The sequence below is a fragment of the Desulfosporosinus lacus DSM 15449 genome, from assembly GCF_900129935.1.
GTDB classification, from domain to species: Bacteria; Bacillota; Desulfitobacteriia; order Desulfitobacteriales; family Desulfitobacteriaceae; genus Desulfosporosinus; species Desulfosporosinus lacus.
The window spans coordinates 1-40,943 of record NZ_FQXJ01000031.1; the positions used below are offsets into that span (position 1 = coordinate 1).

Annotated in this window: 39 protein-coding genes, 1 pseudogene and 1 riboswitch; of the genes and pseudogenes, 34 read left to right on the forward strand and 6 right to left on the reverse strand. The window is 41.9% G+C overall.

Features of this window, described 5'->3' with window-relative positions:
• Positions 1-396: 396 nt before the first annotated feature.
• On the forward strand, positions 397-1,380 hold the full coding sequence (locus tag BUB11_RS24315) for a sugar ABC transporter substrate-binding protein (protein ID WP_073032994.1): 984 nt from the start codon (positions 397-399) through the stop codon (positions 1,378-1,380).
• Positions 1,381-1,510: 130 nt separating this feature from the next.
• On the forward strand, positions 1,511-4,138 hold the full coding sequence (locus BUB11_RS24320; protein ID WP_242947742.1) for a response regulator: 2,628 nt from the start codon (positions 1,511-1,513) through the stop codon (positions 4,136-4,138).
• Between the two features lie 36 nt (positions 4,139-4,174).
• Here the strand turns inward: BUB11_RS24320 and BUB11_RS24325 are convergent, their stop codons facing one another.
• Entirely contained in the window at positions 4,175-4,834 is a 660-nt protein-coding gene (locus BUB11_RS24325) for a response regulator transcription factor (protein ID WP_073032998.1), read from the reverse strand.
• A gap of 243 nt (positions 4,835-5,077) precedes the next feature.
• Positions 5,078-5,223, forward strand: a riboswitch (FMN riboswitch).
• A gap of 118 nt (positions 5,224-5,341) precedes the next feature.
• Between BUB11_RS24325 and ribB the strand changes: the two genes are divergently transcribed.
• The 17 genes from ribB (at position 5,342) to BUB11_RS24415 (ending at position 20,103) form a co-directional block, all read left to right on the forward strand.
• Positions 5,342-6,001 (forward strand): 3,4-dihydroxy-2-butanone-4-phosphate synthase, encoded by a 660-nt coding sequence (ribB, locus tag BUB11_RS24330; RefSeq protein ID WP_073033000.1) that lies wholly within the window; start codon positions 5,342-5,344, stop codon positions 5,999-6,001.
• A gap of 250 nt (positions 6,002-6,251) precedes the next feature.
• A complete protein-coding gene (locus BUB11_RS24335) occupies positions 6,252-6,956 on the forward strand; it encodes a GntR family transcriptional regulator (RefSeq protein ID WP_073033002.1) in 705 nt (234 codons plus the stop codon).
• A 461-nt stretch (positions 6,957-7,417) separates the two neighbouring features.
• Positions 7,418-7,840, forward strand: coding sequence for a phosphonate C-P lyase system protein PhnG (gene phnG, locus BUB11_RS24345; protein WP_073033006.1), 423 nt, complete (start codon positions 7,418-7,420; stop codon positions 7,838-7,840).
• A 72-nt stretch (positions 7,841-7,912) separates the two neighbouring features.
• Positions 7,913-8,515: a phosphonate C-P lyase system protein PhnH gene (phnH, locus tag BUB11_RS24350; protein WP_073033008.1), complete on the forward strand. Its 603-nt coding sequence runs from the start codon at positions 7,913-7,915 to the stop codon at positions 8,513-8,515.
• Positions 8,516-9,610 carry a carbon-phosphorus lyase complex subunit PhnI gene (locus BUB11_RS24355; protein ID WP_073033009.1) on the forward strand — a complete coding sequence of 365 codons (1,095 nt, stop codon included), beginning with the start codon at positions 8,516-8,518 and terminating at the stop codon, positions 9,608-9,610.
• Between the two features lie 37 nt (positions 9,611-9,647).
• Complete coding sequence (locus BUB11_RS24360; RefSeq protein WP_073033011.1) at positions 9,648-10,493, forward strand: alpha-D-ribose 1-methylphosphonate 5-phosphate C-P-lyase PhnJ; 846 nt, start codon at positions 9,648-9,650, stop codon at positions 10,491-10,493.
• Between the two features lie 10 nt (positions 10,494-10,503).
• A complete protein-coding gene (locus tag BUB11_RS24365) occupies positions 10,504-11,349 on the forward strand; it encodes an ATP-binding cassette domain-containing protein (protein ID WP_073033013.1) in 846 nt (281 codons plus the stop codon).
• Positions 11,350-11,477: 128 nt separating this feature from the next.
• Positions 11,478-12,104: a DapH/DapD/GlmU-related protein gene (locus tag BUB11_RS24370; RefSeq protein ID WP_073033015.1), complete on the forward strand. Its 627-nt coding sequence runs from the start codon at positions 11,478-11,480 to the stop codon at positions 12,102-12,104.
• Positions 12,105-12,812, forward strand: a complete 708-nt coding sequence (locus BUB11_RS24375) for a phosphonate C-P lyase system protein PhnL (protein WP_073033017.1) — start codon at positions 12,105-12,107, stop codon at positions 12,810-12,812. It abuts the gene before it with no gap.
• Between the two features lie 143 nt (positions 12,813-12,955).
• A complete protein-coding gene (locus tag BUB11_RS24380; protein WP_073033019.1) occupies positions 12,956-14,005 on the forward strand; it encodes a PhnD/SsuA/transferrin family substrate-binding protein in 1,050 nt (349 codons plus the stop codon).
• Positions 14,006-14,138: 133 nt separating this feature from the next.
• Entirely contained in the window at positions 14,139-14,924 is a 786-nt protein-coding gene (phnC, locus tag BUB11_RS24385; RefSeq protein ID WP_073033021.1) for a phosphonate ABC transporter ATP-binding protein, read from the forward strand.
• Complete coding sequence (locus tag BUB11_RS24390) at positions 14,914-15,699, forward strand: PhnE/PtxC family ABC transporter permease (protein ID WP_073033023.1); 786 nt, start codon at positions 14,914-14,916, stop codon at positions 15,697-15,699. The genes phnC and BUB11_RS24390 overlap by 11 nt, the downstream gene beginning before the upstream one ends.
• Positions 15,699-16,616, forward strand: a complete 918-nt coding sequence (locus BUB11_RS24395; RefSeq protein ID WP_073033025.1) for a PhnE/PtxC family ABC transporter permease — start codon at positions 15,699-15,701, stop codon at positions 16,614-16,616. Before BUB11_RS24390 ends, BUB11_RS24395 begins: the two co-directional genes overlap by 1 nt.
• A gap of 87 nt (positions 16,617-16,703) precedes the next feature.
• Positions 16,704-17,912 (forward strand): alpha-D-ribose 1-methylphosphonate 5-triphosphate diphosphatase, encoded by a 1,209-nt coding sequence (locus BUB11_RS24400; RefSeq protein WP_073033026.1) that lies wholly within the window; start codon positions 16,704-16,706, stop codon positions 17,910-17,912.
• Positions 17,906-18,349 carry a GNAT family N-acetyltransferase gene (locus tag BUB11_RS24405; RefSeq protein WP_073033027.1) on the forward strand — a complete coding sequence of 148 codons (444 nt, stop codon included), beginning with the start codon at positions 17,906-17,908 and terminating at the stop codon, positions 18,347-18,349. Before BUB11_RS24400 ends, BUB11_RS24405 begins: the two co-directional genes overlap by 7 nt.
• Positions 18,342-19,184 (forward strand): PHP domain-containing protein, encoded by an 843-nt coding sequence (locus BUB11_RS24410; RefSeq protein ID WP_073033028.1) that lies wholly within the window; start codon positions 18,342-18,344, stop codon positions 19,182-19,184. Before BUB11_RS24405 ends, BUB11_RS24410 begins: the two co-directional genes overlap by 8 nt.
• 91 nt (positions 19,185-19,275) lie before the next feature.
• Positions 19,276-20,103, forward strand: coding sequence for an inositol monophosphatase family protein (locus BUB11_RS24415; protein ID WP_073033029.1), 828 nt, complete (start codon positions 19,276-19,278; stop codon positions 20,101-20,103).
• Positions 20,104-20,112: 9 nt separating this feature from the next.
• Here BUB11_RS24415 and BUB11_RS24420 read toward each other — a convergent pair whose 3' ends face one another.
• The 5 genes from BUB11_RS24420 to BUB11_RS24440 all read right to left on the reverse strand — a co-directional run bounded on the left by BUB11_RS24420 (position 20,113) and on the right by BUB11_RS24440 (position 27,147).
• The gene (locus tag BUB11_RS24420) at positions 20,113-20,586 is read right to left on the reverse strand and encodes a ribonuclease H-like YkuK family protein (RefSeq protein WP_073033030.1); all 474 of its coding nucleotides are present in this window, start codon (positions 20,584-20,586) and stop codon (positions 20,113-20,115) included.
• Between the two features lie 486 nt (positions 20,587-21,072).
• The gene (locus BUB11_RS24425; RefSeq protein ID WP_073033031.1) at positions 21,073-22,401 is read right to left on the reverse strand and encodes a hexokinase family protein; all 1,329 of its coding nucleotides are present in this window, start codon (positions 22,399-22,401) and stop codon (positions 21,073-21,075) included.
• 69 nt (positions 22,402-22,470) lie between these two features.
• Entirely contained in the window at positions 22,471-24,165 is a 1,695-nt protein-coding gene (locus BUB11_RS24430) for a glycoside hydrolase family 13 protein (RefSeq protein ID WP_073033032.1), read from the reverse strand.
• 24 nt (positions 24,166-24,189) lie between these two features.
• Entirely contained in the window at positions 24,190-26,412 is a 2,223-nt protein-coding gene (locus tag BUB11_RS24435; protein ID WP_084110539.1) for a bifunctional alpha,alpha-trehalose-phosphate synthase (UDP-forming)/trehalose-phosphatase, read from the reverse strand.
• 423 nt (positions 26,413-26,835) lie between these two features.
• Positions 26,836-27,147, reverse strand: a complete 312-nt coding sequence (locus BUB11_RS24440) for a hypothetical protein (RefSeq protein WP_073033036.1) — start codon at positions 27,145-27,147, stop codon at positions 26,836-26,838.
• A gap of 273 nt (positions 27,148-27,420) precedes the next feature.
• Here BUB11_RS24440 and BUB11_RS24445 point away from each other — a divergent pair, with 273 nt between their 5' ends.
• The 15 genes and pseudogenes from BUB11_RS24445 to BUB11_RS28595 all read left to right on the forward strand — a co-directional run.
• The gene (locus BUB11_RS24445) at positions 27,421-29,034 is read left to right on the forward strand and encodes a spore germination protein (protein WP_073033038.1); all 1,614 of its coding nucleotides are present in this window, start codon (positions 27,421-27,423) and stop codon (positions 29,032-29,034) included.
• A gap of 11 nt (positions 29,035-29,045) precedes the next feature.
• Positions 29,046-30,134: a GerAB/ArcD/ProY family transporter gene (locus BUB11_RS24450; RefSeq protein ID WP_282434049.1), complete on the forward strand. Its 1,089-nt coding sequence runs from the start codon at positions 29,046-29,048 to the stop codon at positions 30,132-30,134.
• Positions 30,097-31,299, forward strand: a complete 1,203-nt coding sequence (locus tag BUB11_RS24455) for a Ger(x)C family spore germination protein (RefSeq protein ID WP_084110541.1) — start codon at positions 30,097-30,099, stop codon at positions 31,297-31,299. Before BUB11_RS24450 ends, BUB11_RS24455 begins: the two co-directional genes overlap by 38 nt.
• 170 nt (positions 31,300-31,469) lie before the next feature.
• Positions 31,470-32,045 (forward strand): hypothetical protein, encoded by a 576-nt coding sequence (locus tag BUB11_RS24460; RefSeq protein WP_073033044.1) that lies wholly within the window; start codon positions 31,470-31,472, stop codon positions 32,043-32,045.
• Between the two features lie 297 nt (positions 32,046-32,342).
• A complete protein-coding gene (locus BUB11_RS24465; RefSeq protein WP_073033046.1) occupies positions 32,343-33,410 on the forward strand; it encodes a M42 family metallopeptidase in 1,068 nt (355 codons plus the stop codon).
• A complete protein-coding gene (locus BUB11_RS24470; RefSeq protein WP_073033048.1) occupies positions 33,401-34,429 on the forward strand; it encodes a M42 family metallopeptidase in 1,029 nt (342 codons plus the stop codon). Before BUB11_RS24465 ends, BUB11_RS24470 begins: the two co-directional genes overlap by 10 nt.
• 14 nt (positions 34,430-34,443) lie before the next feature.
• Positions 34,444-35,442: a M42 family metallopeptidase gene (locus BUB11_RS24475; protein ID WP_427846333.1), complete on the forward strand. Its 999-nt coding sequence runs from the start codon at positions 34,444-34,446 to the stop codon at positions 35,440-35,442.
• A 374-nt stretch (positions 35,443-35,816) separates the two neighbouring features.
• Entirely contained in the window at positions 35,817-36,359 is a 543-nt protein-coding gene (locus BUB11_RS24480) for a PadR family transcriptional regulator (protein WP_073033050.1), read from the forward strand.
• 501 nt (positions 36,360-36,860) lie between these two features.
• The gene (locus BUB11_RS24485) at positions 36,861-37,217 is read left to right on the forward strand and encodes an NADH-quinone oxidoreductase subunit A (protein WP_073033052.1); all 357 of its coding nucleotides are present in this window, start codon (positions 36,861-36,863) and stop codon (positions 37,215-37,217) included.
• Positions 37,208-37,729, forward strand: a complete 522-nt coding sequence (locus BUB11_RS24490) for an NADH-quinone oxidoreductase subunit B (RefSeq protein ID WP_073033054.1) — start codon at positions 37,208-37,210, stop codon at positions 37,727-37,729. The genes BUB11_RS24485 and BUB11_RS24490 overlap by 10 nt, the downstream gene beginning before the upstream one ends.
• Positions 37,719-38,207 carry an NADH-quinone oxidoreductase subunit C gene (locus BUB11_RS24495; RefSeq protein WP_073033056.1) on the forward strand — a complete coding sequence of 163 codons (489 nt, stop codon included), beginning with the start codon at positions 37,719-37,721 and terminating at the stop codon, positions 38,205-38,207. The genes BUB11_RS24490 and BUB11_RS24495 overlap by 11 nt, the downstream gene beginning before the upstream one ends.
• A gap of 11 nt (positions 38,208-38,218) precedes the next feature.
• On the forward strand, positions 38,219-39,322 hold the full coding sequence (locus tag BUB11_RS24500) for an NADH-quinone oxidoreductase subunit D (protein ID WP_073033058.1): 1,104 nt from the start codon (positions 38,219-38,221) through the stop codon (positions 39,320-39,322).
• 26 nt (positions 39,323-39,348) lie between these two features.
• A complete protein-coding gene (gene nuoH / locus BUB11_RS24505) occupies positions 39,349-40,404 on the forward strand; it encodes an NADH-quinone oxidoreductase subunit NuoH (protein WP_073033060.1) in 1,056 nt (351 codons plus the stop codon).
• Positions 40,405-40,408: 4 nt separating this feature from the next.
• Positions 40,409-40,822 (forward strand): NuoI/complex I 23 kDa subunit family protein, encoded by a 414-nt coding sequence (locus tag BUB11_RS24510; protein WP_073033063.1) that lies wholly within the window; start codon positions 40,409-40,411, stop codon positions 40,820-40,822.
• A 2-nt stretch (positions 40,823-40,824) separates the two neighbouring features.
• Positions 40,825-40,943: pseudogene (locus BUB11_RS28595) on the forward strand (NADH-quinone oxidoreductase subunit J family protein); the annotation flags it as partial.

Here is a 40,943-nt window from a genome sequence, read left to right on the forward strand (position 1 = left end):
TACTAGTCCCGAGTATGTTATACCATTTTTTAAAAGATGTTTGATTGACTACCCTTTATACTTTAAGCAATCTTTCAAAGATGAGTTTTCGATTAGAGTGAAGGAAATATGTTGTAAATTATTGGCACTATAGCTTACTGACATTGGGTAGACTCCCCCATCGAAGTCTATGTTCAGCTTTAGCTGAACGAGTTCACTTTTTGAGAACGTAATTAAAATAACTATAAAAATGGATAATTAATGAAAAATGTGCCATAGGCATTTGAATTAATGCCATTTGATACTGATATATACCAAGTAAATTAGATATTATGTGAGTATAGCTAATTATTCAGGCAATATTGAGCAATTTATGAGTTCGAGAAATGATTACTCATAATCTAAAGGAGCGTTTGGATGAAAAGAGTTCTAATATGCGTATCTGTTCTAATAACCCTATCTCTTGCAGGATGCAGTAAAGAGATTTTTAACAGTTCAGACCCAACTCGTTCGCATTCGCAGCAAACTGCTGGTTCCAGCAACGAGAATAAAAAGAATATCGCTTTAGTTATGAAAACCCTGACGAATCCGTTTTTTATTGAGATGGAGAAAGGAGCTCGCCAAGCAGAAAACGAGTTAGGTATTAATTTGATCGTGAAAACTGGGGCTAAAGAAACTTCAATCGAGCAACAGATTGCCGTCGTGGGAGAACTTATCAACTCAAAAGTGGATGCAATAGTCATTTCACCGGGAAGTTCGACGGATTTAATCCCGGTTCTGAAAAAAGCATATGACGCAAATATTTCGATTGTCAATATTGATAACAAATTGGACCCAACATTTTTGAAAAGCACAGGAATAGATATTCCCTTTATCAGCGTAGATAACGAAGAAGGGGCTTATAAGTCAGCAAAATACATAAGTGACCAAATCACAAAACCGACGAAAGTCGCAATAGTAGAAGGTATTCGCAACGCTAATAATGCTGAACAACGCAAAAAAGGGGCCATAAAGGCCTTTGGAGAAAATCCGAACATTCAAATCGTTGCGATGGAAACGGCAAATTGGAAGATTGATGAAGCTTATGATATTACTTCATCAATGTTTACCCAATACCCTGACATTGGAGCAGTTTTTTGCGCCAATGATATGATGGCCTTAGGAACTATACAATACTTAGATGAATTTAACTTGAATGATGTACTGGTGGCTGGGTTTGACGACTTAGCAGAGGCGCGAGCTGCTATTACTAAAGGAACAATGCAAGTGACAATAAATCAGCAGGCAGACATTCAAGGTTATAGCGGCGTTAAATTTGCTTTTGAAATGTTAAACGGAAAAAAACAACCGCAGGAAAGTATTATTGATGTTAAATTAGTTACGAAGTCGACTATTAATTAGGTCATTTAGTAATCTTACTTGAAAGGATTATTTTATGTTTAATAATCTTCCAATTAAATTTAATATAGCTCAAAAGCTTTTAATTTATCTAGTGCTAGCCTGTGTTGTTCCATTGGTTTTTTTTGGGTTAATGTCTTATAGTAAGTCCAAATCCATTTTAAAGGATGAAATCGATAAATCCTCAATAAATTTGATGGAAGAGAAGAGACGCAATCTAGAGGTTATCATGGGAGAGGTCGAAGGGTTAATTGCTAATCTGTCAAGTATTGAAGAGATCAAAGATGTATTGGCTAAGGACGAAAAAGAAGTCACTGATTTTGAAAGACTGTCAACTCAAGCCCAAATAGGGTATTTATTGAGTGGTTTTACTAATCTTAAAGGGCTAATATCGATTGATATATACTCACTGAGAGGGGAACACTATCACGTCGGAGATACCTTAAACGTTCAGGAAATAAATATTGAAGCAAAAGAGAATTTGTTAACTGAAGCGATAAACTCAGGAGATTCAATTCTCTGGCAGGGCATTGAAGATAACCTTAACTTAAAATCTAAAAATAATAAAGTTATTATTATCGGGAAAGTTCTTAAGAAGATCGATCCCAACACTTTCACAGAAAAGCCAATAGGCTTACTTTTGATAAACTATGATATTGATGTTTTCTATAATCATTTTACTAGTACATATGAGGATACGGAATATATGATTTTGGATAGGAAAAACAGGATCGTGTATCATCCAGTTAAGTCATGGATCGGAAGCGTACAAGATGGCGAGCTGCTTAAATACATAAATAATGATTCAGGCAGGTTTAATACCAGCGTTGGAGGGGATAAAAAACAAGTTATTTATGACAAGTCGATTAAAAACGAATGGATGATTATGGCCCTTATATCTGAAAAAAGTATTTTAAATAAAGTCGAAGATATCCGTAGATATAATATGTTGTTCGTATTGATTTCGTTTTTCTTTATCTTATTATTCGCTTTGGTAATTTCCAAAATATTTGTGGTGCCTATTAAAAAAATTACAAATTCCTTTAAAGAATTACAAAAAGGGACTATGGATTTTGAAACACGCATAGAGACAACATCTAATGATGAAATTGGGGAGTTATGTAAATGGTTTAATAAATTTATCATAAGTCTGGAACAAGAGAGAAAAACAGAACTAGAGTTAATGCAGGCAAAGGAAGCCGCTGAGGCAGCAAATGTAGCGAAGAGTCAGTTCCTTGCTAATATGTCACATGAGATAAGGACGCCCATGAATGGGATTATCGGTTATATTGAGTTACTCTCAGCAATGCCGCTAGAAAGAGAACAAGCTAGTTACCTGGCGGAGGTTAAAGCATCTACAGATGCGCTGCTTTTATTAATTAATGATATATTGGATTATTCCAAAATCGAAGCCGGCAAGTTGTTGATTGAGACTATTCCGTTTAATCTTCACAGACTTGTAGAAGAATCAGTATCCTTATTTTCCCCTAAAGCGAATGAAAAAGATATTGAATTAGTTTTATTCATTGCGAGTGGAGTACCCAGTGGAGTTCAAGGGGACCCTGGCAGATTGAGACAATTATTAAATAACATTATAGGTAACGCTGTCAAGTTCACCCATAAGGGTGAGGTGGCAGTTAAAGTAAAACTACTGAAAGAAAGTCAGGTAAAGGTGCTTTTAAAGATCGAAATTCAGGATACGGGCATTGGTATGTCCGAGACAACTAAGCAAAAATTATTCCAAGTCTTCACACAAGCAGATGCTTCTACAACACGAAAGTATGAAGGAACTGGCCTTGGCTTAGCAATATCAAAAAAAATAATTGAGCTTATTGGCGGTAATATCAATGTTGTCAGCGTTTTAGGAAAAGGCAGTACCTTCATCATTACAATAGAACTGGAAAAAAGGCAACTCGAAGATGAGCAGAAACCTAGGTCTATTAGCTTAAACAATTTAAAAGTAATGATCGTCGATGATAATAAAAGTAATAGGATGATTTTCCGTGAATATCTCGTTGAGACAGGATGCAGGGTTATTAGTGCAAAAGATGGCATAGAAGGCCTAAAAATCCTTAGTGGGTTATCCGCAGAAGATTTACCCCACGTTGTCCTTGTAGATTATATGATGTATGGGATGAGTGGTTATGAATTTGGAGAACAGTTGTTAAAGGTTCAAAGGTTAAGAGATATCAGACTTATCCTTATTACCTCAGCAACTCAGAAAGGAGATGCAAAGCTAGCCAAAACGATTGGATTTGCAGGCTACCTTACAAAACCTGTCCGAAAGATGGAATTGATTAACGTTATATCTCAGGTCATCGTTTTAGAAACTCCAGATTCGACGGCAAATTTGATTACAAGGCACTCCATAAGTCAAGAGATTCCTCCGATAAGTAACATTTCTATTTTACTCGTTGAAGACATGTTGGCAAATCAGAGATTAGAAATGACCATGTTGAGAAAACTCGGTTATTCAGTAGATCTGGCAACTAATGGGAAACAGGCGGTTGAGATTTGTAATACCCAAAAATATGATCTTATACTAATGGACTGTCAAATGCCTGTAATGGACGGTTATGAAGCGACAGATCAAATCAGAAAGATGAGTATTTTGAATAAAGATACGACAGTCATCGCCATGACCGCCTATACAATGGAGGGGGATCGAGAAAAATGTATTATAGCCGGTATGAATGACTATATTAGCAAACCAGTCACAATGGAAGTGCTCAAGGAAAAAATCGGAAAGTATTTTGATTAACAGCCGCTGAAGGGGAGCAGAAGGCAGCGCAGCGAGTTATACCAAATGATTTTTTATGGCAAATACAGCGAGTTGAGTTCTGTCCTTAAGTTGAAGTTTTGAGATGATTGTAGTTATGGTATTTTTGACGGTGCCTTCAGCGATAAACAGGGAGGCAGCAATTTCTTTGTTGTCTTTTCCTTCTACAATCATCCGAATAATTTCCATTTCTCTATCTGTAATAATGACATTGATATCATTAACGGCAACTTTGTTAGTTTGTACTTTTACTGTCTCTTTGGGGCACGTATTGAATGATTCATGCCTGAAAACGTCTTTATCCATAATCTGCAAACCATGGAAAGTGCTTTTTATTGCAAGCATTAATTCCTCTGTACCAACATTCTTTAAAATATAGCCGTTGGCTCCATTACTTATAGCCTCAAAAACATCTGATTCATCATCAGAAGCTGTAACTATAAGAACTTTGATCTGTGGATAATTAGACTTAATTAGTTTGGTAGCCTCAGTCCCGCTACACAAAGGCATCGAAATATCCATTAGCACCACATCAGGGCTAAATTCTCCGCATAATTCATAAGCCTCTCTGCCATTCGCAGCACAAGCAACAACCTTCATATCCCCATTGTTTTCTATGATAGTTTTAAAGCTTTCCCGTAAAAGCTTTTGATCATCTGCTATTAGAACCTTTAACATAAAAAAACCTCTTTTATGAATAAAATAATTAACATATCCTATCATTATATCATAAAAATCAATAACCTAACTGTGAGAGAGCTATATACTTTTGATATGTATAGATCGAAGTTCTTTGAGAAATGAAGTTTGTAGTATTGGAAAAGGAATTCTAGACAAAAAATATGAAGTAACCTTCTGGAAAAAAGTTGGATAGAAATGGCTGGACAAACGATTGAGTAAGAGTATACTAAATGTTAAATGACTTATTCTCAGGGCGGGGTTAGAGTCCCCACCGGCGGTATCCTAGTTATCTAGGGAGCCCGCGAGCGCTCTTCTTTTTTGAAGAGGTCAGCAGAACTGGTGCAAGGCCAGTGCCGACGGTATAGTCCGGATGAAAGAGGATAAGGTAGTCTGCATAATCTAATACACTTCAGAATTCTAAGGTGGAGTTTTTGGCTTTTGCTTGCTGTCTGTCTGTATGCCCTGATTCGAGTAAGTCGACTATAACATAGGAGGCGCATTACATTGAATCAGACTTTATTAACCCGTTTTGGAAACTCAGTTGAAAGAGTAGAGAAAGCGCTCGACGCATTGCGGAGAGGCCGGGGCGTTTTGGTTACTGACGACGAACAAAGGGAAAACGAAGGAGATATTTTCTTTGCTGCGGAGTTCTTGACTAATGATCAAATGGCCATGCTAATTCGAGAAGGCAGTGGCATCGTCTGCTTGTGCCTGCCGGAGGAAAAGATCCTCGACTTAGGTTTACCTATGATGGTAGAAAATAACACGAGCAGTTTTCAAACTCCATTTACGGTATCTATTGAAGCTGCAAACGGTGTCACGACAGGTGTGTCAGCCGCTGACCGTGTAACAACTGTGAAAGCAGCGATTGATGATCAAGCGTGTCCAGATGATCTTCGCCGCCCGGGACATATGTTTCCGTTAAGGGCCAAGCCCCTAGGGGTACTGGAGCGTCCCGGGCATACAGAAGCGAATGTAGATCTAATGCGGCTTGCCGGGTTAAAACCTTATGGTGTATTGTGTGAACTGACAAATCCGGATGGTACTATGGCGCGCCTGCCTGAAATCGTAGCCTTTGCCGAAAAACACGAGATGCCCGTGGTTACGGTCGATGATATAATAAACTATCGCAAAGCGCGAGAACAGTGTGTAAGTATAAATTAGATAATCTGCGGTAAAAAAAGATAGACCACAAGAAACTAAAATTACTCAGCTTTTTTAAGCTGAGTAATTTTAGTTTCTTGTGCAACAGCTCTGCACTGCCAGTCTCCAGAGACAATCAAAGTTAGGTTCAGTTTCTGGCAATTTGAAAGTATAAGCCTTACCAGCCTTTTCTGTGTAACATTTGTTAAAAGATCCTAACTTACATATTGAAAGTATTTTAGTATAATAGGTTTGAAAGTGGGTGTATGACATGTCAAATGAAATGGAAATAGTGGATAAGATAGTTTACATGATTGTCTCAGGCAAATACATCGCCCATGATAAATTGCCATCGGAAAATACGATAGCAGATCAATTCAAAGTGCCAAGAATTACGGCCCGGAAGGCGTATGAAAGACTCGAAGAATTGGGGTATATCTATAAAAAGCAGGGGAAAGGAAGCTATGTCAAAGACAGATCTAAACAGATTGAGCTTGTTCTTTCGGGTGATGTGAGTTTCAGCCAGAAAATGATCGAGAAAGGGTACGATTTCCATTCGGAAACAATCTTTTGCAGGGAGATCAAATACAATAAGAGGATTTATGACTATCTAGAAACGGATGAAGGTGACAGGATTTTCAAAGTGGGAAGATTGAGGTATATTGATCAACAGCCTATCGCCCTTCATATCTCCTATGTTGCCAAATCTGTATTTACGGATATCGATACTGTGGGTATGGATATTACATCTATGTTTAAATATTACAATAGCAAAGGATATACTGAATTTTGCTCAAAGCCCAGCATCTTAAGTATTTCCTTTCCCAGGGAATCCCAACGCAAACTTTTAAATTGCACTTATTTAATACCACTTTTGGTCTTGGAATCCGGCTGCACAGATAAAGAGACCGGCACTGTATTGGAGTACATAAAGATTCTGTATAGAAGTGATTGTTTTTCCTATGTTATACCGTAGATTGATAGCTTCCCCAAGAGGTTTTAACCACATCGAAGTTCATCTTTAAATCCCTCTCAAGACTAGCCGTATGCTTAAAAGCATACGGCAATTTTTTTCCAATGACTTGCATCCAGGGCGTTTTTTTAATCTTAATCATCTCTATTATGTTTGGGTTTGGGGTCGGTTGCATAAGGGTAACAATGCCTGCCTCGTCCGAACCTATGGCTCCTTGGAAACCCCAGTTTATAATAACCTGCTAATCCTAACACTGTTCACGAAATCAACAAACAAAAATGAAAGATGCTTTACAAAGATTTAACGAGGTGCTTACAAAGTTTTAACATCGGCCAACTTGGCAACAAGTTATGATAATTACGTAGACCTGAACTTATCCAGGGACTTGCCGCTGCTGAACTGTAACGAAAAACAGAATCCTAGCGGCGTCAGCTTCGAAAACACTTGCAAAGGAAGGCTGATTGATGATTAGAAAAAGAAGAACCATGATATTAATCAAAGGTTCATCAGATGTTCCTGCAAAATTGGCACAAGAGATACAAGATAGTTATGAGGTTAAGACAATTGAGGAAAGCAATAATGGTCTAGTTATGATCAAGGCTAGGGAAAAAGCCAAACAGAGCCTGTTTTATCTGGGGGAAGTATTGATTACAGAGTGCAAGGTCATGATTAACGGATTTTTAGGAATCGGCATGGTCCAAGGGCATCAACCAGAGCTGGCCCACAACCTGGCAGTTATTGATGCAGCGTATAATGCAAGTTTAGCGGAGACAGACGCTTGGACAAAAGTATTGTTGATTGAGGAGAATCGCATCAATGAGGAAAATCAAACTTTTATGAATAAGGTCTTAAAGACGAAAGTTAACTTTGACACTATGAATGTTTAGCTTTAGGCAAGGAATTTAATTAGGTAAGGAATTTAATTAGGCAAAGAATTTATTATAGAAAGGAAAACGACGATGAAATTGGATTTGGTGCATGATCTTCAAGAAGCTTACCGCAAGACGCTTGATTCGATGTCCAGGCCGGGTTTGATCAGCAATATTCGAGATCAGGCCAGCAAGGTTGCCATGGAGATCAACGATTTCATCCCTCCTGCAGCCTTAGTAATGGTATTAATGTTGTTTGATACAGAAGTGAAGTTCAAAGTATGCTCCAAACGTGAGGCTGAAATTGCTGAACTAATAAATCAGTTGACCTATGCCAAAGCAACAGAAATAGAGAGTGCGGATTTTATTCTAGTCTTAAAGGATGCGGATCCGGAGGAATTTGAGCAGGTTATCAACTCTGCTTGTCCAGGAGATTTGCATGACCCTCACAAAGCGGCAACAATTATCGTTGAGGCTGATTCAGTGAGTAATGACAGAGATTTAACCTTAATTGGTCCAGGGATAGAAATAGAAAGCTATATCTCAGTGAAAACAAACTACAGCTGGGTTGATTTACGAGCAGAAAAAAACTCGGAGTATCCCTTAGGAATCGATCTAATCTTTACAGATAGGGATACTAACATTTTATGTCTTCCGCGAACAACTCAAATAGTGCAAGAGGTGGCTGGATAAATGGGATACGTTGCAGTCAAAGGCGGAATTCAAGCTATCGAAGAATCAATTAAACGCCTGAAGTATGAGCGGCTTAAAAAGGGTACCGTCCTGAAGTTTCAGCAAATTGAAGGTGGTATGCGTTGTCTGATCGACCAGGTTATGTCAGAAAGCAGCCTCTACAGTGAAACTCTGGCAGCCATGGCCATTAAACAAGCGGAAGGAAGCCCTGAAGAAGCTGTGTTTTTGTTGAGAGCCTATCGTTCAACGTTACCCCGCAAACATTACTCCCGGACAGTTCAATCAGAGGACATGTCTGTGGAGAGAAGAATCTCATCGAGCTTTAAGGAAATTCCCGGGGGACAGATTCTAGGGACTGCGAATGATTACACTCATCGGTTAATTGATTTTGACTTGAATGAGGAAACCGAGCACGATGCCCTTGAATGGTTACGCGAGTATGCCTTAGAAAGAGGAGTTGACAATGATCAGGCGGATTTGTCCAATCTGCCCAAAACCTTGGATTATTTACGGGAGGAAGGACTGATCCCCACTTTCGAAATTAATTCTGACGAGCCAGATGATGTTACTAAAGAAAGTTTGCATTTTCCGACCAGCCGCAGTCAACGGTTACAGATCTTGACCAGGGGGCAGACAGGGGCAGTTACTTCCTTAGGATATGCAGCCTTGCGCAGTTATGGGGCGTTGCATCCGACAGTAGGGGAATTGAGAATAGGCAAGCTGCCCATCTATGTAGATAGTCCGTTCCAGGATCAGAAGGAAGACGAGGATGCTTATTATATCGGAGAAATCAAAGTCACCGAAGTAGAGACTTTGTTTCCCGCAGAAGTCCAAAAGGGAAACGGAGAAAAAGAGATTGAATTTGAGATTGGCTACGGCATTTGTTATGGGCAAAATGAAACTAAAGCAATCGCAATGAGCATTTTGGACCGTTGTCTAGAAACTGCTAATCCAGAGTATCCGACCCATAATGAAGAGTTTGTCCTGTTGCATATTGATTCCGTTGAATCCACAGGGTTCATTTCACATCTCAAATTACCTCACTATGTGACATTCCAGTCTAAGCTGGACAGTGTACGTAAGACAAAAAAGTAAGGAATGCCAACAGTGAAAACCTTGAGGAGATGAAGATATGAGAATCGAGTACAATTTTGCCTTTTTCGATGAGGGGTCTAAACGAGAGATTAGAAGAGCAACCTTGAAAGCAGTTGCTATTCCGGGGTACCAGGTACCCTTCGCTTCCAGAGAAATGCCGATTGCCAGGGGGTGGGGAACAGGGGGGCTCCAGCTAACCCTTTCTCTAGTTGGGAAGGAAGACATCTTGAAGGTAATTGACCAAGGTTCAGATGAGTCAGTGAATGCCGTCAATATTAAAAAACTTATCACTAAAACTACTGGTATCAAAGTAACGGACGAAACGAGCGAAGCAACCATTATTCAATCGAGACACAGAATTCCGGAAATACCCCTTCAAGCAGGTCAAATCCTGGTTCTTCAAGTGCCGTTGCCAGAACCCTTGAGATATTATGAGCCGAGTGAATTAGAAACCAAAAAACTTCATGCGGAACAGGAGTATAGCGGTGCTTGGCTCATGCTATTTGAGCAAATTATGAATTACGGGACTATGTCGACAGGGGCGGATCATCCGGCTATGGTTCATGACAGGTATGTTATGGCCCCCAGCCCTATCCCAAGATTTGATAATCCTAAGTTGAATCATTCGCAAGCGTTGATTCTGCTGGGTGCAGGTCGGGAAAAGAAGGTCTATGCAGTGCCTCCGTATACCAGAGTTGAATCCCTTGCCTTTGAAGACTTTTCTTTCGAAGTTGAAGGTTTTAAAAATAAATACTGTGGATTATGCGGCGCCAAGGAGGTATTTCTGGATGAAATGCTGGATGACTTAACGGGTGAAACCTTTTATCAATGTAATGATACCAGCTATTGTTTGCAAAGATTAAATCAAAAATCAGCAGGATGAGGGATTTGTAATGATTAAGTTTGAACAGCCTGTTTTGTCAATAAACAATCTTAATAAACAATTTGGCAAGGGGTGTCCGAGCTGCAAAGGATCAAATGAGGACAGCTTGAAGAAAAATTATTGTCCTGTCTGCGGTACGGTCTATGCCTGCCAGAATATCATGTTCGAGGTGTATGCCGGAGAAATCTTAGGCGTGGTCGGGGAAAGCGGCAGCGGGAAATCGACCTTGATGCAGTGTCTCTATTTTGATCAAGAGGTAAGCAGCGGAGAAGCCTATATCAGTTCCTACAAGGATGGAAAAACGGATGTATTTGCAGAATCGTCCCAACAGAAACGATACATTAGAAACCATATGATGGGAAAAGTTTATCAGAATCCTCTTTTGGGTTTAAGAATAAACTTTACATCCATTGGCAATATCGCAGAAAAATTGATTGCGGCTGGAAACAGACATGTCGGCAAGATGGAAGCCCGGGGGAAAGAATTGCTGGAGCACGTAAACATACCAATATATCGCATGAAAGAAGCACCTAAGAACTTCTCCGGAGGAATGCAGCAGAGGGTGCAAATTGCCAAAGCGTTATCTAACAATCCACCCCTTCTCTTACTTGATGAAGTTACCACAGGGCTGGACTTGTCTGTTCAAGCCAGTGTGCTTGACTTAATCAAGACCATCCAAAGGGAGCTACAGATCACTGTGGTCATTGTATCTCACGATTTAGGTGTTATTAGAATGCTGGCGGATCGGACGATGGTTATGTTGGATGGAAGAATTATTGAACAGGGTTTGACAGATCAGATTCTTGAAGATCCCCAGCATGGATATACTCAGCACTTAGTACAGTCCCTGTTGTAGGAAGCCTATGGACGGTAAAGGTGATTATTATACAGGCGATTGGTAAGTTCTACTGAACTGCTTATGGACGTTTGAGCCCATCAGAAGTGTCATCTTTATACTGATTAAGTGCGAAAAGGAGGATGGAAATGACTAAAAAGCTGGGAACAGAACCACTTATTAATGAGAACTGTCAAGTGTCCAATGCTGAGTTAGGTAAATATGCAGAGATCGGGATTTATAATGTTCTTGAAAATGTTAAGTTAGATGATTTTTCCTATACAGGTCGTTTTTGTACATTGCAAAATGTTGATGTAGGCAAGTTTTCCAACATTGCAGATATGGTGCGGATTGGTCCGGTCTTTCATCCTCTGGAAAGGCCTTCCTTGCACCACTTTACTTATCGGCGGATGAAGTATGACTTGGCTGAATCGGACGATGAATCGTTTTTCCAGTGGCGAATGGAGCAAAAAATTAAGATCGGCCACGATACCTGGATTGGACATGGGGTGATTATCATGCCTGGTGTAACGATTGGCAACGGGGCAGTAGTGGGCAGTGGCGCGGTTGTGACTAAAGATGTTGCCCCCTATCGGGTAGTGGCAGGAGTGCCTGCCAAACCAATTAAGCAACGATTTACTGAAGATTGCGTTCGAAAGCTGGAAGAAATCAAGTGGTGGGATTGGTCGTATGAAATTATTAAAGAAAGGTTGGATGATTTTTGCCTGCCCATTGACGAATTCACAGATAAGTATTTTAATGCGGGGGGTGATTGAATGGAAAAGATACTGGCGATTGAGCATTTATCCAAAACGTTTGTCATCCATAATTTAAACAAGCATATTGAGGCATTGCGCGATGTTTGTATTGATTTAAAAGAGGGTGAATTTGTCGGTATCACTGGGAAAAGTGGCAGTGGAAAATCAACGGTATTTAAGTGTATTTATCGTACCTACGCGCCACAGCAAGGGTGTATATGGTATCACTCCAAAAAGTTTGGACTTATTAACTTGGCAGAATTATCGGAGCGGCAGATGATTTATCTGAGGAAATATGAGATTGGCTACGTATCGCAATTCTTAAACATTATGCCTAGGACAACAGCGAGGGAACTTGTGAAGCAAGCAGTTTTGGAGATGGGGTATGAGGAAGAACGAGCAGAATTGGAAGCAGTTAAGATGTTAGAACATTTTGAGTTGGATCAAGAATTATGGGATTGTTATCCCGGTACCTTCTCTGGAGGGGAAAAGCTGCGTTTGAATATTGCTAGAGCGATGGTAAAGCGTCCAAGGTTGTTACTGCTGGATGAACCAACTGCCAGTTTGGATCCTGCCTCCAAATTGAAAGTAAGAGAACTTATCGAGCAATTGAAAAGAGAAGGTACTACTATGATCGGGATATTCCATGATATTGAATTCATGGAAAACCTCTGTACGCGAGAATACACAATGCGTGATGGGAAACTGGCTGATCTTGAACTTTAACTTAAATCTTACAGTTTCATAATGGGGGCTTAACTATGGTCAGGTAAAATTAAAGAGCAGTTAGAGAAATGGTAAATTCAAGGTATCGGATTAGGAAACTTGCTTCGGTAGGTTTCAACTCCGAAAATGAGAGGAGAATAAACGTGAAAAAAGTTACTTTACTTGCACTTGTTATCATCTTAATATTGTCTCTTATAACAGGGTGTGGATCAGCAAATTCTTCGTCGAATTCAGGTACGGATGTCAAAGATCCTGAAGTCATCACCTTTGCCTGGTTACCGAATAATGCTTCCGATGATTTCAAAGATGCTCGGGCAGAAATCTGCAACGTCATTGAAAAGGCCACTGGTATAAAAGTGGTAGACAAATTAACGACAGATTACGCTATTACCGTTGAAGCCCTGGCCAGTGGCAATGCCCAACTTGCCTTTGTAGGAGGAGAATCTTATGTTGAGGCTCACAAAAAAAATCCTAAGGTTCTTCCCCTCGTGGTCAACAGCGGAGACTCAGGTACTTTGAAAGATGCTATGTACTATAGTCGTTTGCTCGTTAAGAAAGGCAATGAAGATCAATACAAATCCGGCTCAGACTATGCCATAGATAACATAGCAGGGAAAAAGATTTCATTTGTATCAACAAGTTCGACCTCTGGATTTAAAGTACCTTCAGCAGGAATCGTTTCCCATTTCTCTAAGCAAGACAAATGGAAGACCCTGAAGGCAGAAGATCTGCTGCAAGGGGGCAGTGATAAATTTTTCAGTCAAGTAATCTTCGGGGGTTCTCATCAACTTTCTTTAGTCAACTTACTCACAGATAAATCCGATGTCTCAGCAGTCGACGATTTTGATGTAGTCAACTATGTGGATCTCACTTCAGGAACAGACAATACGCCGGGAGCTGTCTATACAGTCAAGAAGGACGCTGCTGATCCGTTCAGCAAACTAGCTGGTACGCAATATGTAGTCATCAAATCCACCCCAGTCATTAATGCACCAATCGCTGTCAATACCGGAGCTTTAAGCCAGAAAACTATTGACGCAATCACTCAAGCGCTTACCTCGGATGAGGTTACCAAGAATGAAAAGATTTTCTTGCCAAAGGATTCTAAATATAAAGGGATGTTCAAAGCGCCGCAGCGTTTTCTTACCACTGAAGATGCTTGGTATAACCCGATCAGAGAACTGAGCAAATAACTAATAAGATCCAAGAGACTATCTGGGATTAGGTTTATTGGAGGGGAGTTGAAACAACCATAACCATGATGAGATAATGGCAAGGTTGTTTTGACCCTCTCTTTTCATTTAATAAGAGAAAGGAAGTGTAGTATTGGCGTTATTAGAATTAAAAAATGTCACCAAAAACTATAACAATGAATGTTGTGCTTTAGATAATGTTAGTTTCTCTGTCGATAAAGGCGAGTTTGTTTCTATCATTGGTCCTTCCGGAGCAGGTAAGTCGACACTTCTGCGCTGTATTAACAGGATGGTTGAAGTGAGCAGCGGAGAAATCTCTGTTGACGGCGTAATTTCTTCAAGTTTGAGCAAGAAAAGGTTAAGAAAGCTAAGAACAAAGATCGGTATGATCTTTCAGCATTATAATCTGGTTGACCGCTTGACAGTTATCGAGAACGTCCTTCACGGCAGGCTTGGCTATAAATCGACCCTGGCGGGGGTCTTAGGCAGATACAGCCAAGAGGAAAAAAGCCAGGCTTACCGAATTATTGAGATTTTGGGCCTGAATGAGCAAATGTATAAGAGGTGCGACCAGTTAAGCGGCGGCCAAAAACAGCGGGTTGGCATTGCCAGAGCATTGGTGCAAAATCCCAAAATAATTTTATGCGATGAGCCGATTGCTTCGTTGGATCCCAATGCGTCGAAAGTTATTATGGATCACTTAAGAAATATTTCTAAGGAGATGGGGATAACAATCATTGTCAATTTGCACCAAGTTGAAGTAGCCCTAAAGTATTCGGATCGAATTATCGGTGTTAACAGGGGGAAAGTTGTATTTGACGGAGCACCATGTGATCTGACAACTCGACAGATTCGGGATATTTATGGTTCAGAGTCCGAAGATTTGATGTTCGATCTAGGAGAAAGACATGCGGGATGATATTTTTACTAAACGAAGAAATGACAGTTTTGTATTCTTTTTAGCATTACTGATTCTTTCAGTTGGTTCGATTGTTATCACTGAATATGATGTGATAAAAGGCTTTACCAGCATCACTAAGGCAGTAGTCTGGGGAGGAAGCAATTTCTATCCTGATGCCGAGTCATTAAGGATACTGCCCGAGATATTACCCAAATTGCAGGAAACAGTGTTGATGTCCATTGCGGCAACAACTGTAGCAGCAGTTCTTGCCTTAGTCTTATCCTTGGCAGGTTCCCAGACGACAAGAATTAACCGCATATTTAGTATTGTAAGTAGGGGAATAGCCTCTCTCTTTCGGAATATACCCATTGTTGCTTGGGCTATGGTTTTGATGATTTCGTTTAGCCAAAGCCCCCTGACGGGTTACCTAGCCTTATTTTTTGGTTCTCTGGGGTTTCTGACACGTGCCTTTATGGAAACGATTGATGAAGTGGGCAATAACTCGATTGAAGCTTTGCAAGCGACGGGGGCCAGTTATTTTCATATAATTTTTCAGGCAGTACTGCCAGCCAGCATGCCGCAAATGATCAGTTGGTTATTGTACATGATTGAAACCAATATCCGTGACGCTACCCTGGTTGGAGTTCTAACGGGAACGGGTATCGGGTTCTCCTTTGATTTATATTACAAAAGGTTTGATTACCATGCAGCCAGCCTAGTTGTGTTATTGATCGTGATTACTGTTATTGTCATTGAACTTGTATCAAATAATATCAGGAGGGTGATTTTGTGATGCAATTTAAAGAATTAATTGCTCAAGAAACAAATAACATTTGTGAGCAATTAAGCAGTTATGAAGATAGACATACCCCCTTTAAAGAATTGTTCCTAACTAAAGATACTATAAACTTTGGCCCCATCAAACTCCTGGATAGGGCGTCTATCGCCATGCGGGCAGTAGTACTGTTTTTAACAGTATTGACTATCTATTTTTTCTCAACGCTTGATTATCAGAGTATTGATGTTCTCAAGGGTTTTACTGATACCTTCGTCAATTTTAAGACGATGTTTCTGAATCCCTATGCTCAGCGTTTTACTTTAGGAGAAGCTTTCTACAATGTTGTGGTGACTTTAGGGCTGGCCTTCTTAACAACCTTGATCGGTGGAATTGTCGCTTTGTTATTAGGACTGCTGGCCGCCCAGAATTTGGCTCCCAAGCAAGTTACCAATCTTATTAAAGGCTTTGTCGCTATCATCCGAGCAGTGCCAACAATTTTATGGGTGTTAATTTTTGCCGTGGCCGCCGGACTGGGCAGTGCTGCCGCGATAATCGGCATGAGCTTTCATTCAATCAGCTATTTAACGAAGGCTTATTCCGAGTCGTTTGAAGACTTGGACAGAAGTGTTATCGAAGCGCTGATGGCCAGCGGTGCCAACTGGTGGCAGATTGTTTTTCAGGCGGTTATCCCTTCGTCAGTTACCTATTTGCTTTCCTGGACTTTTTTGAGATTTGAAATCAATTTCGCTAACGCCGTCGCCATGGGCGCGGCTGCCGGAGCAGGAGGAATTGGCTTTGATCTGTTCATGGCCGGCGGTTTTTATTTCGATCTGAGGGAAGTCGGTTTTATCACCTATCTCATTATAGCTATTGCGATTGCTCTTGAGGTTTTTTCTACGAATATTAAAGGGAAGTTGCAAAAAAGTATTTAATCTGGTCTGCATCTTTAGCGAAGGAGTTCACTAGCACGGAGTGGTACTAGAGTAGATATATCATTGTAACGCAAGGAGAATAAATAGATGAAAACAAATAGAATATGCATTTATAACGCACAGATTGTTTTGCCTGAGAAAGTTGTTAAAGGGTATATCCTTATTGAGGGTAACAGAATTTCAGAGGTGGTAGAAAACGATTTTCCGAGAATTAATGGTTATTCAGATATCACGATGATTGATGTTGAAGGTTGTTATGTTATGCCTGGATTGATAGATCTGCACAGTGATTCGATCGAAAAAGAGATACAACCAAGGCCAAACACCTTATTTCCTATCAATATGGCCTTCTACGAGTTGGAAAAAAAGCTTGCCGTCAGCGGTATTACAACAATGTACCATTCTCTTACCATGAGTGACGAATGGGGAGTACGAAACGTTGACATGGTTATAGAGGTTATCAATACCATAAACAAGCTCAAACAAACTCGGCCAATGATCAATCATAAAATACACCTCAGATATGAGCTGACCTTTCTAGCGGGAGTTAGTACCCTGGAAGGCCTTATTAAGGATAAGAGCATAGATCTGATATCCTATATGGATCATACTCCAGGTCAGGGCCAGTTTAAAGATGCCCAAGCGCTTAAAAACTTTACGATACAACAGCATGGCAAAAAGGAGCAGGAAGTTGAAGAATTCATAGACAAGACTTTTGAGTGCCGGGCCAAGATTGATTGGTTTAAACTTGTCAGTTTGGCTAAAGTCGCCAAAAATCAAGGGATTAGATTGGCCTTTCATGACGATGATACAAGAGGGAAAATCGATACTCTGCTTACGTGTGGAGGGACAGTCAGTGAGTTTCCTATCAACCTTGATACTGCCGTTTACGCCAGATCCCAGGGAATTAATGTCTGCGTGGGTGCTCCCAATATTATCCGCGGCAAGTCTCACAGCAATAACATGAGAGCGATCGATGCTATTTTAAACAAGGCAGCAAATATTGTGTGTTCTGACTATCTACCGAGTGCTATGCTGCCAGCAGTTTTTAGTCTGGTCAAGGAAGGGATTAATTTCACTGAAGCAGTTAAAATGGTGACCTTGAACCCTGCTCAAGCATTGGGGATTGATAATGACGTGGGAACGGTAGAAGTGGGAAAATCGGCTGACCTGCTGATTGTTGAAATGCATCAGGATTATCCCATACTTCGGAAAACCTTAGTGGGCGGGAATATTGTTTTTCAAGCCGACTCCCAGGTATTAAATAAACCGGAAAGAGTTGACATAGTATGTTGATCAGACAGGCAATGGAGTCTGATCTGCCAGATGTAAGAGAGCTTTTAAAAAGTATGGATGGAGAAGACGGGATAAGTTCCGGTGAGGCTCAGGCAATATGGCGGGAAATGGCTAAATATCCCTACTATAAAGTTTACGTGGTTGAAGAAAACCAACAAATTATTGCAACCTGCAGTCTGATCATCCTTGACAATTTAGGGCATAAGGGTGCAAAACTCGCTGTTGCAGAAAGCATGATCGTAAGTCAGGAGTATAGAGGACGCGCTATTGGAAGCAAACTGATGCTATTCGTCATGGAAAAGGTAAAAGAAGAAAACTGCTACAAACTTATGCTTTCCAGTAACAAAAAAAGGTTAGAAGCTCATAAGTTTTATGAGCAACTTGGTTTCCGGCAGCATGGAATCAGTTTTATGATTGAGGTTGGTAAAAATGATTGATTTACACGTGCACACAAAAATCTCGGATAACTCCCTCAGCACTGATGAAGTTATTAGACTTGCCAAGAAAAAGGGAATAACACATCTGGCCATTACGGATCATGATACCACTAAAGGTTTACAGGAAGCGGTATCTCTTGGACAGGAAATAGGGGTAGGCATCGTGCCGGGGATAGAAATATCTGCCTATGATTACCAGAGAAATAAGAGAGCGCATATACTTGGCATGTATATTGAACCCGGACATCCTGCGCTGGACCTGCTTTGCACATCTCTCATCCAAAGCAGAAACCAGGCGTCTCATGATATGGTGAGAAAGGTTATGGCTGCAGGGTATGATATATCTTGGGAGGCTGTTCAGAAATATGAAGGGGAAACCGGTGTCTATAAACAGCATATAATGCATGCTTTACTGGAAAAAGGCTATTCTGAGAGCATTTATGGTGATCTGTACAAAAAGCTTTTTCAAAGAGGGGGCACTTCTGAGCCTCAAGGAATTGCCTACATTAAGCTGGAATACGTTGACGCTCAGACGGCGATTCGGACTGTCAGAGAGGCTGGAGGGATAGCCGTTCTTGCTCATCCGGGCCAGCTTAGAAATTTCGATGCGATTGATGATTGGGTGGAGTTAGGACTGGAAGGAATTGAAGCATACCATCCCAGTCATAGCGAAGAGGACCGTCAAGTGTCTTTGCGCTATGCCCAAAAACACAATCTGATCATAACAGGCGGGTCGGACTTTCATGGCTTTTATGGTGAGAAGCCGGTTGAATTGGGATGCCCTGAACTGGATGAAAGATGTATCAACGAACTGTTATCCAGGAAAAATAAGTGATGGCCTTTATTTCTGGGTATATTTTTGTTTTTTGCCAGCATAACTAAGAACACGTTATTGCAAAAATGCAGTCCAGAAAGGGTTAAGTTTTATGAATGTTGAAGAAAGAGAAATGTATGACTTTGCTAATATCTTGATACATTCTGCTGGGACTAAATTAAAACAAGAACATAAACGTTCTGTCATTAAAGTGAGGGAAAAAACATCCCAGATGGACCTTGTTACGGAACATGATTTACTTATTGAGAAACTATTAGTAAAGGCTATCCTGGAAAAGTACCCTGGTCATGGAATATTAGCAGAGGAATGCCAGACCTGGGCCAGTTCGGATCTTAGCGGTTATACCTGGGTAATCGATCCCATCGACGGCACCATCAATTACTACCGTTTTGGCAAGGATTACGCCATATCACTAGCCCTGTACTTAGGCGAAAAGCCGATTTTTGGCCTGGTCTTTGATGTGGCTAACGGGGTTATGTTCGCTGCAGGGCAGGGTGAAGGGGCAATAATGAATGGGTATCGCTTAGATATCTTGCCTGATCGGCAGGAGAGGTTGAACAAAGCAGTTGTGGGCATTAGTTTGAGAACTATGAGAGATTTTGTGGGTATGGGTATGGATGTTTTGGGAATGTTGTCCACGGTGCAGGCTTACAGATATTTGGGGTGTGCATCCCTTGAGTTATGCAAGGTTGCCAATGGAGAATACGATCTGTTTTTTTCTTCAAATGTTCATGAATGGGATGTTGCAGCAGCCAGGGTTTTTCTGGAACAACGCGGCGGAGGGCTTCTGATTCGAAGAAAAGACGATACCGGATCCCGTTGTGGAAAACTGTTAGTTGCAGCTTTCCGTTCGCCATTAATATGGGAAGAAGCTGTTGAATACCTGCCGCAAGGCCTTAGAGATCAATTTGAAGCATAACTATATTAGTCACTTCGATAACCTGTTTGCAACGCTTGAAGCCATATAAGAGTCTGGTTTAATCACACATTGAAAGCCACAAGCTTTAACCCATCCTTTAATTTCCGCAACGTACTGAGAAGTCGGACCATTGTATCCTACATCCACGTGAACTTCGATTTCGTGTGGAATATTACTTTCCTCAAAGGTTTGGCTCAATTTTAGAGCTAACTCGATGCTCATATTTGTTTCATAAAATATCTTTTGTCTTATGTTATTAATCTTTTTAATTTCAATAATTTCATAAAAATAAATCCCGCCTTTTCCTACCTTGTTTTCTATTTTATGGATACCTACTGTAACAGGTACCTTCGTAATGTTCGAGTTTTGGCTATCCGTTCCCACAGCAATTACAAATTCCATATGTGGGTCCTGAGCCGAATAAGCTTTGATAATTGAAACCATTTCCTTAAAAGATACTTCTCCGTATGTCAGACTGTACATTAAGAATCTCCTTTCAAAATGAACGAATTATCAAGGGGCACTGAAATACGTATTGCTATTCCATATTTACACATAAGTCATTATATAATTTATGTGTAAATACAAGATTATATATTTGTTAAGGAATAGATAAATAAGTGGTCAGCTTAATACAATTCGATAATTGTCATAAGCAGAGACTCGGCCGTCTGGGTAAGGCCGAGTCTCTGCTTATATAAACATGCCTTTATTGCCATATAAATTTTCCAATCATTTTTGGCAAAGCTTAATCTTGAGATTTGGCTAAGCTGTTAAGTTATGTTATGTTATGTAAAAAAAGAGCATGTGTTACCTTCTTAAGATAACACATGCTCTTTTTGGAGAACGATCAGCAACAAGATATTTTGCAGGTTTGGTATGATTATATAATTTAAGAAAGAAAATTCTTATGTTTTATGCGAATGATGAAAATAGATATAGAAATGAAGTAGGGCTTTATTGCCGTGACTATTTGATTTGCGTTGCTAAAGCTGCGGCAATGGCTGCACCGGTAAGGGAGCCTCCAGCAGACAATTTAACGGTGACCTGACTGGCTTTGTTCTTTAGTACTTCGTTTAAAGCAGTCGTCAGCTCCTGAGCATAGCCAGGCATCCCTTTATACATGGAACCATCAATTGCTACACTGTGATGATGGTTGAGGTGTGGGTCTAGATGTCGAACAACCCCGATCAAGCTAGCCGCCACCAGCCGGGATGAACGTTTTATAAGTAGATTAATGATGTATTTTAGAGCGAAATCCATTTCTTTTGGCACAAGGCGTGAGTGAGAATCCTCATTCAGACAAATTAAAGCAAGGTCTTTGCCGCTTATGGAATAGGGTTGGTTCCAGTCGGCTGGGGCAGGTGGGTTATTAAGTCTGCCAAGCAGCCCCCGCTGAGAAAAATCCAGGACAATCTGACGAAAAAGCTCTCCGAGATATTTGCCGGAGAGCTTTTTTTCGAATTTTTGCTCCCCTGGGTTATCGCTTAGCTGATCTAGGATTTGATCATAGGTGGTTTCCGGAGCGGCAGAGAAATTTCCGGACTCGGTATTAACAATGATAGGAGTGGGAAAGCCTGGAGCTTCTGGTTCCAGGTAGCAGGTGTTGTGCCCTGTGCCAACAATCGAGGCGATGTCTACGGTTGGGTCCTGATAGGCGGCGGTTAAAAAATTGGCCACAGTGTCGTTGATAATGGCAGCAGGCCTAACGACATTGCCAAGTCCCCGGCGCATAAGAGCTGCAGAGAGCAATTTGCCGACGTCTTCTCCGACCACCCCGGAAGTCTTAACTTCTTTGTTCCAGTTGAGGAGAACTCCTTCCTCTAACTTTTGTTGGCGATAGGGAAAAGAAAACGCAAAACCCAAGCTGATCAGCTCGGAGGTGCTAGAACTGAGCTTGAGATTCTCAGGAGAGTTATTAAGCACTTCTTGAATGATCCCTGCCAGGAAATCAAAGAGCTCTTCAGCAGTCACAGTTGAAGAACGGTAATCCCGTCCAGACTCGGGTTCTGACAAAGGCCGGGCTAGTCTGTACTGCTCCTGATAATTTCCCTCTCCCTTAAGCTTGACGACAGCAGCCCGAAGATTCGAACCACCAAAATCAAACGCCAGAAAGGTCCCTGTCTCGGAACCGCTCGGAGCCGGAAGATAAGAGGGAAACATCTTAAGGGAGCTTACACGTCCACTTAACCCTTGCTCCATGTGCGCCTGAAAAAGAGCGGCAATCGTTAAGATCTGAGTCTGAGAGATTGATAATTCATTCTCTAGTTGTGTTAAAACTTGCTTTAGCAAACGCATACATCCTTCCTTCCGATGGACTCAACTTCCCCCGAACAATCGATGTTTCTCAGTTTTAGGACTGTATTGCTAATCAAGCAAATATACACGCGCTTCGTATGGGCGCAGGGAGAGTTCATTAAGGTCTTCCGCAACAATTTTTTCGTTAATGTCTGAGTAATTGGCAATCAGCAGTCTGCCGTTTTTAAAGGTGACTCTTTCCGGAAGGGTAAAAACGGCACTCTCCTCAAAGAAATTTAGAATAACCAAGAGAGTTTCTTCTTCCCAATGACGCAGATAAGAATAAATTCGGGTATGTTTATGTAAAATCAGCCGATAATCCCCGTACACAAAGAGGGGGTATCGGCGGCGCAGGTCTATAAGCTTGCGGTAATAGTGCAAGATAGAATTTTGATCTTGCTGGGCTTGCTCGACATTGATTTCCTGATAATTAGGATTTACACTAATCCAAGGAGTTCCTTCCGTAAAGCCGGCTTGAGAACTGTCATTCCACTGCATCGGGGTGCGGGCGTTGTCCCGACCCTTTTCACAAATTACTTCCGTTAATTCCTTCAGGTCTTTGGAATTCTTCAGACCTTCTTCATACATGTTGAGAGTTTCGATGTCTCGATAATGTTCAATACATGGGAAACGGACATTGGTCATGCCGATTTCTTCCCCTTGATATATGTAAGGTGTCCCTTGGAGGGTATGAAGCAACGTCGCGAGCATCTTTGCCGACTCCACTCTGTAGGTGCTATCATTGCCAAAACGGGAAACCATGCGGGGATGGTCGTGATTGCTGAGGAAGAGGCTGTTCCAGCCGCTGTCAGCGAGTTTCTTTTGCCAGTCACTGAGGATGCGCTTAAAGTCCGAAAGTTCCCAGGCCTTTTTCTCCCACTTGCCGCTGGGTCCGTAATCTAGTTCTAAAAGCTCAAAGTGAAAGAGCATATTAAGTTCATGGCGGTACTCATCGACAAAAATGCGCGCCATATCTGCGTCGACCCAACGGGTTTCCCCCACAGTCATAATATCGTATTTAGACAAAACTTTAACGTACATTTCTCTAAGGTAATACCGCAAGCGGGGGCCGTTAATAAAGAACTGGCCTCCCCATTGATAAGGAGAGCTGTCAACGGATGGGGCATCAGGCAGGTCAGGGTGTTTGGCAATCATGTTGATCACATCCATGCGAAATCCGTCAACCCCCTTATCCAGCCACCACCTCATCATATCGTAGATTTCGTAACGTACCGTTTTATTTTCCCAATTAAGATCAGGTTGATTTTTGGAAAAGACGTGCAAATAATACTCTCCAGTCAAGGCATCAAACTCCCAAGCGGAACCGCCGAATTCTGAGGACCAGTTATTGGGTTCCTTGCCGTCTTTGCCTGGTCGCCAAATATAGTAACTGCGGTAGGGGCTGTCTTTGCTTGAGCGAGACTCTTGAAACCAACGGTGTTGGTCTGAAGTGTGATTGACGACTAGATCCATCACTAACTTCATGTCGCGGCTGTGCAGTCCGTCCCTCAGTTCCTCCCAGTCAGCCATGGTACCCATTTCATCCATGATGCCCCTGTAATCACTGATATCATACCCATTATCCACATTAGGAGAATGATAAACTGGGCAGAGCCAGAGCACGTTAACCCCTAAGTAATGCAGGTAATCAAGCTTAGAGATGATTCCCTTAAGGTCTCCGGTGCCGTCCCCATTGCTGTCTTTAAAGCTGCGGGGATAGATTTGGTAAACGACACTTTCTTTCCACCACTTTTTTTTAGGCATTAAGGCCAATCCTCCAATTGTTCTTTATTCCATGTCAGCCAGTTCTTGAAGCACTTTCCTCACTTCTACATAATTTGGCAGAAAGTAGCTGGCTTGAGATTTGTCTGTGCCAACCCGAATGGTAAACTTTTTAGGAGCCAAAACCCCGGGCCAAGAATGCTCAAGTGCTAGAATGGCGAATAAGTCCTCATCCGTAGTATCATCCCCGATAGCCAGAATAAAATCATAGTCTTGTTTCAGAGCAAGAGAGAGGCCGGTTGAGCCTTTTGTCACCTCAGAATTTCTTACTTCAATAACTTTATTGCCTTGTAGTATATGAATATCAACGTTAGAAGTGAAAGCCACCAATTCGTCCATGAGTTCTCGTGCGCAGGCGGCGCTAAGCTCCGAATTAGCTTGACGGAAGTGCCAAGCCAGAGAGAATTCCTTCTCTTCAATAAATGAACCAGGGAGTCTGTCGGTATACAGTTCGAGCATAGGCATGAGCTGGCGTTTCCAGGAGTTAACTAGTGGTTTGCTTAAACTCCACTGCTCTCCCCGTCTTTTAAGCCATGCTCCATGCTCTCCCACCAGTGTAATATCTAAAAAGCCCAGCCAAGTTTCAAGGATTCCACGATCCCGGCCACTAATAATAACAACTTCCGTACCCGCTTTTGATAAATCCTTTAGAAGATCCAAAAGTTCCTGATCAGGCTTGGCTTGGTCAGGGTTGTTTGTAAACGGCACCAGAGTTCCGTCATAGTCTAGAAGCAACAAGCGTTTATCGGCCTGATGAAAAGCAGTGTGTAAGGCCTGTTTGTGCTGGTCCAAGGGGAGGGTGAAAAATTGATCTTTCTGGACCTGCAAAAGTTCCTGAATAAAGTCACCTGACCAACGCACAACGTCATACCCTTTAAGACGATGTTGCATGACTTGGTTGCGCTTTTTCTGTTCTGTCTCAGGCATTGCTAAAGCTTGTTGTAATGCTCCAGCAATTGCTTCAAGGTTGTTGGGATTAATGATCAGAGCCTCTCCTAATTCTTTGGCGGCACCTGCCATTTCGCTCAGAATAAGTACTCCGGTTTGATCAGTTCTCGAAGCCACATATTCTTTAGCAATTAGGTTCATCCCATCCCTTAAGGGAGTAATTAATGCGACGTCACTTTGTCGGTACATGGCCAGCAGAGAGTCAAGCGGCGAATGCTTATATTGGTAAATAATGGGGGTCCAATTGAGAGTGCCGAAGCGCCCATTTATCTCGCCCACAAGTTCATCAATCTGTCGTTTCATTTGCTGGTAATGTTCAACTCCAACGCGGGAAGGAACTACGATCATGAGCAGTACTACTTGCTCACACCACTGGGGATTAGTCTCCAAAAACAATTTGTAGCCTTGGAGACGATTACTGATGCCTTTACTGTAGTCCAGGCGGTCCACCGAAAGAATAGCCTTAAAGCCATGAAGTAATTGCTCCAGTTCCTTCAAGTTATGTCCGAACTCTGAACCAGAGGGAATTGAGTGGTATCTTTGATAGTCAATTCCCATGGGAAAGGCATCAACTTTAACTGCATGATCCTGGGATAGGATTTGCCCAAGTTTATGTTCATAACCTAAAATTCGAAGCGTCGACCGTAAAAAATACTGAGCATATTCCTGAGTGTGAAAGCCAATGAGATTAGCGCCTAAGAGTCCTCGCAAGATTTCATTCCCCCAGGCAGCTGGCAACAGTCGATAGAGTTCATAGGATGGAAACGGAATATGCAGAAAAAACCCAATGGGAGTATGAGGAAGTTTCTCCCGAAGCAGGCTTGGCAGGAGCATAAGGTGGTAATCGTGCACCCAGATGATATCCCCTGGCTTAATGACCTCTAACACGGCATCTCTAAAGATTTTGTTAACATCTTGGTATTGGAACCAATAATCCTTGTCATAAACAGTATAGGTGGGGAAATAGTGAAATAAAGGCCAAATAATCTTGTTGCAAAAACCCAGATAAAATTTATCCATAGCTTCTTCGGATAAGAATACAGGGGAAGCGCAGAGATCGCTTAAGACGCTCTTTACTTCCGGTTGCATCTTGTCAGGCACAGTAATTCCGGGCCACCCTATCCAGATATACTCTATATCTTGGGCCGAAGTACTTTTCAAGGAATCTAAATAGGCGCTCAAGCCTGAGACAAGCCCCCCCGCGCTTTGCTCAAAAATGAGTTTGCCGTTCTGTTGAACCCCGTTTAACGGCAGCCTGTTTGAAACAATGAGTAATCTCATGAACATCTCTCCTTTCTACGTTCTCTTATCTCTGTTTGTAAGTCTATTTATCTGGATTGTTCTTCATATTAAAAACAAAGGAACCGCGTTAGGCGGTTCCGCAAGGTCATCATTCCAGGGTTAAGTATAGTCAATAGCGCAGGGTAAGGAGATTTAATGGCGGGTGTTAAACCTGGGAAACCTTGTAAAATAATTTTACTAAATTTTCCTAACAACTTAATAATATCATCTGAGTTGCCTGGTGTCCAGCTATTATAACATTGAGCAGGGGCAGCGTTCATTTTTTACATGACGATTTAATCCATGATTAGTATCAATCAAATTGGAAATGGAAAAAGTGGTATGACCAGGCGAAACCAGAAGTTGAGAAATAAAGAACCCTCCCTGTTTCCGTATATCACGGCAAAGGGAGGGCTTTTTTTCTTATTTAGCTGACACTGCAGGAGGGGATGTGTTTGACTTATGACGGTGGTCGGGAGTAGTGGTCATTCGTCGGTTGCGTAAGTAAATCAAAAGGTCGGTTAATACCATTATGAAATTCAGCAGGTATAAATATATAACTACATCGTACTGGTTAAAAACTTTATGCAAAATTCCAGCAACATATCCAAACAGGATAACAATTAGAAAAGCTAGGCTTTTACCTGCGGTGGATCGGGAGGTGTAAGACTTATAAATGGAAAGGGGCCAAGCTGCACCAAAACAAATCAACATAATGACTTCAAAGATACTCATTATTTCTTACCTCTAATTCAAGTAATCTGTGTTTACTTTCAAAACAACGTTCTAATTATACAACTTTTTTGAACCTAGTAGTTTGGATTTAGAGAAGTTATTAAATTCAGAAAAGAATGAATAGAAGGTCGGAATGCAGGTGTATTTAATTTTAACCAAAGGAAAGTAAGGTTTAGTTTATAGGGTTGCTAAACGACAAGTGAGGGACATACATATATTTTCTATAAAACGGAAAATTACCTAAGAAATTAATTTTTGGGGAATGCTGAAAATATGTTAAAACAACTATTAATAAAGGTTTTAGGTGGTACACAGAAAAAAGATTCGGCCTCAAAGAAGTTGAATCCATCGAAGGAGATTCAGCCCTTATCAACATGCTTTGAAGACAATCTGAGAACATTACAAAAAGCTTTGGAAAATAGTGCTGATATTGTATTTAGGCAATTAAGTGTCCAACCCCCGTCAAGTAAAAAGACTAGGGTTTTGCTTGTTTTTGTGGAAGGGCTATGTGACCCAAAATCGATCAGCGCTGATTTATTAAAACCATTATTAAATGATTTAGGTGCTTTAAAAACTCCTCCCGCTGACCTCGCCTCTTTGCACAAAGTTGTCCTTCAACAAGTACTTTCGTTAACAGACGCTCAAACAACCACGAATATGTTAGACCTTGTTGAATCCGTACTGAATGGAAACGTGGCACTGGTCATAGATGGTTCAGACCATGCGATTCTTGCCAACCTACAACAAAAGGAAGGTCGCGCAATAAACGAGCCTGACACTGAACCAGTTGTTCGCGGTCCAAAGGATGGATTCGTTGAAAGTCTGCAGGTTAATGCAAGTTTGATTCGGCGAAGAATTCGGTCCAGTCGCTTAAAATTAGAATTATTTAAGGTAGGCTCTCTTACAAAAACCAGTATTGGAGTATTTTATATTCAAGGAATTGCCAACGATAAAGTAGTGGAAGAAGTTCGAAGGCGCATCAAGCGTATTGAAATTGATGGAATCCTAGCGAGTGGTTATATTGAGGAGCTTATCGGTGACGAACCCTTTACGATTTTTCCCTTGATTCAAACCACGGAACGGCCGGATCGAAGTGCAGCCTCTTTATTAGAGGGAAGAGTGGTTATATTAGTCGACAACACGCCTATGAACCTTATTGTTCCCTGTACCTTTGTCAGCCTTCTCCAAGCAGCAGAGGATTATTATACGCCTTCGCCTTTTGCTTCATTTGTTCGCATAATTCGTTTTATAGCATTGAATATTGCCCTCTTACTTCCAGCCATGACTGTGGCAGTCTTTTCTTTTCACCAAGAGCTCATTCCTACGACCTTTTTAACCAATGTTGCCAGTGCTCGTCAAGATCTTCCTTTGCCAATTTCTGCAGAAGTTCTGCTCATGGAACTTACCTTTGAGCTCCTTCGTGAAGCAGGAGTCCGACTTCCGAAAACGATTGGACAAGCTGTAAGCACTGTCGGTGGCTTAGTGATCGGACAGGCGGCTGTTAACGCTGGGTATGTTGCGCCGATTCCGGTTATTGTCGTTGCCATGACTGCAATTGCCTCCTTTACTATACCGAGTTATGCAGCCGGAATCAGTATACGCATCCTAAGGTTTTTTCTCTTAATTTTAGCCTCTCTCTTGGGTGGAATGGGAATTATGCTTGGGTTAATGACAATTCTGGTTCATCTGTGCAGCCTGCGTTCTTTCGGGGTACCTTATCTTTCCCCTTTTGCCCCACTCAGTCCAAAAGACTTAAAAGACACGTTTATTCGGGTACCTTGGTGGGCCATGATAACTCGTCCCCGTTTCTTTGGAAGCAAGGAGCCTATACGGGAGGGCAATGCCCAAGGCCCTACTAAGCCGGATAAAGGAGGGGGGGAATCATAAACCGAGAAAAAATTTCTGGAACACAAGTTACGATGCTGATCATTACCATTATTTTATCCACCGTTATTTTATTCGTTCCGAGTGCAACTGCAGAAAAGGCGAAACAGTCTGCTTGGATTGTTCCGATAGTTGCTTCTTTAGCAGGAGTTGTCACATTATGGCTCGTAACTCACTTAGGGCGGCGCTTTCCGAGCTATACCCTTCCGGAATACATTCAAATAATTCTCGGCAGGTTTTTAGGAAAACTCCTCGGCGTATGGTATCTAGTGGGGTTTCTTTGTGGATGTATCTTAATTGCACGACAGTTTGTGGAATTCATTTCCATTACCCTTCTTCCAGGAACCCCTCCAATGGTTATAAGTTTGGCTTTTGTTCTTGTGGGAGTGTATGCCGCGTCAAAGGGACTTGAAGTGATCGCTCGCATGAACCAGTTTGTATTTCCCTTGTTGTTTACGGCTCTCCTAGTCAGCTTTATCTTGGGTTGGTTTAAGATTGATCTGATTCGCCTGCTGCCCTTGTTGGAAGAAGGAATTAAACCAATCATTGCAGCTTCCTGGACTCCGGCTTCATGGTTCGGGGAAGTTATTTTTATAGCCTTTATCTATCCTCAAATCAATAAGCCTAAGGAGATTTTTGAAAAGGGCTTAATAGGCCTGTTAATATCTACAACACTCTCGATCCTAATGATTCTTTTTACGATCTCGATCTTTGGATCCGTATTAACAAGCACCCTAACTTTCCCATTTTGGTCAGTTATCCGCTTTCTGGAATTTGGTAAATATGTACAACGCCTTGAAAGCTATCTGGTTATTATTTGGATCACGAGCATGGTAATTAAAATTTCCTTATTTACTTATTTAGCTAGCTTTATCACTACCCAAGTTTTTCCTGTTAAATATAAAATCGTATTATATCCGTTGGGAGGAATTGTTGTTATCGGATCAGTTTATGGGTTCAAGAACATCGAACAGTTCATAAACATTCTCATCAATTTCGTTCCCCCCCTAGGGTTATTAGGTGAAATTGGGTTCCCGCTTCTCTTCTTAATTGTAGCAATTCTTCGTGGAAAAAAGGAAGGTGATCGAAATCTTGAAAGGTAAAGTCATTCGGAGAATAACCTTTAGCCTTTTAAGTTCAGTCATTTTCTTAACCGGTTGCTGGAGCAGCCGGGAAGTTGAAGATTTGGCAATTATAACCCTAATCGGACTTGACCGTGTCACCGAAGGAGGAGTCGATAAGTGGCAAGTCTCATCAAAGATATTCAAGCCTTTAGCACAGAAAAAAGATGAGGTAGCCAAAGGAACCACTGAGATTTTAGTGAAAGGCACAGGGATGACCATCCAGGAGGCAGATCTCGAATACCTGAAACGAATGCCTCGTTTTCCTTTTTTTGGGCATATGAGTTCTTTTGTCATTGGAGAAGAAGCCGCTAAAGAAAGCGTAGAGGAGGTAATGAGCATTCACTTGGCTCATGTTCAAGATCGTCCGCGGTCTTTTCTCCTTGTTACCAAAGGAGAAGCTCTTGACATCCTGGGAGCAGAGCCTGAGTTGGCAAGCACAATTTCTAAGGAAATAACCGGGATTGTTGAAGATAAAGCAAGAAAGTTTGGAACGGCGATGGGGGTGACCTCAGTACAATTTATCGAATGTCTGCTCAGTCAGGATCGAGATGCGTACTTACCTCAAATTAATCTGGTCTATCCAGATAAAGAAGAATCAGAAATGAAATCAATCGAAATTGAGGGGTTTGGTGTCTTTCGAGGCCCTAAATTAGTTGGGTGGTTAAGCAAAGAGCAAGCAACCGGTTTTTTATTCTTGTGCCAAAAAGAAATTACAGGTGCTAGTATTATTATTCCGGTACAAGACGGGGAGACCCACTTTACGTATACTATTAATATTTCAAAAACTGATGTAAAACCCGAGATGGAGGAGGGGAAGCTTTCCTTTACAGTGAATGTGCAACTTAAAGGAACTATTTGGGAAACTGGTGGGATCGAGCTAACAGAAGAAAATATTAAAAAAGAAGAAGAAATCATTAATGAAACTATTGAGAAGATATGTATGAGCACGATTAAGAAGGCAAAAGAGCTCGATTCTGAGTTTTTAGGTTTTATGCAAAAACTACATCAAGTCAACCCCGATGCTTGGCAAGAAGTTAAGGAGGAGTGGCGGGAGACATTTCAAGAAGCCAAGATTGAGGTGATTGTTAAGTCCAAAGTATTGAATACGGGGCGAATGTCGAAAAGGCTAGAAATCAAAGAATAAAGATTTTAACGATTATTCCCCAAGCTTCCCTAAGAAGAGTCAGTAATTTAACGAATTACCAAACCCCTTTTAAGGGGCCTTAGATAACTTCCTGATAAGTTTTTAAGTATAATATCTCGCTAAAAAACCAAAATATAACTAACCTTAAATTAAAGAGGAGGCTTCAGGGAATGCAAAAAATTAAAGATAGATACCTTTTGACAGTAGTTACGGGCCTATTAGCCTTAGCAGGGGTTACTTTATTTGATAACTTATCGAAAAGATTAGGATACTCAAAGCGAACATATAGGGAGACCGCCGCTGGATTATTTGTACCTAGTAGGTTCTACTCCAAATCCAAGAATGGACAAATTTTAGGGTTTATCATGAATGGAGTTGCTAGTATTTTTGGGGCAGGACTTCTCACTAGTCTAATCACAAAAACCGGCAGGGACTTATATGCTTTAAAAGGCATAGTCTCAGGGGTCACTCATGGAGCTTTTCTAATGGCGATACAAAGTAGTTTGCCGTGGAATAAAATGAAACCTAAAGATGCTACTAGCAATTTGTCTTATGTTTTGACGAACGCATTTTATGGGCTTATCTGTGGAACAACCATTGCTAAGCTTGGTGATGACTCTCTGTTTGATGTGGAGCCAGCCAATGACTATATAAAGCCAACTATAAAAACCTCCGAGGAACTAGATGGAAAATATCGTATGTTTCCGGAAATTAACTTAAATCATATTGAAACTAGACTGCATTAATCGATGAATCAAAGCCAAATGCTGTTGTATGCCAGTAAATGGCGGCTTCGGCAAACTCATTGACAAGTCTAATATAAAGTTTCATTACAAATATAAGGCATCGGTTCAGAAAAACCGGTGTCTTATATTTTTTCCGCATCATTCGTTTACAGTATCAATTTGTGAATCTTAAAACTTTTTAAAGAAGATCCTGTATTGTTTGAGATAATGATTTTGCAGGTTATTCTGAATTGTAAAGCGAAGTAATATATAAATATTACCACAATGAAGCAGTTTTTTCGGGAGAAGGTGTATCGTTTGATCAACGCACAAATGCGGAGTGCGACAGAATTTCTAAATCGTTTATCGATAAGCTCAGGGGTTTCAGGTCACGAAGTCTCGATTGCTTCTTTGGTTATGGAGCGTTTTAAATCGTTAACTGATGAAGTACAATGCGACGCATTTGGCAATGTATATACCCTTAAAAGAGGGAATAGCAAACCTAATAAAAGAATAATGATAGCTGCGCATATGGATGAGATCGGTCTGATCGTAACAAAGATCGATCCCCATGGTTTTCTGCGCTTTACCTCCATTGGCGGGGTAGACCAGCGAACCCTCTTGTCCCAAGAAGTACTTATTCATGGGCGCCGGACTATCCCTGGTATTATCGGCTCCTTGCCTCCACACCTATTAGAAAGTCTGGATTCGGATCAGGCCGTTAAGATGGAGGATATGACTATTGATGTTGGACTTTCACCCACAAAGCTTAATGAGGTTATTCAAGTAGGGGATATCATTACCCTCAGGCGAGAAACATATCCTTTACTTAATAACGTGATAGCGGGGAAAGCCTTTGATGATCGCGCTGGGGTCGTGGTTATGTTGGTTTGCCTGGAAGAACTCTCCCGCCTGCATCACGGCCACGATGTGATTGCAGTAGCGACAACTCAGGAGGAAGTAGGAATTCGGGGAGGGATTACCAGTGCCTATACGCTTAATCCGGATTTAGCAGTGGCAATAGATGTTACTCACGCCAGTACTCCAGATACGAAGGGCCAAGTCACCATTGACTTAGGTAAGGGGCCTGCAGTGGCTCTCGGGCCCAATATTCATCCCGCCATCTATCGTCAGCTCTCAGAAACTGCTCGAGGACATCGTTTACCCATTCAAATAGAACCAATTCCTGGACATTCCGGAACGGACGCTTGGGTTATTCAAGTAAGCCAAGCGGGGATTCCTACGGGGCTGATTTCAATTCCCTTGCGGTATATGCATACCTCAGTGGAAACTCTCGATATGCAAGATGTAGTTAACTCTGGAAAACTGCTGGCCCACTTTATAGCCTCCTTACCGGACGATCTGGAGGGATTGTTATGTTATTAAAGGGCTTAAGTGAATTAAATGGTACTTCTGGCGCTGAAAGCCACGTGCGCAATTTTTTGCGTCAACACATTGAACCCTTTGTCGACTCCGTTAAGATCGATAAAATGGGAAATTTGATTGCGGTGAAAAACGGACATCTTACTGGTCCAAAGGTTATGGTTGCGGCTCATATGGACGAAGTCGCGCTGATGATCATCGATATAACCAGTGACGGTTTCCTCAAATTTCGGCCTGTCGGGGGAATTGATGCCCGAATTCTTGTAGCCAAACCCGTACTAATTAACGAATCCCTAACAGGGGTCATCGGGGCCAAAGCCATCCATTTACAAAAACGATCTGAACGTCAAAAGGCTTTGACCTTTGACCAACTATATATTGATATCGGGGCTAAATCTAAAGATGACGCCTCTGGTAAGGTGAAACTGGGTGATTACGCTTACTTCATGACGAAATGCGAACCTTTCGGGGAGGGCCTTTACAAGGGGAAGGCCTTTGATGATCGGGCAGGGTGTGCCATCTTGGCAGACCTGCTGAAGAAAGACAGTAATTTTCCTTTTGTTGCTGCGTTTACAGTGCAAGAGGAGGCAGGCCTCCGAGGCGCCAAAGTTGCTGCTTATCACCTTGCTCCGGATTTTGCGATTGTTATTGAGGGAACAGTAGCTGCCGATGTGTCTGATCGCGAAGAAGAGGGATGGGTTACCGAGTTGGGTAAGGGCCCTGCTTGCTCACTCATTGATAGAGCAACCCTCTACAGCCCCAAACTTATCCGATGGGTAACGGACGTGGCTCGTCAAAAGGGAATTCCTTTACAGTTTCGGCGCGGAAGCAGCGGGGCAAATGATGCTGGTCCTATCCATGTCAGCAAAGCCGGAATTCCAACGATTGCTTTAAGTGTACCGTGTCGCTACATTCATTCTTTTGCCTCGGTGATTTCAGAAAAGGACTATACAGCTTGCCTTAACCTCGTTTATGAACTATTAAAAGGATTTTCCGCCTATGCTGAGGGTTATCGTGATTGATAAGGAGGATAAAGGTGATAAATTTGGACTATAGCACGCTCGGACACTTAACACAGATATTTGGCCCATCAGGTTCCGAAGAGCTGGTCGCGAAATATATATCCACTCAGTTGCGGCCTTATTGTGACGAACTAAAGACAGACACTTTAGGAAATCTCATCGTCACGCGTCATGGAACTGGTAAAAAAATCATGGTTGCTGCTCATATGGATGAAATCGGCTTGATGATCACTCATATCGATCAAGAGGGGTTCTTGCGTTTTACCCCCCTCGGTGGAGTGCGCATCCCTAACTTAGTTGGACAGAGAGTTGAGTTGAGTAAGGGGAGGGTAGGAACAGTTGGAGTTGAAAAGTTAGATAAGCCGAGCGATTTCAAACTTGATAAACTCTATCTGGATATTGGCGCATCTTCGCGGGAAGAAGCGGAACAGATTGTCCACATAGGAGAAACGGCAGTTTTTATGGGAGATTTCGTGGAATCCGGATCTAGAATCATAGCCAAGGCCCTTGATGACCGGATTGGTTGTTTTATAGCAATGGAAGCCTTTAAACGTACTAAGTCCCCTCATGAATTGGCGTTTGTTTTTACGGCGCAAGAAGAAATTGGGACTCGCGGTGCCAAAACGGCTGCCTATGCTCTTGAACCTGACTTAGCAATTGCTGTGGATGTCACAGCTACCGGAGATACCCCTAAAGCACATACTATGTCTGTTAAGTTAGGAAGTGGTGTGGGGATCAAAGTCCTCGATCGTTCTATGATCACCTCTCCACAAATTAAGCGTTGGATGGCAGCGGTTGCCACTGAACGAAATATTCCCTTCCAGTGGGAGATTTTAGAGTATGGGGGGACAGATTCTGGAGCTATTCATTTGTCCAGGGGAGGAGTACCTTCAGGAGTGTTATCCATACCGACTCGATATGTGCACAGCCCGGCTGAAATGATTGACACACGTGATGTTAAAGCTGCTGTGGATTTGCTTGTGGCTCTGTTAGAGAGCGCTGCAGAATTATAGAAGAGAGACTCATCGGCGTCTGCAAGGGGCTTCTCGTTTTGATGACGTGAAGTCCTTATTTTTATGCAATGATGGCCTTGAAGCTTATTCACTGAGGAATTCGCAAATTATGAAAAGATATTGAATTTCGAGCTTGTGACATATATATTATTAGCTAGATATATACTTTTAGCCATATAGGCAGAGAGGATGAAACTATGGTTAACACCTTAATTTCGTCAGACATTGTGATTACCCAGGGATTACAGACCTTCTCCAGTAATCAAGTAGGTTTACCATGAAGCGTTGTTGGAACGGGTCTGTAAGGTAGACGGCCACGTATACTTTCCAATCGGTACATAAAAGAATAAACAGAATAAGGAGAGTAGTAAGTCATGCCGGTTAAACACGCCATCTTAGGTATTTTAAAAGAAGCCCCACGCCATGGATATGAACTAAAAAGTATTTTTGATGCGCGAATAGGGAACTTCTGGAACCTTAATTACGGACAAATCTACACCACACTAGACAGGCTGGATAAAGAAGGACTCGTTAGCGGAACTGAAGAAGAGCAAAGTTTTCGGCCAGACAAGAAAGTGTACGATATTAGCCCGCAAGGGGTCCGGGAGTTAGAGCGTTGGCTCCAAGAACCGGCTACCAAACCAAGGGCTTTACGAGATGAATTCTTTATAAAATTAGTGTTCATTAGCAGGGAGAATCCGGAACTTGCGCTCCAACTCCTTGAACGACAGACTCAAATATACATGGAGCAAATGAGAGAACTGACAGAAACTAAGTACCGCCTGAGCAAAGGTGGGATTAACCGGGAGAATATGATGACTGATCTTCTCACAGATGCGGCATTGTATCACGCGGAAGCCGATGTGCGGTGGTTGAGCCATGTAGAAGCCAAGATCCTTGAGTATGCCAGGACATAGGTGTTCCTTTTGACTGAATTTCCTTCGGTCCCCTTATCCATTTGGAGAAGGGGACCGAAGGTTTTTTCATTGACAGGATCTTAAAATACTAGTGTTCTTAGAGACAGCGATTTGTTGAAGTTAACGCTTTAAAGTTGTTTTTTCGCTTATTATGCGGGGATATAGTATTTAATTAATTTACTTGGCAGTTTATGTAACATAATGGGTAATTTTACAAGTTATAAAATTATCTATCAATTGAAGTCAATTTTCTCTAAGTATATACTAATAGCTAGATATATACTTTTAGCTATTGTAATATCCTTTTAGCCACGGCGTTTGGGGAGTGTCGAAACGTGCTTCATAAGGGCTAGTTTATCAATAAATCAGTGCCGAGACTGATATTAACGAGGAGTTATATCAGTTTTAAGGTAGGTATTAAGGAAGGAGGGAATAAGGTTACAACTTACATCTCGAAAGGAAGTGAACTGGCACTAAAGCTGAGTGAAAGGAGAGAATAAAATGTCAGATAATTTTGCTGCAGTGGGACTGTTACTTGCGTTTGCAGTGGTTTTACCGATCGTAGTGATGACTATTGTGCATCTGCTGGCACCCCATAAGCCGCATAAGGAAAAATTAACAACCTATGAATGTGGTAATTTGCCAATTGGTAAGGCCTGGATTGGATTCAAAAGTAACTACTTTCTTTATGCTATTGTCTTTGCCGCCTTTAGTGTAGAAACAATCTTTTTGTATCCTTGGGCATTGACGTTCCGTAAACTAGGGACCTTTGCTTTTGTAGAAATGTTTGTCTTCATGATTATTCTCATCGTCGGTTTTTGGTACGCTTGGAAGGAAGGTGCTTTGGAGTGGATGTAAAAAGGGAGATGGAGCTGCGCGATGCTGAGGCTATGGAAGAAAAAAATATTTTGCTTACCAGCATAGAAAAGTTCTTGAACTGGGGCCGAGTGCATTCTTTTTGGCCTAATTCATTCGGTCTGGCTTGTTGTGCGATTGAGATGGCATCAACAGGAAATCCCCGTTATGACTTATCTCGTTTCGGGTATGAGGTGTTCCAAGCTTCGCCGAGACAAGCTGATTTAATGATTGTGGCAGGAACATTGACGAGGAAAATGGCACCAGTAGCACGGCGTATCTATGATCAAATGCCAGAGCCTAAATGGGCTATTGCCATGGGCAATTGTGCCTGCTCAGGGGGGCCGTTTGCAGACTCCTATGCTGTGGTACCGGGGGCGGATAGCATAATTCCGATTGACGTCTATATACCAGGATGCCCACCCAGGCCGGAATCTTTGATTTTTGGGATGTTACAACTTAAACAGAAGATCCAAAATCCTGCTAAGGCGAGGTTAATTAAGTATGGTAAGTGATATTTTGAGAGTCCGAGTGAGCGAATTAGCTGCCAGGTTTAACGGAGAAGTTGAAGAGAACATGGGCGAGCTTGAATTAACTGTTGATGGCCGATACATATTAGAAGCTTTAACTGATGCTAAGAACTTTGCAGATGTCCCATGTGATTTTTTGCATGACCTATGTGGAATGGATCTGGGGGATCACCTCGAAGTTGTTTACCAATTATCCAGTCTTCGCGGTCCTCAGCGTTTACGTATTATAGCCAGAGTTGAGCGGGATAATCCTGTGATTAACTCAGTTACTCAGATCTGGAAGGGGTCAGACTTTTTAGAGCGTGAAGCCTTCGATATGTTCGGCTTGCAATTCAGAGGACATCCAAATTTGAAACGTATCTATATGTGGGATGATTTTGAAGGATATCCAATGCGGAAGGATTATGTGATTGAGAGTCATGAACAACGTGCTGTTATGAGAGTAAGAAAAGAAGGGGAATAGGTGGGGAAACTATGATGATTGAAGGAACTCAAGAGTACTCCTTAAACATGGGCCCCCAACACCCGAGTACGCATGGCGTGTTTCGCATGGTGGTCCATTTGGATGGAGAGGTTGTTACTAAAGTTGAACCCAAAATCGGCTATCTCCATCGTGGTCTGGAAAAAATGGCAGAAAGTCGAACTTATACTCAGTTTATTCCGTACACAGACCGCTTAGATTATCTGGCAGGTCCACATAACAGTCTTGGTTACGTCCAAGCAGTTGAGAAATTGATGGATACAGAAGTGCCTGAGCGTGCTGAGTACCTCCGCATCATCTTTGCAGAATTAGGGCGGATTGCCAGTCATTTGGTTATGATCGCGAGTGGATCTTTAGATATTAGCGGCTGGACTCCCTGGAGTTATTGTTTCCGTGACCGCGAGCGGATCCTCGACCTGTTTGAAATGACGGCGGGCAATCGTATGACTCCCAATTACTTCCGAATCGGCGGGGTCAGTCAAGATGTTCCGGAGGAGTTTATGCCTGCCCTTAAGAGTTTTCTAGAGGATATGCCTGAGATGATTGAGGAGTACTATGGTATCTTTTTCGGGAATGAGATTGCTCAATCACGCATGAAAAGTGTTGGGATTCTTCCTAAGGAATTGGCAGAAAATCTGCTGATAACTGGGGCCAATCTACGGGCTTCTGGAGTACAGTATGACGTGCGTAAGGCTGAGCCTTACGGTATTTACGACAGGTTTGATTTCGAGATCCCGGTGTTGTATGGATGCGATACCTATGACCGGCACTTTATTCGACTGCTGGAGATCCAAGAGAGTAAAAAGATTATCGAACAGGCTTACAAAGACATCCCAGCAGGCCCTGTGATGACGAAGGTTCCTAAGGTGCTTAAGCCGCCGGTTGGCAAAGTTTATCACCGAGTTGAGAACCCTAAGGGAGAAATGGGTTGGTACATTGTTAGTAATGGGTCGACGAAACCGGCTCGAGTTCGGATTCGTACCGGTGCATTTGTTAACGTTCAAATGCTGCCTGAGATAGTTAAAGGTTGGAAGATACAAGATCTTGTGACTATTTTCGCATCTATGGATCTTGTTTTAGGGGAAGTGGATAAGTAAGAAATTTTCAATGAGGGGAGAAGAAGATGGACGCTTTAAACAATCTGTTTGTAAATATTGCGGCCGCCATCCGTGGACTTTTTGCCGATTCCCACTCGTTTGGAGCTGACTTGAGCATTAATATTATCGTATTTATTATGCTCTTTTTGATTATGGTCGTTGCAGCTTTGTTTCTTAGTTTGGTGGAACGCAAATTTGCCCACTGGGTATCACAGAGATCAGGTCCCAATAGACTTGGGCCACACGGCTGGTTCCAATTTATCGCTGATGCGGTGAAAATGTTGGGTAAGGAAGATATTACCCCTGCCAATGTCGATAAATTCCTCTTTAAAATGGCTCCCATGATGCTAGTAGGTGTTACCTTGATGGTATTTGGTGTCATTCCTTTTGGTGAAGAAATGGTCGCCATTGACCTTGACCTGGGTATACTTTACTTTTTTGCAGTTTCTTCATTAACAACCTTGGGGATCTTAATGGCCGGATGGGCATCCAATAATAAATACTCTTTGCTAGGGGGACTGCGGGCAGTAGCTCAAATGATCAGTTACGAAATACCCTTGATCTTTTCTTTACTAGGGGTAGTCATGATTACTCAGACCTTTAATTTATCAGCCATTATTGAAGCTCAGAAAACCATTCCTTTTATTTTCCTTCAACCTTTGGCTTTTCTAATTTTCCTGATAGCTGGGATTGCGGAGACTAATCGGGCTCCTTTTGATCATGTCCAAGGAGAACAAGAGATCGTCGCCGGACCGTTCACGGAATACTCCGGACTTAGGTGGGGATTGTTCATGCTGGCCGAATACGGTAATGTGGTCGCCACATCGGCAATCGCTGTTACGATGTTCCTGGGTGGTTGGTACGGTCCTGAATTCCTACCCGGGTGGTTATGGTTTATTCTCAAGATCTGGTTAGTAATTTTCTTAATGATGTGGGTTCGGTGGACCTTTGTCCGGATGAGAATCGATCATCTTATGCATTTTGCCTGGAAGATCTTACTTCCTTTAGCGTTAGTCAATATCTTCTTAACAGGTCTGGGCATTTATGTTTACGATTTATTCATTGTGCGGATTGGAGGGTAAAAGAGTGTTTGGTAAAGGTTTATTAAAAGGCTTGAGTATTACAATTAAACGTCTCTACGGACCTAATCTTACAGAATATTATCCTGAAGTAAAGCCGATTCTTCCCACCCGTACACGGAGTTCTATGGTTCTTGAACCTGAAAAGTGTATTTCTTGCGGGCTTTGTATCAACGCTTGTCCGAATCAGGTTATTATTCTAACCAGCGAAAAGGATGAGAAAAATAAGAAAGTATTACAGACTTACCATATGAACATGGGCCGCTGCTTGTTGTGCGGGTTATGTACGGAAGCCTGCCCAACCAAAGCCCTTAAACTCTGCCAAGTCTATGAGAATGCGGTCTACCATCGCCAAGAATTACTTTGGGACATGATAGCGCGTTCCAAACAAGCGAACATATCAAGCGGGAAGGTGGAGTGAGGGTGAGCACAATCGTTTTCTTTATTTTTGCGATTCTGTCGATTGCAGCAGCTTGGAGTGTTGTGACCTCCAAGAACATTGTGCACAGTGCGCTCTATCTGGCTCTGTCTTTCTCTGGAGT

Coding starts and splice junctions, on each gene's coding strand:
- BUB11_RS24315 (WP_073032994.1), top strand. CDS start 397: ATGAAAAGAGTTCTAATATGCGTATCTGTTCTAATAACCCTATCTCTT.
- BUB11_RS24320 (WP_242947742.1), top strand. CDS start 1,511: ATGTCTTATAGTAAGTCCAAATCCATTTTAAAGGATGAAATCGATAAA.
- BUB11_RS24325 (WP_073032998.1), bottom strand. CDS start 4,834: ATGTTAAAGGTTCTAATAGCAGATGATCAAAAGCTTTTACGGGAAAGC.
- BUB11_RS24335 (WP_073033002.1), top strand. CDS start 6,252: ATGTCAAATGAAATGGAAATAGTGGATAAGATAGTTTACATGATTGTC.
- phnG (WP_073033006.1), top strand. CDS start 7,418: ATGATTAGAAAAAGAAGAACCATGATATTAATCAAAGGTTCATCAGAT.
- phnH (WP_073033008.1), top strand. CDS start 7,913: ATGAAATTGGATTTGGTGCATGATCTTCAAGAAGCTTACCGCAAGACG.
- BUB11_RS24355 (WP_073033009.1), top strand. CDS start 8,516: ATGGGATACGTTGCAGTCAAAGGCGGAATTCAAGCTATCGAAGAATCA.
- BUB11_RS24360 (WP_073033011.1), top strand. CDS start 9,648: ATGAGAATCGAGTACAATTTTGCCTTTTTCGATGAGGGGTCTAAACGA.
- BUB11_RS24365 (WP_073033013.1), top strand. CDS start 10,504: ATGATTAAGTTTGAACAGCCTGTTTTGTCAATAAACAATCTTAATAAA.
- BUB11_RS24370 (WP_073033015.1), top strand. CDS start 11,478: ATGACTAAAAAGCTGGGAACAGAACCACTTATTAATGAGAACTGTCAA.
- BUB11_RS24375 (WP_073033017.1), top strand. CDS start 12,105: ATGGAAAAGATACTGGCGATTGAGCATTTATCCAAAACGTTTGTCATC.
- BUB11_RS24390 (WP_073033023.1), top strand. CDS start 14,914: ATGCGGGATGATATTTTTACTAAACGAAGAAATGACAGTTTTGTATTC.
- BUB11_RS24395 (WP_073033025.1), top strand. CDS start 15,699: ATGCAATTTAAAGAATTAATTGCTCAAGAAACAAATAACATTTGTGAG.
- BUB11_RS24400 (WP_073033026.1), top strand. CDS start 16,704: ATGAAAACAAATAGAATATGCATTTATAACGCACAGATTGTTTTGCCT.
- BUB11_RS24405 (WP_073033027.1), top strand. CDS start 17,906: ATGTTGATCAGACAGGCAATGGAGTCTGATCTGCCAGATGTAAGAGAG.
- BUB11_RS24410 (WP_073033028.1), top strand. CDS start 18,342: ATGATTGATTTACACGTGCACACAAAAATCTCGGATAACTCCCTCAGC.
- BUB11_RS24415 (WP_073033029.1), top strand. CDS start 19,276: ATGAATGTTGAAGAAAGAGAAATGTATGACTTTGCTAATATCTTGATA.
- BUB11_RS24420 (WP_073033030.1), bottom strand. CDS start 20,586: ATGTACAGTCTGACATACGGAGAAGTATCTTTTAAGGAAATGGTTTCA.
- BUB11_RS24425 (WP_073033031.1), bottom strand. CDS start 22,401: ATGCGTTTGCTAAAGCAAGTTTTAACACAACTAGAGAATGAATTATCA.
- BUB11_RS24430 (WP_073033032.1), bottom strand. CDS start 24,165: ATGCCTAAAAAAAAGTGGTGGAAAGAAAGTGTCGTTTACCAAATCTAT.
- BUB11_RS24435 (WP_084110539.1), bottom strand. CDS start 26,412: ATGAGATTACTCATTGTTTCAAACAGGCTGCCGTTAAACGGGGTTCAA.
- BUB11_RS24440 (WP_073033036.1), bottom strand. CDS start 27,147: ATGAGTATCTTTGAAGTCATTATGTTGATTTGTTTTGGTGCAGCTTGG.
- BUB11_RS24445 (WP_073033038.1), top strand. CDS start 27,421: ATGTTAAAACAACTATTAATAAAGGTTTTAGGTGGTACACAGAAAAAA.
- BUB11_RS24460 (WP_073033044.1), top strand. CDS start 31,470: ATGCAAAAAATTAAAGATAGATACCTTTTGACAGTAGTTACGGGCCTA.
- BUB11_RS24470 (WP_073033048.1), top strand. CDS start 33,401: ATGTTATTAAAGGGCTTAAGTGAATTAAATGGTACTTCTGGCGCTGAA.
- BUB11_RS24480 (WP_073033050.1), top strand. CDS start 35,817: ATGCCGGTTAAACACGCCATCTTAGGTATTTTAAAAGAAGCCCCACGC.
- BUB11_RS24485 (WP_073033052.1), top strand. CDS start 36,861: ATGTCAGATAATTTTGCTGCAGTGGGACTGTTACTTGCGTTTGCAGTG.
- BUB11_RS24495 (WP_073033056.1), top strand. CDS start 37,719: ATGGTAAGTGATATTTTGAGAGTCCGAGTGAGCGAATTAGCTGCCAGG.
- BUB11_RS24500 (WP_073033058.1), top strand. CDS start 38,219: ATGATGATTGAAGGAACTCAAGAGTACTCCTTAAACATGGGCCCCCAA.
- nuoH (WP_073033060.1), top strand. CDS start 39,349: ATGGACGCTTTAAACAATCTGTTTGTAAATATTGCGGCCGCCATCCGT.